44 protein-coding genes and 1 tRNA gene (1 of these 45 running past the window's edge) are annotated in these 41,670 nt (G+C 67.0%); 36 read left to right on the forward strand and 9 right to left on the reverse strand.

Annotation, left to right across the window (positions count from 1 at the left end; all coding sequences use genetic code 11):
- On the reverse strand, positions 1-160 hold the 5' portion of the coding sequence (locus IEZ08_RS25935) for a cold-shock protein (RefSeq protein ID WP_068920510.1). 44 nt of this gene lie to the left of the window's left edge; only the first 160 of its 204 coding nucleotides appear in the window; it begins with the start codon at positions 158-160; the stop codon falls past the left edge of the window.
- Between the two features lie 260 nt (positions 161-420).
- On the opposite strand from IEZ08_RS25935, the gene IEZ08_RS25940 reads away from it, so the two are divergent.
- The gene (locus IEZ08_RS25940; RefSeq protein ID WP_068920511.1) at positions 421-1,215 is read left to right on the forward strand and encodes an HAD family hydrolase; all 795 of its coding nucleotides are present in this window, start codon (positions 421-423) and stop codon (positions 1,213-1,215) included.
- Between the two features lie 201 nt (positions 1,216-1,416).
- Here IEZ08_RS25940 and IEZ08_RS25945 read toward each other — a convergent pair whose 3' ends face one another.
- Both IEZ08_RS25945 and IEZ08_RS25950 read right to left on the reverse strand, forming a co-directional pair.
- Entirely contained in the window at positions 1,417-1,929 is a 513-nt protein-coding gene (locus IEZ08_RS25945) for a bacterial proteasome activator family protein (protein ID WP_068920512.1), read from the reverse strand.
- A 200-nt stretch (positions 1,930-2,129) separates the two neighbouring features.
- Positions 2,130-3,089, reverse strand: a complete 960-nt coding sequence (locus IEZ08_RS25950) for an NAD(P)H-quinone oxidoreductase (RefSeq protein WP_189243153.1) — start codon at positions 3,087-3,089, stop codon at positions 2,130-2,132.
- Positions 3,090-3,203: 114 nt separating this feature from the next.
- Here IEZ08_RS25950 and IEZ08_RS39800 point away from each other — a divergent pair, with 114 nt between their 5' ends.
- Positions 3,204-5,459: a nucleotide-binding protein gene (locus IEZ08_RS39800; RefSeq protein ID WP_229803497.1), complete on the forward strand. Its 2,256-nt coding sequence runs from the start codon at positions 3,204-3,206 to the stop codon at positions 5,457-5,459.
- A 109-nt stretch (positions 5,460-5,568) separates the two neighbouring features.
- A tRNA-Ser gene (locus IEZ08_RS25960) sits at positions 5,569-5,657 on the forward strand.
- Between the two features lie 80 nt (positions 5,658-5,737).
- Here IEZ08_RS25960 and IEZ08_RS25965 read toward each other — a convergent pair.
- Positions 5,738-7,123, reverse strand: a complete 1,386-nt coding sequence (locus tag IEZ08_RS25965; protein ID WP_189243154.1) for a tyrosine-type recombinase/integrase — start codon at positions 7,121-7,123, stop codon at positions 5,738-5,740.
- 60 nt (positions 7,124-7,183) lie between these two features.
- The gene (locus IEZ08_RS25970; RefSeq protein WP_189243155.1) at positions 7,184-8,656 is read right to left on the reverse strand and encodes a helix-turn-helix domain-containing protein; all 1,473 of its coding nucleotides are present in this window, start codon (positions 8,654-8,656) and stop codon (positions 7,184-7,186) included.
- 405 nt (positions 8,657-9,061) lie between these two features.
- On the opposite strand from IEZ08_RS25970, the gene IEZ08_RS25975 reads away from it, so the two are divergent.
- The 7 genes from IEZ08_RS25975 to IEZ08_RS26005 all read left to right on the forward strand — a co-directional run bounded on the left by IEZ08_RS25975 (position 9,062) and on the right by IEZ08_RS26005 (position 14,323).
- On the forward strand, positions 9,062-9,265 hold the full coding sequence (locus IEZ08_RS25975) for a helix-turn-helix transcriptional regulator (protein ID WP_189243156.1): 204 nt from the start codon (positions 9,062-9,064) through the stop codon (positions 9,263-9,265).
- Positions 9,262-10,032: a phage antirepressor N-terminal domain-containing protein gene (locus IEZ08_RS25980; RefSeq protein ID WP_189243157.1), complete on the forward strand. Its 771-nt coding sequence runs from the start codon at positions 9,262-9,264 to the stop codon at positions 10,030-10,032. Before IEZ08_RS25975 ends, IEZ08_RS25980 begins: the two co-directional genes overlap by 4 nt.
- 254 nt (positions 10,033-10,286) lie before the next feature.
- Positions 10,287-11,147 carry a hypothetical protein gene (locus IEZ08_RS25985; protein WP_189243158.1) on the forward strand — a complete coding sequence of 287 codons (861 nt, stop codon included), beginning with the start codon at positions 10,287-10,289 and terminating at the stop codon, positions 11,145-11,147.
- Positions 11,144-12,448, forward strand: coding sequence for a YfjI family protein (locus tag IEZ08_RS25990; protein WP_189243159.1), 1,305 nt, complete (start codon positions 11,144-11,146; stop codon positions 12,446-12,448). Before IEZ08_RS25985 ends, IEZ08_RS25990 begins: the two co-directional genes overlap by 4 nt.
- Before the next feature lie 353 nt (positions 12,449-12,801).
- Positions 12,802-13,482 (forward strand): hypothetical protein, encoded by a 681-nt coding sequence (locus tag IEZ08_RS25995; RefSeq protein ID WP_189243160.1) that lies wholly within the window; start codon positions 12,802-12,804, stop codon positions 13,480-13,482.
- Positions 13,479-13,676 (forward strand): helix-turn-helix domain-containing protein, encoded by a 198-nt coding sequence (locus IEZ08_RS26000; protein ID WP_189243161.1) that lies wholly within the window; start codon positions 13,479-13,481, stop codon positions 13,674-13,676. The genes IEZ08_RS25995 and IEZ08_RS26000 overlap by 4 nt, the downstream gene beginning before the upstream one ends.
- Positions 13,677-14,104: 428 nt before the next feature.
- The gene (locus tag IEZ08_RS26005) at positions 14,105-14,323 is read left to right on the forward strand and encodes a hypothetical protein (RefSeq protein WP_203863491.1); all 219 of its coding nucleotides are present in this window, start codon (positions 14,105-14,107) and stop codon (positions 14,321-14,323) included.
- Positions 14,324-14,357: 34 nt separating this feature from the next.
- On the opposite strand, the gene IEZ08_RS26010 is transcribed toward IEZ08_RS26005, so the two are convergent.
- Positions 14,358-14,846: a hypothetical protein gene (locus tag IEZ08_RS26010; protein ID WP_189243163.1), complete on the reverse strand. Its 489-nt coding sequence runs from the start codon at positions 14,844-14,846 to the stop codon at positions 14,358-14,360.
- Positions 14,847-15,186: 340 nt separating this feature from the next.
- Between IEZ08_RS26010 and IEZ08_RS26015 the strand changes: the two genes are divergently transcribed.
- The 25 genes from IEZ08_RS26015 to IEZ08_RS26135 all read left to right on the forward strand — a co-directional run bounded on the left by IEZ08_RS26015 (position 15,187) and on the right by IEZ08_RS26135 (position 38,973).
- A complete protein-coding gene (locus IEZ08_RS26015; protein ID WP_189243164.1) occupies positions 15,187-15,423 on the forward strand; it encodes a hypothetical protein in 237 nt (78 codons plus the stop codon).
- Positions 15,371-16,867, forward strand: coding sequence for a terminase large subunit domain-containing protein (locus IEZ08_RS26020; protein ID WP_189243165.1), 1,497 nt, complete (start codon positions 15,371-15,373; stop codon positions 16,865-16,867). The genes IEZ08_RS26015 and IEZ08_RS26020 overlap by 53 nt, the downstream gene beginning before the upstream one ends.
- Before the next feature lie 13 nt (positions 16,868-16,880).
- The gene (locus IEZ08_RS26025) at positions 16,881-17,060 is read left to right on the forward strand and encodes a hypothetical protein (RefSeq protein WP_189243166.1); all 180 of its coding nucleotides are present in this window, start codon (positions 16,881-16,883) and stop codon (positions 17,058-17,060) included.
- A gap of 2 nt (positions 17,061-17,062) precedes the next feature.
- Positions 17,063-18,223, forward strand: coding sequence for a phage portal protein (locus tag IEZ08_RS26030; protein ID WP_189243167.1), 1,161 nt, complete (start codon positions 17,063-17,065; stop codon positions 18,221-18,223).
- A complete protein-coding gene (locus IEZ08_RS26035) occupies positions 18,223-18,981 on the forward strand; it encodes an HK97 family phage prohead protease (RefSeq protein WP_189243168.1) in 759 nt (252 codons plus the stop codon). The genes IEZ08_RS26030 and IEZ08_RS26035 overlap by 1 nt, the downstream gene beginning before the upstream one ends.
- Positions 18,978-20,390, forward strand: a complete 1,413-nt coding sequence (locus tag IEZ08_RS26040) for a phage major capsid protein (RefSeq protein WP_189243169.1) — start codon at positions 18,978-18,980, stop codon at positions 20,388-20,390. Before IEZ08_RS26035 ends, IEZ08_RS26040 begins: the two co-directional genes overlap by 4 nt.
- Before the next feature lie 13 nt (positions 20,391-20,403).
- Complete coding sequence (locus IEZ08_RS26045) at positions 20,404-20,649, forward strand: hypothetical protein (protein ID WP_189243170.1); 246 nt, start codon at positions 20,404-20,406, stop codon at positions 20,647-20,649.
- Positions 20,650-20,652: 3 nt separating this feature from the next.
- On the forward strand, positions 20,653-21,246 hold the full coding sequence (locus IEZ08_RS26050; protein WP_189243171.1) for a phage head-tail connector protein: 594 nt from the start codon (positions 20,653-20,655) through the stop codon (positions 21,244-21,246).
- Entirely contained in the window at positions 21,246-21,674 is a 429-nt protein-coding gene (locus IEZ08_RS26055; protein WP_189243172.1) for a hypothetical protein, read from the forward strand. The genes IEZ08_RS26050 and IEZ08_RS26055 overlap by 1 nt, the downstream gene beginning before the upstream one ends.
- 3 nt (positions 21,675-21,677) lie before the next feature.
- Positions 21,678-22,427 carry a hypothetical protein gene (locus IEZ08_RS26060; RefSeq protein WP_189243173.1) on the forward strand — a complete coding sequence of 250 codons (750 nt, stop codon included), beginning with the start codon at positions 21,678-21,680 and terminating at the stop codon, positions 22,425-22,427.
- 68 nt (positions 22,428-22,495) lie between these two features.
- Complete coding sequence (locus IEZ08_RS26065; RefSeq protein ID WP_229803500.1) at positions 22,496-22,903, forward strand: phage tail tube protein; 408 nt, start codon at positions 22,496-22,498, stop codon at positions 22,901-22,903.
- Positions 22,903-23,400, forward strand: coding sequence for a hypothetical protein (locus IEZ08_RS26070; RefSeq protein ID WP_189243175.1), 498 nt, complete (start codon positions 22,903-22,905; stop codon positions 23,398-23,400). Before IEZ08_RS26065 ends, IEZ08_RS26070 begins: the two co-directional genes overlap by 1 nt.
- 5 nt (positions 23,401-23,405) lie before the next feature.
- Positions 23,406-23,840: a hypothetical protein gene (locus IEZ08_RS26075; RefSeq protein ID WP_189243176.1), complete on the forward strand. Its 435-nt coding sequence runs from the start codon at positions 23,406-23,408 to the stop codon at positions 23,838-23,840.
- A 138-nt stretch (positions 23,841-23,978) separates the two neighbouring features.
- Positions 23,979-25,505 carry a phage tail protein gene (locus tag IEZ08_RS26080; RefSeq protein ID WP_189243177.1) on the forward strand — a complete coding sequence of 509 codons (1,527 nt, stop codon included), beginning with the start codon at positions 23,979-23,981 and terminating at the stop codon, positions 25,503-25,505.
- Entirely contained in the window at positions 25,505-27,379 is a 1,875-nt protein-coding gene (locus IEZ08_RS26085) for a LamG domain-containing protein (RefSeq protein WP_189243178.1), read from the forward strand. Before IEZ08_RS26080 ends, IEZ08_RS26085 begins: the two co-directional genes overlap by 1 nt.
- A 10-nt stretch (positions 27,380-27,389) precedes the next feature.
- Positions 27,390-27,863, forward strand: coding sequence for a hypothetical protein (locus IEZ08_RS26090; RefSeq protein WP_189243179.1), 474 nt, complete (start codon positions 27,390-27,392; stop codon positions 27,861-27,863).
- Between the two features lie 50 nt (positions 27,864-27,913).
- Complete coding sequence (locus tag IEZ08_RS26095) at positions 27,914-28,222, forward strand: hypothetical protein (RefSeq protein ID WP_189243180.1); 309 nt, start codon at positions 27,914-27,916, stop codon at positions 28,220-28,222.
- A gap of 7 nt (positions 28,223-28,229) precedes the next feature.
- A complete protein-coding gene (locus tag IEZ08_RS26100; RefSeq protein WP_189243181.1) occupies positions 28,230-29,030 on the forward strand; it encodes a peptidoglycan recognition protein family protein in 801 nt (266 codons plus the stop codon).
- Complete coding sequence (locus IEZ08_RS26105) at positions 29,027-29,359, forward strand: hypothetical protein (RefSeq protein ID WP_189243182.1); 333 nt, start codon at positions 29,027-29,029, stop codon at positions 29,357-29,359. Before IEZ08_RS26100 ends, IEZ08_RS26105 begins: the two co-directional genes overlap by 4 nt.
- A 16-nt stretch (positions 29,360-29,375) precedes the next feature.
- Positions 29,376-29,633 (forward strand): hypothetical protein, encoded by a 258-nt coding sequence (locus IEZ08_RS26110; protein ID WP_189243183.1) that lies wholly within the window; start codon positions 29,376-29,378, stop codon positions 29,631-29,633.
- 28 nt (positions 29,634-29,661) lie between these two features.
- Positions 29,662-29,892: a hypothetical protein gene (locus IEZ08_RS26115; protein ID WP_189243184.1), complete on the forward strand. Its 231-nt coding sequence runs from the start codon at positions 29,662-29,664 to the stop codon at positions 29,890-29,892.
- Positions 29,893-29,919: 27 nt separating this feature from the next.
- The gene (locus tag IEZ08_RS26120; protein WP_189243185.1) at positions 29,920-30,699 is read left to right on the forward strand and encodes a DNA adenine methylase; all 780 of its coding nucleotides are present in this window, start codon (positions 29,920-29,922) and stop codon (positions 30,697-30,699) included.
- Positions 30,700-30,954: 255 nt separating this feature from the next.
- On the forward strand, positions 30,955-34,056 hold the full coding sequence (locus IEZ08_RS26125) for a BPTD_3080 family restriction endonuclease (protein WP_189243186.1): 3,102 nt from the start codon (positions 30,955-30,957) through the stop codon (positions 34,054-34,056).
- 2 nt (positions 34,057-34,058) lie between these two features.
- A complete protein-coding gene (locus IEZ08_RS26130; protein WP_189243187.1) occupies positions 34,059-36,737 on the forward strand; it encodes a site-specific DNA-methyltransferase in 2,679 nt (892 codons plus the stop codon).
- A gap of 202 nt (positions 36,738-36,939) precedes the next feature.
- Positions 36,940-38,973, forward strand: a complete 2,034-nt coding sequence (locus IEZ08_RS26135; protein ID WP_189243188.1) for a hypothetical protein — start codon at positions 36,940-36,942, stop codon at positions 38,971-38,973.
- Here IEZ08_RS26135 and IEZ08_RS26140 read toward each other — a convergent pair.
- Entirely contained in the window at positions 38,960-39,412 is a 453-nt protein-coding gene (locus IEZ08_RS26140) for a hypothetical protein (RefSeq protein ID WP_189243189.1), read from the reverse strand. The genes IEZ08_RS26135 and IEZ08_RS26140 overlap by 14 nt on opposite strands.
- A gap of 173 nt (positions 39,413-39,585) precedes the next feature.
- On the opposite strand from IEZ08_RS26140, the gene IEZ08_RS26145 reads away from it, so the two are divergent.
- On the forward strand, positions 39,586-39,795 hold the full coding sequence (locus IEZ08_RS26145) for a hypothetical protein (RefSeq protein WP_189243190.1): 210 nt from the start codon (positions 39,586-39,588) through the stop codon (positions 39,793-39,795).
- 35 nt (positions 39,796-39,830) lie between these two features.
- Here IEZ08_RS26145 and IEZ08_RS26150 read toward each other — a convergent pair whose 3' ends face one another.
- Both IEZ08_RS26150 and IEZ08_RS26155 read right to left on the reverse strand, forming a co-directional pair.
- A complete protein-coding gene (locus tag IEZ08_RS26150; RefSeq protein WP_189243191.1) occupies positions 39,831-40,487 on the reverse strand; it encodes a hypothetical protein in 657 nt (218 codons plus the stop codon).
- 376 nt (positions 40,488-40,863) lie between these two features.
- The coding region (locus IEZ08_RS26155; protein WP_189243192.1) for an SAM-dependent methyltransferase at positions 40,864-41,670 on the reverse strand (807 nt) is incomplete at its 5' end.

Here is a 41,670-nt window from a genome sequence, read left to right on the forward strand (position 1 = left end):
GCGTGATCTCGAACTCGACCCGCTGGCCGTCTTCGAGGCTGCGGTAACCGCTGCCGACGATCTCGGAGAAGTGCACGAACACGTCCGGCGCACCGCCGTCCGGCGCGATGAAGCCGAAGCCCTTTTCAGCGTTGAACCACTTGACGGTTCCCTGAGCCATTAAAGCTCTCCCTCAGGATTTGAAGCTAGGGATTCACACCTCGTGAACCCCCGTGTGTCGTACAGCGGGGCCCCGGGTGGCTCAGATCTCATGCTCTTGGTCATGCTCTGCTCTGTTCATGCACTACGGGATCAGCTAATACAACGCCATCACATCTAACACTATCTGGCCCACACATGTTCCCTCGATCAGGAAGATTCCTCCCCTAGCTGATCCTGAGACTGGCGCGGCGGGGATCACAGTGCACACTGGAACCTGTTATGGGAAGTCCCCGGCTCGTCGCCACAGACCTCGACGGTACCGCCCTGCGCTCGGACGGAACCGTGTCACCCCGCACCGCGGCAGCGTTCGCCCGTGTGGAGAACGCGGGCGCCACGCTGGTCTTCGTCACCGGACGCCCGCCACGGTGGATGCACACCGTCGCGGGAGCCGTACACCATCGGGGGCTGGCCATATGTGCCAACGGCGCCCTCGTATACGACCTGCACAGTGAACAGATCGTGAAATCTGACCTCATCCAGCCCGACGTGCTGGAAGAGGTGGTGCGGCGACTGCGGGAGAAAGTCCCCGATCTCTCCTTCTCAGTGGAATATGAAGGAGGATTTGCCCACGAATCGGACTTTCGTCTTGGTGGTTGGGACCGGAAGGCGGTCGGCGGGCTCCGCGTCGGCACGTCCACCCTCATCTCGCGGCCGTGCGCCAAGCTCCTGGCCCTGCATCCCCGGATGGACCCCGACATCCTCCAGGCCACGGTGTGCGGTGTGGTGGGGGACCTGGTCGTGCCCACGCACTCCAGCGGGCGGGCGCTGATCGAGATGAGCGCGTACGGTGTCACGAAGGCGTCGGCTCTCGCCGAGCTCGCCGACACTTATGAGATCACCCCTGCCGAGGTGGTGGCCTTCGGCGACATGCCGAACGACCTGCCGATGCTGCGCTGGGCCGGGACCTCCTACGCGGTCGCCAACGCCCACCCCGAGGTGCTGGCGGCGGTCCACCGCGTGACCGCGGCCAACGACGACGATGGGGTCGCCCGGATCCTGGAAGAACTCTTCTGAGGGATCGGCTGAGACGTCGCTGGGGACCCGGCTGGGAGGTCGCTGGGATCCCGCTGGGAGGTCGCTGGAGACGCGCTCCGGGCTGCCTCTGAGTCCCGGACCGGACCCGGGACTCAGAGGGTTTTCCGGAGAACCTGGTGACGAAGGCTCCGCGAAGACCTCGCGAAGGCCCAGGGAGTCTCAGTGAGACTCAGTGAAGGTTCACAGGTAGGGCCCGGAGCTCGCCTGGTGGTGGCCTTCCTGCTGCAGGGAGACGCCACCGGGCAGTGCCCTGCGCATGTTCTCAAGTTGGGCGCGGGCGGCCATCTGCTGCGCGAACAACGTGGTCTGTATCCCGTGGAACAACCCCTCCAGCCAGCCCACCAGCTGCGCGTGGGCCACCCGGAGCTCCGCCTCGCTCGGCGGGGTGCCGTTGTCCTCCTCGGTGAAAGGCAACGACAGGCGCTCCAGCTCCTCCACCAGTTCGGGTGCCAAGCCGTCCTCCAGCTCCTTGATGGAGCTCTGGTGAATCTCCTTGAGCCGCTTGCGGCTGGCCTCGTCCAGGGGAGCCGCGCGGACCTCCTCGAGGAGCTGGCGGATCATGCTGCCGATCCGCATCACCTTGGCAGGCTGCTCGACCAGGTCGGTGATCGACCGCTCGTCGTTCTCCTGCTCGGGCTGGACGCCCGCGGGGCCCACGACCACGATGTGCGGGGTGTTCTCCTCAGCGTTCATGGCCTCAACCTACTAACTGTTCCCCCATGGCGGGGTAGTCCAGGGCCGGGCATGTCTTTCCAGTTTCCGGCCCGGCCGTCACGGAGCCCTTCCGAGGGTGCCCGCCGGGTACGCGTTACGCGCGTCAGATGGCCGTGTGCGCGTCAGATGGCCGTGCGCGCGTCAGATGGCCGTGTGCGCGTCACATGGCCGTGCGCACGTCAGGTGGTCGTCAGCAGGACCTTCCCGACGTGCTCTCCGGCCTCGACGATCCGGTGCGCCCGCGCCGCGTCGCTCATCGGCACCCGTGCGTGCACCACCGGGCGAATCACACCCGCGTCCACCAGGGGCCAGACGTCCTGCACCACACTGCGCACGATGGCGCCCTTCTCGTCGACCGGCCGCGCCCGCAGCGTGGTGCCGTGCACCGAGGCACGCTTGACGAGCAGCGCCCCCAGATCCAGCTCGCCCTTCGTGCCGCCCTGCATGCCGATCACCACGAGTCGCCCGCCGGTCTTGAGGGCTTTCACGTTCTGTGCGAGATATTTACCGCCGATGATGTCGAGGATCACATCGGCCTCGACCCGCTCGGAGAAGTCCTCCGTACGGTAGTCGATCCCCTCGTCCGCGCCGAGCTCCAGGCACCGGGCGATCTTCTCGGCCGATCCCGCGGTGACGACGACACGCGAGCCGAACGCCTTGGCGAGTTGGATGGCCAGCGTGCCGATGCCGCTGGCACCGCCGTGGACGAGCAACGTCTCACCCTTGCGCAGGCGCGCGGTCATGAACACGTTGGACCAGACCGTGCAGGCCACCTCGGGCAGCCCGGCCGCCTCCACCAGGTCCACCCGGTCGGGAACCCGCATGACCTGCTGCCAGGGCACGGCCACCCGCTCGGCGTACCCGCCGCCGGCCAGCAGCGCGCACACCCGGTCACCCGGGCTGAACCCCACGACGTCCGCACCGACCTCGCTGACGACCCCGGAGCACTCCAGGCCCGGGTACGGCGAGGCGCCGGGAGGCGGGTCGTAGAAGCCCTGCCGCTGGAGGAGGTCGGCCCGATTGACCGCCGAGGCGGTAACGTTGATGATGATTTCGCCCTGTTCGGGTCGAGGGTCCGGAACCTCCTGCCACGAGAGGACCTCGGGCCCGCCGGGCTTGTCGATCATGATGGCGTGCATACGGCTCACGCTATCGGGGAACCCAACTCGGTGGTTGCCTGCATTGAAGAGAACACGGGACGTTAATCTTCAATGTGTTTGCTGCCCCTTTAGCCCATCCCGAGGGGGAACACGGTGGCAAGACACGATCGTGAGGAATCTCTCGAGGAACAGCTCGCTTGGCTCGACGCCATCAAGGAGCAGGAGGAGGCACCCGCCGTCGCGGTGACCGTCGCCGCCACCACGGCGGACGACACCGTCGTTTCACCATATCCGCAGGATCCGTGGAGTCTGGTGCCCACGGAGGCCGACACGACCTCCTCGCCGCTGCTCCGCGCGGCCGCAGGCCCGGAGCATGACATCGCGGACTCGTCCGTCGCCGTCACCGACCCGGCGGAAAGCCGGGCGGAGGCCGCCGACGCCTCCGAGTGGGCGGAGGCCGCGGAGGCCGTGAGCTCCTTCACGCTGCCTCCCTCGCCCCCGCCCTCGCCCTCGCCCGAGGAGAACGACGGGTTCCTGGCCCCGCTCAAGCCCCTGCCCCGCGAGGAGCCCGGCTCTGCCTTCGGGCCCGACTCCGGTTTCGGGTCGGGTTTCGGGTCTGACTCCGCCTTCGGCTCCGGCCCCGGCTCCGCCTTCGGGTCTGACACCGGCTTCGGCTCCGGCGACACCGGAAACCACACGCCGGGCGACTCCACCGCCGCGGATCGCGAACAGTCCCGCGGCATGTTCGAGGAGCCGCAGCGCGCCGACGGGCCGTCCGGGTCCTACACGCTCCCCTCGGTCCAGCCGCTCGCCCCCGCCGCGGAGGGTTCCGGCACCACGAGCGTCGACCCGGGCGCCGGGCAGCCGGCCGCGGAGAGCGCCGCGCCGGAGGCCGACCGCTTCAGCCGGGGCGACACCGATCCCGGATACGGCTTCCGCCGCGGTGACACCGACCCGGGCCACTTCGCCCAGGCTCAGCGCCTCACCGAGCCTGCGCAGGACAGGGACCACTTCGCACCGAAGACCGCCGAGCCGGCCCGGTCCACGGAGTCCTCCTGGTCCGAGGCTCCCAGTTCCTTCCGGGCTCCCGAGTCCTTCGGGAGCGACCGGCCGGGTCCCGCCGGACCGTCCGCTGAGCGTCCCGTGCCGGGCGCGCCCGGCCCCGACCCGGCCGACACCGGTGAGACCAGGGTCTACGCCCGGGACCGGAACGCGGAACCCGCACACGACGGGCAGGGGGCCTTCGCCGTACAGGGGGAGACTGCCTCTTCCATGACCGGTTTCTCTGCGACCGGCTCCTCCGTAACAGGTTCCTCCGCGGCCGGTTCCTCCGGGACCGGTCCCTTCGCGACCGCCCGGGACACCGCCCGCCATGACACGTCCGACCTGGACATATCCGAGCCCGACCTGTACCGGCCGCGCCGTCGCCAGTCCCCCTTCGGTTCCTCGTCCCGGCAGGACACCGTCTCCCCCCGGCCGTCGGCTGACAGCCTGGACCCCGAATCGCTGCTCCGGGGTCGCCGGAGCGGCCCCTCCGGCGGCTGGCGAAAGCTGATCTACAGGGCATCGGCAGGGCTGATCAAGCCGGGGGAGTCCCCCGAGGTCCGCCGCCGCCAGGAGCTCCTGAGCAGGGCGCGCACCCCCGTCGCCAGCGGTCACCACCGCGTCGCCGTACTCAGCCTGAAGGGCGGCGTCGGCAAGACCACCACCACGGTGGGCCTGGGCGCCACCCTCGCCCAGATCCGCGGCGACCGGGTGATCGCCGTCGACGCGAACCCCGACCGCGGCACCCTGTCGGACAAGGTCGAGCTGGAGACCTCCGCCACCGTCCGCGACCTGCTGAACGAGCGCGGCCAGATCAAGCGCTACGTCGACATCCGGGCGTTCACCTCCCAGGCCCCCTCCCGCCTGGAGATCCTGGCCTCCGACCGGGACCCCTCGGTGTCCGAGGCCTTCAGCGCCGCCGACTACCAGACGGTCGCCCAGGTCCTGGAGAACTTCTACTCGATCTGCATCACCGACTGCGGCACCGGCCTGCTCCACTCGGCCATGTCCGGCGTCCTCGGCCTGGCCGACCAGCTCGTCCTGGTCAGCTCGCCGTCCGTGGACGGCGCCAGGGCCGCCTCGGCGACCCTGGACTGGCTGGAGGCCCACCACTACGAGGATCTCGTCCGATCCGCCACGGTGGTGCTGTGCAGTGTCCGCCCCCGGTCGAAGTCCACCATCGACCTCGACAAGCTGGAAGCCCACTTCGCCGCCCGCTGCCGCTCCGTCATCCGCGTCCCCTACGATCCCCACCTCGAAGAGGGCGCCGAGATCGACCTCGACCGCCTCCAGCCCGCCACCCGTGACTCCTACCTCCGCCTGGCCGCCTCGGTGGGCGACGGCTTCGCACCCTCGCACCCCTGAGCCGAGCCGGTACGGCGGGCGCCTCGCGGATGGTGAGACGAGGCTCCTGCCGTACCGGGGCATGAGAGACTAAGGTGCAATCTGACGCGTCTCACGGGACGCGTCACCAGGAGAGCTCGCCTAGTGGACGATGGCGGCGGTCTTGAAAACCGCTAGGGGCTTTGCGGCTCCTCGTGGGTTCGAATCCCACGCTCTCCGCTGACCAGGGAAAACACCGAAAGAAGGTCTCGGTGATGATCACCGAGACCTTCCGATGGGAACAAGATGGGAACATCCCGTCAGGGTCGTGCTTTCCGGGAGCCCTTCCGGTCCGGGATAAGGGCCACCACCTTCTCGGCCGCATCGTCCAGGACGGCACGGCGAACGTGCTGGTAGAGATCCCTGGTGATCGTCGTCGTGGAGTGCCCGAGCTGTACCGAGACGACCTTCACGTCCAGCCCTGCCTCCAGGCCGAGTGACGCCGCCGTGTGCCGCGCCTCGTGCAGCTTGATCACCGGGAGACCGGCGTCCTTCGCGATCTGCTTGAACCGCTCGGTCACCCGGTCCGGCGGCAGCGGGCGGCCGTCCGGCCGCGGGAAGACGAGGTCGTTGTCCTCGTAGCCCCCGCCGGCCGCGAACTTCTCCCGCCGCTGGGCCGTATGGTGCGCCTTCAGCAGTTTCACCGTGCCCGTGTCCAGGGAGACGACCCGATTGCCGGCCTTCGACTTCGGGGTGTCGATGACGATCCGCCCGCCGAGCTGCAACACGGTCTGCATAATCCGGGCGTGCCCGGTGTCCATGTCGACGTCGCTCCACCGCAGACCGCACGCCTCGCCGCGACGCAGGCCGCGGAGCAGGACGATGCGGTACAGCAGACCGAGTGGGTCGTGCTCGGCTGCCTCCATGAACATGCCGACCTGTTCGGGGGACCAGACCCGGGCCGGATCGCGCTCCTCCGCCGGAAGCTCCACGCCCAGGCACGGGTTGAACTCGACCATGCGCCGCTTGACCGCCCAGTTGAAGGCATTGCGCAGGGTCGCGAAGACCCGGTGCTGAGTCGCGATTCCGATCACCTTGTGCCGCTCGCGCACGTCCCCGGGCAGGTGCGGAGAACGCTTCTCCGCGGCGGCCGCGCGGATCTCGGCGTTCCACTCCTCGATCGTGTCGAACATCCCGTCGACGTGGGCCGCCCTGAGACGGTCGCGGGGGATCTCGCCGAGCTGGGGGACGAGGTAGTGGTCCAGATGCTGCCGCCAGCCGCGCCGGGTGGACTCCTTCGTCCCTCGCTTGGAGGCGTACCAGTCCTCCAGCAGCTCGCCAACGGTGCCAGCCGAGGCGGCCAGGTCCACGCCGAGCTTCAGCTTGCGCCGCACCTCCTCGACGTCGGGTAACTCCTGGCCGCGCTTGGTCGCGAAGATGAGGTCACCGATCTTCCGGCGCATCACGTCGTCGTCCCGTGCGAGCTTGACGAGGTCCTGCACATGGTCGAATGCCTTCTCCGCAGCGCCCTTCGTCGTGAAGCCGAACCGCTTGAGCTGCCGCGCTCGCCGGTCAGTGGTGTCGAGCCGGGTCGTGAAGCCGTGCGTGCCGTGTCGCTGTTTGGTGAGCTCCGGGCACCCGGAGTCAAGAGGCTTCTTTGTTTCAGGGTCCTTACAGCCGCAGCGTTTAGAGAAGGACGCCTTCACTTATTGCCTCCTTTGTGTATGGAGTGCTTATAAATCAGTGACCTGTGAATGAGGAACCTACTAAGCGTCCTCTCGTTCGGTGTCGGGTACATCGAATCCCATTAGCCGAAGGGCGTTATTTACTGCTCTCCTTCCTTTGCTTGTTGAGACCGATCCGCTCGTAGGCCAGATCTCGGTTATAAGACTCTTTGCGATTCCGATCGATACATCCATTCGCATGACGATATCGGCTGCTTCTCGGATGCTCACTCCTTCGGGAAGGCTGTCCGGCTTAACCGTAAGAATGATGTGGGCCATCCCTGGAATCTGGGGAGCTTCGATGACTGTGGTATCGACAATGTCTCCGCTCTTGATTAGCTCCTGAACATCCGGCTTTAGCCTTCTGAAGGCCATTGATGCTTCCGTGGGCTCAAGCAATACCTTCTTTAGAAGGTTGCGAAGCTCGGCCATCTCGAGCCTGACTACATCCGCTTCAGCCTTCGCGAGAGAAAGCTCTTTCTGCATGTCTAGTGCTCGTAGCTCTGCCTGGGAACGCATCGAGGTGGAGAGCTCAAGCTTGTTCCTTAGCCTATGAATCTCCCCCTGCAGTCTAGAGAGGATGGGAGACCTGTACTCCTCATGAATGCTGGGAAGGCGTTCGTATCTCTTTAATTCGGCTCTTTCTCGGAGCTCAAGTGATAGAGCTTCTGCGTGAGAGATAGGGTCAGCCGCATCTTCGGCTGTCTCGTTCGGGTTTACCTCTTCGGGATTAGGATTTAGAGGCGTGGCGATTGCATCGCTTGATGTGAAGGAGGGCGGAATGGTGGTGTAGGAGCGAGCGGCTTGGGGGTTAGTAAATTTGTCTCGAAGATCTACTATGTCGAGTTTTTCCTCGCTGTGGCCCCTAATGTCTGGATGTTGTTCGTCTATCTCCTCTTCGCGGAGTTCTAAGGGGTGATCGTCTTCTGTGCGAGAAGGAGTAGTGACGGCCTTACGTGCGCCTTCTTCGAGATCAAGGAAAATCTTGAGTATGACATCGTCGACGGGATGTCCGGGACGCAGTTTCGGAGATATAAACCTATTTAAGGCGGTCGCGAGCACTTCTTTCACAGGGCCTGGAACCCTGCGACCGTCGAAGGAGGCTACGAATCTCATATACAGATCAGCCACTTGACGGCCGAGATCACTGTCTTCCTGATGAATCTCGGCGATGATGTCGATCAAGCGTCCTGCGATGGCTACATCAACTAGCTCTCGAAGCCTGGGGGAATGATCGCCCCGTGTTGTGCTCGCCTTCAAGCCAAGAGCTGTAAGGACGGAGTAGAGGGTGCGTGACCCCGGCGTTCCGTTACCTCCCTCCAGGGAGACCAGGGTTCCCCGAGAGATGCCGGCCACGAGGGCGACGTTGCGCTGTGAACTACCCGCAGCCTCTCGGCGCCTTCGGATGCGCTCCCCCAGTGGCAACGACGCCCACTCTTCGTACTCGCGGGCGACCATGAGCAGTCCTTCCTTCGCTATGACGAGATTGAACCTTGGATGTTCAACAGTGTCCAACTCTAGTTCGGTGAAGTCAACGCCACGAAACTTTGTCCTATATCACACATCCATCATAATTGGAAGAAGTTCAGGCGCCACAGGCTCATCTGTTGTCTCTTCTGTGACTTAAGGCAGGGATGGGAGGGTTGGATGGGGTGTGTCGGAGCTGGGTGCGCCCGCCGTTCCCTGATCATTGGTGTATGGTCTGAACGTACCCTTGGTGAGCAAAATTAGGGGATGAACGAAAAACCCCGCTCGGCGTTGGCGCGTCGAGCGGGGCGTAGGACAACTCGAACCCTAGGTTCCGGCGAAGAAACTGCAGGTCAGGAGTGTGCCCAAGTGCATAAGCCTAGCAAGGCGAGGACGATCTCTCCCTCGGGGGGTGAGGTTGCTCTCTCCCCCCAGGCCAAGTCTCAGGTCGAGATGCTGATCCGTGAAGGGCGGCGTTACCTCGACGGGGAGGCTCTGGCCGCGTGGTACGGCGTCAGCCGCGCGACCGTCGCCTGGTGGCGCCACACCGGTTACGGCCCGCTCGGTGTCCGGTGCGGCCGCCATGTGCGCTACCCCATCGAGAACGTCATCGCGTTCGACGAGCAGCTCCGTGCGCAGGCGGAGGCCGAGCGATGACGGACATCATCCCCGTGAAGCTCTCCGTGGGAGAGCTGTACACCTGCATCGAGAGCGGCTCGATCGAGATCTTCTTCCGTCCGGCCGTCGAAGCGCTCGGCCTCGCCGTCGAGACCCAGGTCCGCAAGCTTAAGAGCAGGTCATGGGCCTGGACTACCCAGAGGGTAGCGCAGCTCCCCGGTGACACCCAGGCCCGGATCCACCGTGTCGTGGACCGCAAGACGCTCACCATGTGGCTGGCGACGATCAACGAGAACCTCGTCCCCGAGGGGAAGCGCGAGCAGCTCGTCACCTTCCAGAAGGAGGCGGCCGACGCTCTCGACCGCTACTGGCACCAGGGCGGCGCGATCAACCACCGCGCCACCGCCGAGCAGCTCGACGAGCTCGACCGGACGGTTCGCCGGGCCCTCGACCAGGCCGCGGTGCTGTCCGCCCTCCGCGGCATCGTAGACGAGGCGTGGCTGGACGCCCGGGGTCGTCACGTCGCCGCTGTCGCGCTCGGCATGGAGCCCGACATCAACCTCGGCAACCGGCCGCTGACCGTAGGCGAGTACCTGGAGTCCCGGGGCCTGACCGGTACCCAGCTCCGCTCCCTCTCGCCCAGCTTCGGCAAGCGGGTCAAGGCGCTCTACCGGCAGAAGTACGGCACCGAGCCGCCCAAGGTCGACCGGTTCGTCGACGGCGCCCTGCGTCCCGTCGCGGCCTACACCGAGGCCCACCGCGACCTGTTCGACCAGGCGTGGCTGGCTCTCCTGAACACCCGCTAATCCGCTCCTCACCTGCCCGGCGTCCTGAATGGACGCCGGGCAGTCGCCGTATCCGCAAACAGAGCTTCGAAAGAGCGGGGGGACCCCGTGAACTGCGGCAAGGACGCCGAGCACGACGACTGGCCGACTCCGGTCGGCTGGCATGTCCAGAACACCACGACCAAGAAACACGACCGCCCCCACTGCGAGTCCGCGACCGGGGCGGTCGTCTGTATCTGCACCATCACGGCGGCGGACCTCTGGAGGAGAGACCGATGAACACGGGCTTCGCGCTGGTGCTCCAGCGCCTCTACGAGGTCACCGGCTACTCTCCGCGTGGTTCGGCCGCGCAGAAGAACGCCCGGTGTCCCGCCCACGATGACCGCCAGCCCTCGCTGACGGTCGGGGTGAAGCAGGACGGCGTCGTCGTCATGAACTGTCACGGCGGGCCGAAGTGCCCCACCAAGGACATCATGGCCGCGCTCAACCTGCCCATGTCCGCCCTGTGGCCTACCGAGCTGCAGAAGCACAGCAGCAACGACGACCGGTGGATGCCCTGCGGCCACGACAAGGTCGCCGAGTACCTCTACCGCGACCAGGACGGCACGGTCCTGTACGGCGTCGCCCGCTGCGAGAAGAAGGGCCAGGGGTGCCAGGGCTTCCGGCAGTGGCGCCCCGACCCGTCCAAGCGGTCCGGGCGTCGGTGGAGCCTCCAGGGTGACGACGGAAATCTCGCCGTCAAGCTCGTCCCGTACCGGCTGCCGGAGGTCCTGGCGGCTGTGCGGGAGGAGCGGGTCGTGATGATCTGCGAGGGCGAGAAGGACGTCGAAGCCCTCCGCGCCCGCCCGCTCATCACCGCGACGTGCAACCCGATGGGCGCGGGGAAGTGGCGGCCCGAGTTCAGGCAGTACTTCCACGGCGCAGACGTCTCCATCGTCGCCGACCGGGACGAGCCCGGTCGCCGGCACGCGGAGACGGTTGTGGCCAGCCTCATGCCCGTAGCCCGCTCCATCTATGTCGTCCAGGCCGCCCACGGCAAAGACGCCTCCGACCACCTCTCCGCGGGCGGAACGACCGGCGACTTCATCGAGGTCTGGGTCCCCAAGCCCTATGAGTACGAGGAGCACAACGGGTGACGGTCTCCCTGAGTGAACCTGCTTGGGTCGCCGACGTCGAGAAGGACGATGCCAAGGGGCCCAGTTCGTCGCTCGCAGAACGTCCCTGGCCGACCTTGGGCGAAGCGGCGTTCCACGGCCTTCCCGGGAGGATTGTCAAGGAGATCGACCCCCACACGGAAGCCGACCCTGCGGCCATGCTCTTCACGCTGTACTCGGCGGCCGGGGCACTGATCGGTCGGAAGCCTCACATGTACGCAGGGGGCGAGGAACACGGTACTCGCATCTGGCCGATCATCATCGGAGCGACGGCGGGAGGGATGAAAGGCACCTCGTGGGCGGAGATCCGTCGGGTGATTCGCTTCGCCGACGAAGAGTTCTGCAAGACCAAGATCATGGGAGGTCTGTCCTCCGCCGAGGGCCTGATCGTTCAGATCCGTGACCCGTCCGGAGACCCACACGACGACGATTTCGATGAGGGCGTACAGGACAAGCGACTGCTGATCGTCGAGTCGGAATTCGCAACCGTCCTCGCCCAGGGCAAGCGGGAGGGCAATACCCTCCTGCCCCGGCTCAGGGAAGCCTGGGACGGCAGCACGCTGAGGACCATGACGATTCGTCCGCGGATCGCCACGGACCCGCACGTCGTGATCATCGGTCACATCACTCCTACCGAGCTCCGGAAGAAGCTGTCCGAGGCCGAGCGGGCGGGGGGAACCATGAACCGGTTCCTTCCTGTGATGTCTCGCCGGTCCAAGCGGCTCCCGGATGGCGGAGACCTCGCCGATGCCACACTCAAGGGACTGGGAGTCGAACTCCATCAGGTTGTCCAGCAGGCGTCCAAGGTCGGGAAGATGACCCGCACCCTGGAAGCCGCGAAGTACTGGCAGGAGCTCTACGTTCGACTGACTGCCGACCACGCCGGAGATGGCGCTGTCGCTCAGGTCGTCGCCCGTGCCGCCCCCCAGGTACTGCGGCTGTCGGCCACGGCTGCGCTTCTCGACGGATGCCGCCAGATCGATGTCGTTCACCTGAAGGTGGCGGAGGCCATGTGGTCCTACGTCGAGGACTCCGCCTGGTACGTCTTCGGCTCCGGGTCCGGCAACCAGGACCTCGACCGGCTCAGGACGTTCGTGGATGTCGCTGGCGAGAAGGGCGCGTCCCGCACGGATGTCAACACCGTGTGCTTCGGCGGGAACCGTAAGAAGGTCGAACTCGATGCTTTGTGGGCCGCGCTGCTGGAACTCGGTGACTACGAAGAGTTCATGATCCCGACTGCCGGACGGCCTTCCAAGGGGCTGCGACGAAAGAAGGGTAAGTAAACGGACTATGCCTGCGACCAGGCAGAACTTGCTACCCCTTCTTTCGTGTCCACGGAAGAAGGGCCGGTCGCGATCAGTGCTCTGCCCTGCTTCTTTCGTTACTTCGTCTTTCTTCGTAGGCGAGGCATGGCAAACAGAGCCGCCTTGTCGCCGCTTGCGGAGAGTGACAGAGCATGGCCGATATATCCAAGGGCTACGAAGAGGTGCCGTGTACGTCTGATTGCGGGACAGGCAGCATTCCGCGTCCGGATCGGCAAGCTCAGCCCGGGTTCCTGATTCCCAAGGTCGGTCCACTGCGGCCACGGCTACGACGGACCAACCCCATCCGGCAACACAATCTCAAGGGGAGATCGGTGACCATCACTGACCTGATCTACACGGCGCTCAACGAGCTCAGAGACGCGCTGCCCTACCTGCGTGAGGCCCTTGTCCCGGGTACCACGCGGCGGTGGGCCCAGCGCGATCTCACCCCCGAACAGCAAGCTCGTCAGGACGCGCTCGCGATCGTCGAACGCGAGGACAAGATCGTCAATCTCGCCCAGGGCGTTAGGGCCCTCGGGGACGGTAGAGCACCACTCCAGATTGACGTACTCGACACCGCGATGGACATCGGCACCGCCACGATGGAACTCGAAGCCGCGGTGTGCGACCGACTCGACCTCACCCCCCTGGCCGGAGCCACGACCGCCGGGAGGATCACCCGCCTGATCAGGCTGCTCGACCGCATCGCCCTACACGACACGCTGGCCGAGCATGTCCATGACGAGGCCGTGCGGCTGGCCCGGCGAGCGGCCCGAGCCATCGGCGACACCGAGGACGTCCGCCGACTGAACGCCAGATGTCTCGTCTGCGATGGCAAGAGCCTGCGCGCGTTCATGGATCGAGAGGTCGTCGTCTGCGTCAACGAGAGCTGCCGATGCACCGACGAGGAGTGCGGCTGCCATAGTGATCAACCTCGGCGTCACTGCTGGTCCTTCTCCCAGTGGCCCTGGCTTGCCTCGGCGCTGGCCGGAAAGACCGAGGTCGCGTCATGACCCAGGACCTCTGGACGGCCGAGGAGGCCGCTGCCGAAGTGGGCGTCGAAGTCGCCACCATCTACAACTGGGTGCGCCGTGGCTACCTCACGCACGCGGGCACACGCGGACGGCGCAAGCTGTTCCGCCTCGCCGATGTGTTCGCCTGCGAGAAGAACCGGAAGCGCAAGCATCGCAGGAGGTCGTTGGGCTGACCTCGATCCGGTAATCGCATGCGCGTGGACATCGGTGTGGCCCTGAAGGTCCCTACGGCGCTCCGGCTCCGGCGAAGTACAGCTCCGTCGGAGCCGGAGTTCGTTCGTTTGTTAGTTACAAGCACGGGCTATCAAACTCTGCCGACGAAACCCGCACTCATAACCGATCCAAGGTGCCCAGATGCTGCGAACCCGCCAAAATATCTGATATCTTTCGAACTGACAGACTAAATGCCTATGGCATACCTGTCGCTGTAGCCCGGCCGTCGCGCCGGGCTTTCGTATTTCCAGAGCAGGATCCTGCGAGTTCGCCGCCCGGATCCTTGTCTGTGCTCGGGTCTCCGGCTTCATGAGGGACGTCATCGGTGAGTCGCAACCGGCATCGGTCGGGTCGCCCATACCTCCGGGCCCGACGGCAGATGTTCGCCATGTTCGGAGATCTCTGCCACCTGTGCGGGCACTACGGAGCACGCGAGGCCGACCACCTGGTCCCCATCGCTGTCGACGTCGACCAGCCTGTCGACCCGTACGGTATGCGGCCGGCGCACGGCTCCAGCTCGCCCTGTCAGGTGTGCGGCCGCAAGTGCAACCAGGAACGCGGCACGGGCGCGATCACGGCACCATTACGTACCTCGCAGGACTGGTGAGGGAAGGAATGATTATCGGTGTGGATCTCTTCGGTCAAGGTGTCAGGAGTTCAACAGCGACGCTGATCGGGATGGACGTGAGCGCGCCGAGAGCGAAGAACAGCCACTGCTTCCGCGACTCGGCGCGGATCGTGGCTTTTGTCTCGCCAACGAGGATCTGCCGGATCTTCTCGGCCTGCTCCTGATTGACCTCCAGGAGCCGCTGCTGCTCCTCGGCTTGGGCGAGGAGCTCTTCCCGGGCGACCTGCTGAGCGTCGAGATCGCGACGCAGGTCGTCCATGAGCTTGGCTGCCTCAGCGAATGCAGTGTTGACCGCGTTGATGCGGCGACGGAGTGCTTCGCCAGGGTCTTCTTCCGCGCGGTTCATGCGTTCCCTCTCCCGGCGAGCTGCCATGAAGAACGCGCCTATGAGGGCGAACCACGCCGCAGCGGCGAGCGGGATGAGCCATATCCATAAGTTCGTAGGCACGAGCTCGGCAAGGAGATTGACGCCGATCCCAATGATCACAACGATGGTGAGCATGGCTGCCGTCACCACAACGGCAGGGAATCCGACCTGTGGCTCTCGCGGAGACATTCGTCCATTCCATCGCGGCGATAAGGGAGCCGGTAGGTCCGTGATCGGATTGCGATCCACTGCTACATCACCACGAGTTGCGCAGTGGAGCTGCATACAAGATCACCACTAGAGAAAATGATCTACGTTATGTGGCTGATCGACAGGCCATGAGCCCCCATGAGCTGACTGGTCACTTCGCGAGAGGGCCTACCTCTTTCTAGGTCAAGTGCCGGGTGACCCCGCGCTCCCCTTTCCGCGTCTCTCTCCGCGCCATACGAACGAAGATCATCGGGGGTGCGTCGTGGTGGATGGCCTGTTCAGCGCCGTGCAGAGCGGTGATCGGCGTGCAGCGCTGGAGGCGATCCGTGACCGCCTGGCCGCAGAGCTGGTCGAGGCCGACGGACGAGACGCAGCGAGCATCGCGAAGGAACTGCGGACGACGCTCTCGGAACTGGACGCCCTGCCGGGCGGTGAGGAGTCGAAGCTTGATGACCTCGCAGCACGGCGTGCGGCTCGGCGCGCAGACGCCGCGAGTGGGTAGGTGGCCCGACTACGTCTCATCGGCCGGCGCCGAAGTGATCGAGCTGGCAGAGTCCGCCGGGCTGATCCTGGACCCCTGGCAGCAGTTCGTCCTGACGCACGGCCTGGGCGAACAGCGCGACGGCCGGTGGTCGGCCTTCAAGGTCTCGTGCTGGGTGCCGCGCCAGAACGGCAAGGGCGGCATCATCGAGGCCCGCGAGCTGGGCGGGTTGTTCCTGCTCGGCGAGCAGCTGATCTTGCACTCGGCGCACGAGTACAAGACCGCGCAGGAAGGGTTCCTCCGGATCAAGGGCCTGATCGAGGGCACCCCGGACCTGGACCGGAGAGTGAACCGGTACTGGCAGGCCAACGGCGAGCAGGGGGTCGAGCTGACCCGTGCCGCGGGCGGCGGCCGGCTGCGGTTCATCGCCCGGTCCAAGGGCTCGGGCCGGGGATTCTCCGGGGACTGCAACATCCTGGACGAGGGCCAGGAGCTGACCGGCGCGCAGATGGCGGCGCTCCTGCCGACCATGTCCGCCCGGCCGAACCCGCAGTTGTGGTTCTTCGGCACGCCGCCGGACGACCCGGCCGCGTGGGCGTACGGCCTGCGCGAGGACGGCGAGGCCGGAACACCGCGCATGGCGCACTTCGACTGGGGCGCCGACCTGGACCTGACGAACCCGGAGGACCGCAGGCGCGCCCTGGTCGACCGGGACCTCTGGTACGCCTGCAACCCCGCTCTCGGGCGGCGCATCACCGAGGACTTCGTCACCGACGAGGCCAAGCCGTCCGGCCTGGGCGACCGGTTCGCCGTGGAACGGCTCGGCGTCTGGCCGCCGCGAGCCGCTGACGGCCCGTCCGTGCTGGACCTCGCGGCCTGGGAGGCGCTGGCCGATCCGGAGTCGCGCCGTACCGGCGCGGTCGCGTTCGCCATCGACATCACCCCCTCGCGGGACTGGGCATGCATCACGGTGTACGGCCTGCGTACTGACGGCCTAGGCCACGCCGAGGTCATCGACCGACGACCGGGAACCGACTGGCTGGTGGAGCGCCTGGTCCAGCTCACCGAGCGGTGGCGGCCGGTCGCGATCGGCCTAGACCTCAAGGGCCCGGCCGGGTCGCTCCTGGTGGACCTGGAGAAGGCCGGGATCGTCCGGCCTGACGACCCGGACCGTCCGGCGCGCGGCCAGCTCGCCATCCCCGGCGCCCAAGACGTCGCGGCCGCCTGCGGGCAGCTCGCCGACGCCGTCACCCAGGGCACACTCCGGCACATCGGCCAGGACGTACTCACCGAGGCGATCCGCGGCGCGAAAACGCGGCCGCTCGGGGACGCCTGGGGCTGGGGCCGGCGGATCTCATCCGTCGACATCTCGCCGCTGGTGGCGGTGACGCTCGCCCGATGGGCGTATGAGACCCGCGCGCATCTGGTCACCACCGACTATGACCCGCTCGCCAACATCTTCTGACCTGGGAGGACCCATGGAGCCGTGGCTGTTGCGCGCCGCCGACCTCGGGGGCACGGCGGCCCGCAACGCCCGCGCCATGCTGCCGGGCCTGGCCGGAGCCGCCTTGGTGTGCTGGGGCGTCGCCCTGATCTACGTCCCGGCGGCGCTCATCCTCGCCGGGATCTTCCTTCTCATGCTCGACGGGAGGGCCTGATCGTGGGCGTGTTCTGGCGTCGCCGGTCTTCGCCGGAGCGGCGGCAGGTCATGTTGCCGCCCGCGTTCGTCCGGTCGAGCTACGACCAGGTGGATCTGTCGCGGACGGAGACCAGCCTTCAGAAGGTCGCCGTCTGGTCGTCGGTGGACCTCATCGCCTCGCTGGCGTCCGAGCTGCCGATCGACGTCTACCGGGGCGAGGGCACCGATCGGACGCTCCTGAAGACCCCTACCTGGCTGCTCGACCACGGCGCCGATGAGCACGGCGTGGAGGACTGGCTGTTCCAGCTCCTGATGTCGCTGCTGCTGCGCGGCAACGTCTACGGCATCATCCGCGACCGCAACCGGCGGGGCGACTCCTTCCCCACGGCGGTGGAGCTGCTGCACCCGGATCACGTGACCGTGCGCCTGGTCGACGGGGAGGCGGTGTTCGCCTTCGACGGCCGGGACATCCCGAAGACGGACCTGTTCCACCGCCGTGCCTACCCGCTGCCCGGCGTGGTCCTGGGCCTGTCACCGATCGCGAACCACGCCACGACGATCGGCCTGGGCATCGCCGTGACCCGCTTCGGCGCGCAGTGGTTCAACGACGGCGCGCACCCCGGCGGGATGCTGACCAACACCGAGGTCGACATGACCCCGGACCTGGCGCGCACCGCCAAGGAGCGGTTCATGGCCGCGCTGCGGGGCACCCGCGAGCCGGTCGTCCTGGGCAAGGGCTGGAACTACCAGCAGATCCAGATCGCGCCCGAGGAGTCCCAGTTCCTGGAGACCCACCAGTTCACCGGGGCCGAATGCGCCCGTATCTTCGGGCCCGGCCTGGCCGAAGTACTCGGCTACGAGTCGGGCGGGTCGATGACCTACTCCAACGTGGAGTCCCGAAGCACCCACCTGCTCGTCTACGCGCTGAACCGGTGGCTCCGGCGAACCGAGCGGATCCTGACGGCGATGCTTCCACGCGGCCAGTACGCCCAGTTCAACCGGGACGCCCTGCTCCAGACCACGACCCTGACCCGGTTTCAGGCGCATGAGATCGCCCTGCGCAACGGCTGGGCGACGGTCAACGAGGTCCGCGCCATCGAGGACCGCCCCCCGGTGCCGTGGGGTGACCAGCCGAACCCAGCGACCCCGCCGGCGGGCGACGACAGCGAGAGCGAGAAGTGATGGAGACGGTGCGGGACCTGGACGTCGTGCGCGCGGCCGCGGGCACGGTGCGGCTGACCAGGGCGGAGGCGGACGGCGCGATGCCGGTCATGGTGGTGCGCTTCTCGCCGTTCAACGTCTGGTACGAGATCAACAGCTATTGGGAAGGCCGCTTCCTGGAATGCACCGAGCGCGGCGCGTTCGCGAAGACCATGCGCGAGCAGGCCGAACGGGTGAAGGTGCTGTTCAACCACGGCGGTGACCCACAGATCGGCGACAAGGTGCTCGGCCTCGCTGAGAACCTCCGGGAAGAGTCCGACGCGGCCGCCGGAGACGTGCCGCTGCTGGACACGAGCTACAACCGGGACCTGCTGCCCGGCATCGAGGCCGGCGCCTACGGCTCCTCGTTCATGTTCCGCGTCATCAAGGACGAGTGGAACGACGAGCCCGGCCCATCCGAGCACAACCCGGACGGCATCCCCGAGCGGACCATCAAGGAGGTCCGGCTGTTCGAGTTCGGGCCGGTGACCTGGCCCGCGAACCCGGAAGCGACCTCCGGCATCCGCTCCCTGACCGACGACTTCTACGCGCGGCTCCGCGACCGCGACCCCGTCCGGGTCGCCGACCTGGAGGCCCGCGTCCAACGACTTCGCACTCCCGAGCTGGGAGCCGCGCACCCCTCATCCGGCGAGCCGGCCACGGGCCACTCGGGCGGACTGACGCCACGCGAACGGCGCTGGCGTCGCTACCCGTACCTCAAGGAAGGGGCGTCACGATGACGCTGGAGGAAATCAGGGCCCGGTTGACCGCCATCGAAGACGAGCGCCGGAGCCTGGACGAGGCGGCCGGGGAGGCGGCGCTCGGTGAGCAGGCGCAGGCCCGATGGGATGAGCTGGACGCCGAGGAGACCGACCTGCGCGGCCAGCTCGACGAGGCCGAGCGGCGCGAGCGGGTCGCCGAGTCGCGGCAGCGGTGGCGGACGGTCCAGATCGGCCAGCCGGTCACGCCGTTCGACGGCGCGGACGTCACCCGCATGGGTGGCCGTGAGTTGGTCGACCGGGCCCGCGCGGTGCTCGGCGACGACAGCGCGAGCGGTCACCTGGGCGACGCGCAGCGGACCCGCCTGGAGCGGCTGCTGCAGACCCGCAACGACAACGTCGACGGCGCGCTGCTGGCCCGCCGCCTGCTCGTCACGGAGGACCCGGACTACCGGGCGGCATTCATGCGGCTGGTCAGCCGGGCCACGCCGGTCCTGACCCCCGAGCAGTCCCGCGCGGTCCAGCGGTTCGAGGAGTTCCGCGCCATGTCGATCGGCGTGGACGCGGGCGGCGGCTACGGCGTGCCGGTCCTCATCGACCCGACGATCATCCTGACCGCCCAGGGCAGCCCGAACGACTTCTTCAACCTGGCGCGTGTGGAGACCATCACCACCGACGCATGGAAGGGCGTCTCCTCCGCCGGGGTGACCTGGCAGTTCCGGGCGGAGGCTGCGGCCGCGACGGACAACTCCCCGACGCTGGCCCAGCCGGCCGTGCCGGTCTACCGGGCGGACGGCTACATCCCGTACTCCCTGGAGGTCGATCAGGACTATCCGGGGTTCGCCGCGGAGATGTCCCGTCTGCTCGGCGAGGGCTACAGCGAGCTGCTGGTCAGCAAGTTCACGACCGGCACGGGAGTCAACGAGCCGACCGGCATCGTCACCGCGCTGGACGCGACGCCCGCCTCGGAGGTCGCGACCGGCGTGGGCGGCACCCTGGCGGCCGGCGACATCAACAAGGTCTGGGCGGCGCTGCCGATCCGCTACCGCAACGCCCGGTGCGCGTGGATGACCTCCACGAACGTCAACAACCTCATCCAGCAGCTCGGCGCAGGCGGCAACGACAGCGCCTTCACCGTGTCGTTCACCGAGGAAGGCGTGGTGGTCCTCAAGGGCCGCCGGGCCTACCTCAACGACTACATGGCGGCCATGCCCGCCGGAACCGCCGCCGGGAACATCGCGGTCGTCGGCGACTGGTCCAACTACCTGATCGCGCAGCGCGCGGGCATGTCGGTGGAGTTGGTGCCGCACGTCTTCGACGCCACGACGAACACGCCGACCGGCCAGCGGGCCTGGTTCGCGTGGGCGCGCGTCGGCGCCGACTCCATCAACGACAGCGCCTTCCGGCTGCTTCAGAACAAGACCACCTGAGAAGGGGTGACCCATGGGAGTCGTCTACGCCACGACCGACTGCGTGGTGGCCTGGTCTCAGGGCCAGTCGCCGCTGTCGAAGGGCGACGTCTGGGACGAGCGGGCCCCGCTCGTGAAGGAGCGGCCGGACCTGTTCGCTACCGAGCCGACCCGCGTCCGCGGCCGCCAGGCCATCCTCGAGGATGAGCCGCCCGTGGAGACGGCGGCGGCCGCACCCGGTACGGCCCGCGCCACCAAGCGCCGGGCCGCCAAGGAGTAGGCGGTGGCCTACATCGAGCTGGCCACGCTGAAGACCGCGCTGGGCGTCACGGACACCGCCCGTGACGCCCTGCTCCAGCAGGCCATCGCCGCCGCGGCCTCGTCCATCAACGAGCGGTGCGGCCGGACCTTCGGCCGAACCGGCATGGCATCACTGAGGCTGTTCCGTCCCTACGGCCGGGCCACGCGCACCGCGTGCGGGGAATCGCTTGTGGTCGACGACATCGCCACCGATGCGGGCCTGGTTGTGGAGGTCGGTGACGGCACCGCCTGGACGGAGGTCCACGCGAGCAGGCTGGAGACCGAACCGGACAACGCGCTGGCCAAGGGCCGCCCGGTCACAGCGCTGACGCTGCGCTACTCCTGGTGGAGCCTGTACCGGCAGGTGCGAGTCACCGCCGAGTGGGGCTGGCCGGCCGTACCGGACGGCATCGCCCAGGCCACGCTGATCCAGGCATCCCGGTTGTACCGGCGCAAGGACTCCCCGGAGGGTGTCGCCGGGTCCTCCGAGTGGGGCCTGATCCGGCTGCCGCATCTGGACCCCGACGTGCGGGCGCTGGTCGACCCCTACCGGCTCGCGGGCTTCGGAGGCGTGTGATGGACATCGGCGCGATCCGTGACGCCATCGCCGACGCGGTCCGGGACGCGATCCCGCGTCTGAACTGCTTCGGCTACTGCCCGGACTCGATCCCGGAGCCGTGCTTCTACGTCGGCGAGGTCGACATCGAATTCGACCAGGCGTTCGGCCGGGGTCTGGACGAGCTCATGGTCACCTGCCGTCTCCTGGTCAGCCGCTCCGACGACCGCGCCGGGCAGGCGGCACTGGACCGGCATCTGGCCGGGTCCGGCCCGCACTCCATCAAGGCCGCCCTCGGGGCCGCCCGCGGAGCTCCAGGAGAGATGGCGCTCGGCGGCCTGGCCGACGACGTCCATCTCCAGCGGGTCCAGGGATACCGCATGTACCAGGTCGGTGACACCTACTACTACGGCGCTGAGCTGGTCGTCCGCGTCATCGGGGGAGGCTGAGCCATGGCCACGCTGGTGCTGCTCGACACCCGCATCTTCGCCGGGGCCGCGGACCTGACCGGCCACGGCAACCGGGTCGAGCTGACCGCCGACCTGGAGGAGAAGAAGACCACGCCGTTCGGCAACGGCGGCTGGCAGACCGTTCTGGGTGGCCTGTTTTCCACGAGCGTCGCGGCCGCCGGCCAATGGGAGGCGTCGGCGGATTCGGCCAGCGTGGACCCGTTCTCATGGGACGGTCTGATCGGGCGCTCTCCCGCACCGTGGACGTTCTGCCCCGAGGGAGCCACCGCCGGTGAGCTGGCGTGGTTCACCAGGGCGCTGCGCACCTCCTACAAGCTCGGCGATGTCGTGGGCGAGGTGGCTCCCTGGGACGCGGCGGCCGCCGGGTCGGCACCGCTGCTGCGTGGCCGGGTGGCTCATCCTCCGGGTACAGCGCGTACGGCGGCCGGGTCCGGTACGACGATCGAGTTGGGCGCGCTGACGGCTTCGCAGCGGCTGTACGCGGCGCTGCACCTCCTATCGGTCGCCGGAACCGGTTCCCCGTCCATCACCGTCCGGATGGAGTCCGACGACTCCGCGGCCTTCACCTCGCCGACGACCAGGGCGACGTTCTCGGCGGCCACCGCCGCGAGCGGCCGAGCTCAGTTTGTCTCGGCGGCCGGGCCGGTCACCGACACCTGGTGGCGCGTCGCCTGGTCGGTCACCGGGACCGCGCCCTCGTTCCTGTTCCTCGCCGCTCTCGGCATCGCCTGACGTCACGACGTCGTGACGCCCCACCTTCATGACGCCATGACTTCACAAGGGAGACCGCCGTGCCCAAGATGGTGCTGCTCGCCAGCCACCTGACGATCGCCGGAAACGACCTGTCCGACCGGTGCGCCAAGATCGAGCTGACCGCCGAGGTCGAAGAAAAAGACGTCACGACCTACGCTTCGGCGGGCTGGAAGGAAGTCCTGGGCGGGCTCGCCTCCGGCACACTCTCGGTCCGCTTCAAGCAGGACTACGCCGCCTCCGAGGTCGACGCGACCATGTGGGCGCTGTTCCTGACCCGCTCCCCGCAGACGTTCTCCGTCCGCGCCGACCAGGCAGCCGTGGGTGCCTCCAACCCCTCCTACAGCGGCCAAGCGCTCATCAAGCAGTGGAAGCCGCTCGCCGGGAGCGTCGGCGACGTCGCCGAGGTCGATGTGTCCTGGCCGACCTCCGGCGCGATCACCCGCGCCACCTCCTGATGGAGATCAGCGCCGACACCGAAGGGCTCAAGGCGCTGGGCCGCGCCCTGAAGACCGAGGCGGACGGCAAGGCAATGCGCCGGGATCTGATCCGGGAGCTGAAGAAGCCACTCGTTCCAGCGGTCGCCGAGATCAAATCCGGGCTCATGGCGATGAGCGCGGGCGGCCTACGGCCCGGCGGTGAGGCCCTACGTACGGCCGTGGCGCGGCGAATCCGCCCCGAGGTCAAACTGTCCGGGTTCCGTGCCGGGGTTCGGGTGAAGGCCCGTAAGACCCCGGCGGCGCGCGGGTTCGCCAATGCCCCCAAGCGGCTCAACTCGGCGAAGGGCTGGCGGCACCCGGTGTTCGGCCACCGCGACCGGTGGGTGGTCCAGTTCGGCCGGCCGGACTACTTCGACGACCCGCTCCGGAACCGCCGCGCCGACTTCCGTCAGGCCGTGGTCGAGGCGATGGAGAGCACGGCCCGGCGCATCACCGACACCACAGAAAGAGGCTGACCAGAGTGTTCGTCACCTACCGCCCCGAGGACGGCGCCGAGCAGAAGTGGATATTCGACCCTCGCCGGGTCCGGGCGTCACAGGCCGAAGCGATTGAGAAGCGCGCCGGGGAGCCCTGGGATGCCTGGCTCGTGGCGGTCCAGGCCGGGAACATGCGGGCCCGCCGGGTCCTGCTGTGGCATCTGCTCCGCCTCGACCATCCGGCCCTGAAGTTCGAGGACGTCCCGGATTTCTACGCGGGCGAGCTGGTCGTGGAGCACTCCGTCGCTGAGCTGACTGAGATCCGCGGCCGCGTCACCAAGGCACCCCTGCCCGCCGCCCAACGTGAACAGGTCCTGGCCGCGATCGACACGGCCCTGGGCGAGGCGCGCGAGCGCGAGCAGACCACCGAGCCCGAGGGAAAAGCCCTCTCGCCGAGCGGCGCGAACGCTACGCCCTAGCGATCTGCGAGGTCCTGGGCATCCGCCCGTGGGAGCAGCGGGACCTGCTGACCGCTGACGAGCTGGTCGCCGCGTGCGACTACATCGACGAACTGAACAGGCGAGCCGAAGAGGCGGCGCAGAGAGCGGGGTGACCTCGTGGCATCGGACACCTCGCTCCTGTTCAACATCCTCGCCACCTCCAACCTCAAGGAGACCCTGGACCAGGACGCCGAGGCCACCGACCGGCTCCGGACCCGGTTCGCCACCATGGCCGACGGCGGCACCGCGGCCCTGGGCGGCCTGTCGGCGGCGATGCTCGGGCTCGGCGTCGTCGGCGCCGGGGTGTTCGCCGGGCTCGGCGTCGGCGTCGCCGCGCTGAGCCTGGGCATCGCCGGGATCGGCATCGCGGCGGCCGCGCAGAGCGCCCAGGTCAAGGGCGCCTTCTCCACCCTGGCGACGGAGACGAAGACGGTCCTGCAACAGGTCTCCGCACCGCTGGTGCCGGTCATGGTGCAGCTCGCCGGACAGCTCCGGACCTTGCTCGGCCCCCTGGCCGCATCCCTCGGGCAGGCGTTCTCCGCGCTGGCACCCGCCCTGTCCAGCTTCTTCTCCTCGGCGATCGTCGCCCTGCAACCGGTGATCACGTCCTTTGGGCAGATCGGCCAGGCCGTCGCCCCACTGATCGTCTCCCTGGGGTCCGGGCTCCAGCCGGTCCTGGCCGCCGTGTCCGGGGTGCTGGTCCTGGTCGCGCAGACCGCCGCCCAGTTCGCACCTCAGCTCGAACAACTGTTCGTCGGGGTCGGGCAGCTCGTGACCGCCCTCGGCCCTCTGCTGGTCGGGTTGATCCAGCTCGGGGCTCCCGTGATCGGCCCCCTGCTCGGTCTGGTCGCCCAACTCGCCGGACAGATCGGGTCCGCGCTCCAGCCGGTCCTGGCGCAGCTCGGGCCCATCCTTGCGGAGATCCTTCTCGGGCTGTCACCGCTGATCCCGGCCGCCGGGCAACTTCTGGCCGCCCTGCTTCCGATCCTGCCGCCGGTCGCTGAGCTGATCTCGTCCCTGGTCTCCGGGCTGGTCCCGATTCTGGTCCCGCTGATCGAGCTGGTCGCCCGGCTCGCCGGGCACCTGGTCAGCTTCCTGGTCCCCGCCCTCCAGGCGGTGACAGGCGGCTGGCAGTCTGTCGCCTCTGGAGCCGAAGCGCTGTGGCGCACCGTAACGGGCTGGTGGGACTCCCTGGTCGGGTTCGTCTCCGAACTGCCAGGGCGGATCGCGGCGGCCGCCTCCGGCATGTGGGACGGCATCGTCAACGGCTTCAAGGCGGCGATCAACTGGATCATCGCCGGGTGGAACCGCCTGAGCTTCACCATCCCGCGCGTGGACATCCCCTACGTCGGCACCTTCGGCGGGTGGACGATCGGCGTCCCGCAGATCCCTTACCTCGCCAAGGGCGGCCACATCGTCGGCGAGGGCCTGGCCATCGTCGGCGAGCGCGGCCCCGAGCTGGTCAGCCTGCCGCGCGGCGCGCAGGTCACCCCGCTCCAGCCCGCCACCGGCCGGGGCGGCGGGATGACCGTCCTCAACGTCACCGTCAACGGAGCCCTGGACCCGATCGGCGTCGCCCGTGAGATCGAGAAGGTGCTCCACAAGTACCGCCGGGAGACCGGCCGCGTCGCCCTGGGGTTCTGATGGCCGAAAACTTCACCCCGCTCGTGGAGGTCGACTTCGAGCTCAACGGCACCTGGACCGACATCACCGCCTACGTCCGGGTCGCCGACCGCATCACCATCACGCGCGGCCGCGGGGACGAGCAGACCGAGGTCCGGCCCGGCACCCTGGCCCTGGTCCTCAACAACGACGGCCGGTTCACACCGGGCAACCCAGCCCCGCCGTACTGGCCGAACGTGAAGAAGGGCCGCCCGATCCGGGTCCGTGTCCTCCACGCCGGCGGCGAGTCGACGCGGTTTCACGGCTACGTCAACGAGTGGCCCGTGACGTGGGACGGCGGCGGCGCGATCACGCTGTCCCGCGTCACCGCGACCGACATCTTCAAACGGCTCGGCACCCTCGCCCCGATGCGGTCGCTGCTGGAGCAGGAGACGCTCGCGCACGGCCCGGACGCCTACTACACGCTGGCCGAGCAGGCCGGGGCGGAGTCGGCCGGTGACACCTCCGGCCACGGCCACCCGCCCATGGGTGTCTACACGTACAGCGGCGGCGGGACGGGAGAGGTCGACTTCGGCGACGGCGCCGGACCCGGCACCGACGGCCTGGCCGCCGTGGTGTTCAAACCGCAGTCGGCGCACATCGGCCGGTTCCTTGCAACCCCCAGGAACACCGCCGCCTCCGGCGCGGTCGTCCTGGCGTGCTGGATCAACACGACCGTCAAGGGCCGGGTCTTCCTGGCGCTGTGGGGCGGCGACAGCATCGCCTTCGTCGTGAAGAGCAATGAGAGCGACGGCAAGCTCAACGTCGCGGCCAGCAACGGCAGCACCGCCACTATCTCCGCGGGGCTCACCAGCTCACCGAACCTGGCCGATGGGAGCACGCACCTCGTGGCGGTGCTCCTCCAGCCCGGCGGGTCCGTCTATGCCAGCGTGGACGGCGGCCCGAGCACGCTGGTCGCCACATTCTCCCCGCACGCGGACTTCGGCCCCTGGGTCAACCTGCCCGCCTACCGGTGGATCTTCGCGGGCGGCGGCCCGAGCTTCCTCGGGCCGACCACGCCAGGATCGCTGTTCGACGGCACCATGTCCCACCTCTGGTACGGCCAGCGCAACACGATGCCGGACTGGACACAGGTCTGGGAGGCCGGCAACCCGGAGACCACCCCCGAGCGGTTCGCCCGGCTGTGCCGAGTCATCGGAACCACAGGCACCGTCTCCGGGGCCAGCGGCACCGTCATCAACGCCCAGGCGGCCGGGGGCCGGGCACCGATCCAGGCGCTGCGCGACGTCGCCGGGGTCGAGGCCGGTCTCGTCTACGCCTCCCGCTCCGGCGACTCGATCGTGTTCGAGTGCCGCACCCACCGCTACAACCGGCCATCGTCGCTGACGCTCACCGCCGACCAGCTCGCCGAGGGCGGCCTGGCCTGGTCCGATGATGACCAGCACCTCGTCAACGACGTTACCCACCGCCGGGAAGGCGGCGCCGACCAGCGGTGGACGGACACCGGCAGCATCACCGCCTACGGCACCTACGCCGATGAGGTGACCCTGCCGTGGTCGAGCGACACCGACGCGCTGCTGTCCGCCCAGTGGAAGGTGGCCAACGGCGCGGACCCGCCCCCGCGGATCACCAGCGTCTCCGTGGTCGCCAACACCCTGACCTCCTACGGCGACGTGCTCGCCCTGGACCTGTCCGACGTCGTCACCCTGGCCGGCCTGCCCGCCGGGTCACCGCAGAACGAGGTCGACGTCCATGTGGAAGGCGTCGTGGAAGTCATCGACTACCGCCATCACACCCTCACCTTCCACACCTCCCCGGCGGCCGTCTCGCGGGTCTGGCGGCTCGGCGTTCCGGGCGAGAGCGAGCTGGGCGTGAACACGAAACTCTCCCTGTAGGAGGCACCCCGTGGCCGATCCCGTCAGCCCGGCCGCCGGGCAGTTCATCGACAAGCCGTTCTGGGACGCCGAGGTCCACGACCGGTGGGTCCACCTGTACGCCCCGTGGGAGCTCTACACGCCCGAGTGGACCTCGACCGGCGCGGCCCCGACGCTCGGCAACGGGTCGCTGACCGGCCGATACAAGAAGATCGGCAAGACGGTGTTCTTCCACATCCGTCTGGTCTACGGCTCCACCACCACCTCCCCGGCCGGAGTGGTCTGGTACCTGAGCCTGCCGTTCCCGCCCGCCGTCGACAGCGTCGCCTCCGCGCGCGGCAACCCCGGCGGCGGCAACCACATCCCGCTGACCGCTTCGCTGCTGACCAACGGCAAGGCGTGGTTCACCAAGTGGGACGGCGGCGCTACCGGCCCGACCAGCCCCGGCACCTGGGCCAACGGCAACAACCTCACCGTGTCCGGCGTGTACGAGACCGCCGCGTAACCCCACCCGGTCGCCGCACCATGCGGCCGCACTTCATGAAGGACGTCGACATGACCGGCATTCTCGCCTTCGACATCTGCGTGGCCCTGGCCATCCTCGCCGGAGGAGCGGCCGCACTCTGGAAACTCGCCCGCTTCCTCAAGCGCCTGGGCGACATCTTCGACGACTGGAACGGCGAGCCCTCCCGCGACGGCGTCCCCGGCCGGCCCGGCGTGATGGCCCGGCTCGCGCAGATCGAAGAGCAGCTCCACCCCAACCACGGCACATCGTTCCGCGACGCCGTCGACCGGCTGGCGGCCAGCGTGGCGCGGCTGGAGGACCACTTCCACGAGCACCTGCGAGAGCACCCGAAGGGATAGATAGTCCATGCCGTACCTGACGCAGCTCGCCACGGTGGCCCGCCGGACCGGCTATCCGGTCACCGAAGTTTCCGGATGGCGGACCCGCGGCCACGGCCCGCAACCGGCGGTCGAGGGAATCGTCTGCCACCACACCGCCGGGTGGGACGACCTGCACGTCGTCTGCGACGGGCGGCCCGGCCTGGACGGGCCGCTCTCCCAGTTCTGGCTCCGGCACGACGGCCGGATCTTCGTCGTCGCGGCCGGACGGTGCTGGCACAACGCGCCGTCGATCAGCTCGCACCACGACAACTCCAGCAGCATCGGCATCGAGGCGGAGAACGACGGCCGCACGCCGTGGCCGACCGTCCAGCTCGACGCCTTCCATCGGCTGTGCGCCGAGCTGTGCCGGGAGTTCGGCCTCCCCGCCTCCCGAGTGAAGGGCCACAAGGAGGTCCAGCGCGGCAAACCCGACCCGCACGGCATCAGCATGGACGCCTTCCGCGCCCAGGTCGCCCGGCGCATCGCGGGCGGCACCGCCAAGCCCACGACGCACACACCGCGGATCGTGGACGGAGCCGTGCCGGAGTTCCGGCGCACGCTCCGGCTCGCTACCCCCCTCGTGCAGGGCGATGACGTCGCGACCTGGCAGGCCGGCGCCCGGCGGTTCGTACCCGGCCTGGTCGTGGACGGACTGTACGGCCCCGCGTCCAAGCAGGCCTGTCAGCAGGTGCAGCGCGCTGTCGCCATCCCCGCCAACGGCGTGGTCAACGCCGAGACCTGGCTCCTGACCTGGATCTGGGAGCCCGCAACGAAGGAGAAGACGTGAGGAAGCCCTTCCTGATCGCGGCCGTGGCCGTCCTGGTCGCCGGTACGGCGGCCACCGGAGCCGCTGCCACCACCCCGGCCCCGCCCAAGGCCGTGGGCATGTGCGCCAACGTCAAGAACGGCGGCTACCTGCGGATGCTGGAGCCGAAGAACCCCGCCAAGTCCCAGTGGGGCAAGTGCCGTACCACCGAGGTCAAGGTCACGCTGCCCACCACCATGGGCATGCCGCGCGGCCTGGACGGCGGCGCGTTCAAACTCACCACCCCGGCGGGGGCCTGGACGTGCTCCTGGAAGGCAGACACCGCCACCCTGGCCTGCGTCACTCCCTGAGCCGAAGGGATGGCCCATGCCCACCATCGGCCAGTTCGTCCACGCGCGGGGCCGTCTCGGTGTTCGCAACGGCGCCGACGTCGTCCCCGCGGTCATCACCCGCGTCTGGGGTCGGGCGACCATCGGCAGTCACGACGTGTGGCTGGTCAACCTCCATGTCTTCCACGACGGCCCGGAGACCGCGTGGCGGCCCAACGTCTACCTGTTCGCCACCGAGACCGAGGCTCGGTCTTTTCCCGGCTGGAACGCCTGGCGAGTGCCGGTTCTCCCCTGATCCGCTCGAACGACCCTGAGGAGGGGCCATGTCCAACGACACCAAGCGCAGCCTGCGTACCATCCTTCAGACCCTCGTGGCCATCGCGATCGTCCTGCCCGCGATAGTCGACGCGGCCGGAATCCCGCGCACCCTGCCGTGGGCCGCCGGGGCCCTGGCCGTGGCCGGCGGCCTCGCGCGGGTAATGGCGCTGCCGGGCGTGCAGGCGATCCTTCCGGGATGGCTGCGCACCGACAGCGGCGACCAGCCGCGCTCCTGACGCACGGACCACATGAAGACGGGGGCAATGCATCAGGCGCCGTTCCCTTACTACGGGGCCAAGGGACGGCTCGCGCCGTGGATTCTGTCGCACATGCCGGAGCACGCCATCTACGTGGAGCCGTTCATCGGCTCGGGCGCGGTCCTGCTCGCGAAGGCCCCGGCGCGGACGGAGGTCATCAACGACCTGAACGGCGACGTCGTGAACTTCTGGCGGGTGCTGCGGGACCGGTATGACGAGCTGGTGGGGGCCCTCCAGTTCACGCCGTACGCCCGAGACGAGTATCTGTTCTGCCGCGACGGCCGGGCCGGGCCGACGGACGACGTGGAACGGGCACGGCAGTTCTTCGCCCGCTGCTGCATGGCGTTCAACGCCTCCACAGGTCGGGTGGGCTTCTCCCCTTCGGGGCTCGGGAAGCTCGGCAAGGCGTCCACGTTCCGCAGGCGGATCGACGGACGGCTGGAGCAGGTTGCGGAGCGCATCCGCGAAGTCGAGATCGAGAACATGAACGCGCTGGAGCTGATCCGGCGGTGGCGCGATCCGCAGGCCGTGCTGTATCTGGACCCGCCATATGTGAACGGGACGAGGTCCAGCACGAGCGACTACGCCACCGACAACGGCAGCGAGGAGTTCCACCAGGCGCTCATGGATACCATCGCGGATCATCGGGGCACGGTCATGCTGTCGGGCTACATCGGCTCACCGTACGACTGTCTCGGATGGCGTCGGGAGGAGATCCAGGTTCCTGCCCACGTGTCGAACCGGATCGGCACGAAGCGAACCGAGTGTCTGTGGATCAACCGCTGATCTTTACCTGTAGCAAGAGCGACTGAACCGTCCTCGGCCGGTCGGCCAGGCCCTTACCAAGGGCCTGGCCGACCGGCCGGTTTCGGTCATGTTCGACACTTGATAACGCACCGCAGCAAATAGCCGTGAACCATCACGTCGGTATCGAGAGCGGGATTACGATACCGACAACATGATCGTCATTTCATGACGCTTTGTTGCTCTCGGCCGATACCCTTTACTCCGCCAAAAGGGGTGGACCAGTGGAGGCGGCGAGTGGCGGACCGTGTCATCGACAACCCGATCATCAACTCGCCTTACCGTGCTCCGACCAAGCACTTCAGGTTCGACAACAATGGGATCACGAGCGAGATCGCCGAAGGACGGCGCCTGAGTTCCCACTTCATCCCGGTGCCGAGGGCGCGTAAGAGTGCAGTCCAGACCGAGCTCGACCTGCCCGAGCTAGGCCTGACCGCCGACCAGATCCAGCTCAACCACTTCGTCAACTCGATCCGCGCCCGAGTGGAGCGCTGGCGGACGATGCGCTACCCGCACGTCACCCCGACCACGCGCCGCCTGCTGGAGTTCTGGAGCGATCCCGAGCGGGACAACCCCATCCTGTTCTGCCAGCGCGAAGCGGTCGAGACCGCCATTTACCTGGCGGAGGCCGTGAACAAGGACGGCGACTCCTCGATCCCGAACAGGCTCACCGAGATCAACAAGGAGTACAACGACGGCCTCAACCGGGTGGCGCTCAAGATGGCGACCGGCTCGGGCAAGACCGTCGTGATGGCGATGCTCATCGCCTGGCAGACCTTGAACAAGGTCGATTACCCCAACGACAGGCGGTTCGCCAAACGCTTCCTGGTCGTCGCCCCCGGCCTCACCATTCGCGATCGGCTGCGAGTTCTGCTCCCAGAGGACGACGGCAACTACTACCGGATCCGGGACCTCGTCCCGGCTGAGCTGTACGGCGCACTCCGGCAGGCCAGGATCGTCATCACCAACTTCCACGCCTTCCAGCGCAGGGAGACCAAGCTCGGCCGGGGAATCGCCAAAACCACCAAGGAGCTGCTGGCAGGGAAGGCTGGCGCGGCGAGTCCGTTCCAGGAGACCATCGGCCAGATGGTCAACCGGATCGTCGGAGACCTGGGCGGTACCTCCGAGATCGTCGTGCTCAACGACGAGGCCCACCACTGCTACCGCGACCGGATCGCCAACCCTGAAGAGGGCGCAGACGAGGCCCTGAAGGGCGAGGATAGGAAGGAGGCCGAAGGCCGTAACGAGGAGGCGCGTGTCTGGTTCCGCGGACTCCAAGCCGTCAAGGCCAAGCTCGGTGTCAAGACCGTCTACGACCTGTCTGCCACCCCGTTCTTCCTGGCCGGCTCCGGCTACAAGGAGGCGACGCTCTTCCCGTGGGTGGTCAGCGACTTCGCTCTGATCGACGCCATCGAGTCGGGCATCGTCAAGATCCCTCGCGTGCCGGTGGATGACAATGCCACGACGAGCAACGTCACCTACCTGAACCTCTGGCAGAACATCCGCGAGGCGCTGCCCAAGAAGGGACGCTCCAAGGATACCGGCGTCTCTGCCGACCAGTTGCCCTCTGAACTGGAGGGTGCATTGCACAGCCTCTACGACTCCTACAAGAAGTCGTACGCGGCGTGGAAGGGCTCTGAAGCGGCCGTGCACGGCGACCCGCCGCCGGTCTTCATCGTGGTCTGCAACAACACCACCGTCTCCAAGATGGTCTTCGACTGGATCGGCGGCTGGGACCGGCAGCTCGACGAGGAGACCACGATCGCGGTCCCGGGCAAACTGGAGCTGTTCTCCAACGTCGACGAGTACGGTCGCTGGCTGCACCGGCCGCCGACCATCCTGGTCGACTCCGAGCAGTTCGAGTCCGGCGAGTTGACCCCCGAATTCCGCAGGGCGCTCGGCCACGAGATCGAGCAGTTCAAGCAGGAATACGCCCGTCGCTTCCCCGGCCGCAGCGCCGACAAGGTGGACGACACGATGATCCTGCGCGAGGTGATGAACACCGTAGGCAAGAAGGACACCCTCGGCGAGCACGTGCGCTGCGTGGTCAGCGTCTCCATGCTGACCGAAGGCTGGGACGCCAACACCGTCACGCACATCCTGGGCGTCCGCGCGTTCGGCACCCAACTCCTCTGCGAACAGGTGGTCGGGCGGGGACTGCGTCGGCGCTCCTACGCCGTGGACGAGAACGGGTTCTTCACCCCCGAGTACGCCGACGTATACGGCGTGCCGTTCCAGTTCATCCCCACGGTCGGCAAGACCAGGGATCTAAAGATCAAGCCGACCCGCAGAGTGCATGCGGTCAGCGATCGGGCCCACGCCGAGATCACCTTTCCCCGGCTGGTCGGCTACCGGATCGAGCTGCCCGACGAGGAACTGTTCGCCACCTTCGGGCAAGAGAGCCAGATGACGCTCAGCACCGACGTCATCCCCACCCTCACCAAGGTCTCCGGCATTGTTGGCGCAGAGCAGACCGACCCGCTGGCGGGGCTGCAGAACAAGCGGGATCAGGAGATCGCCTTCCACCTCGCAAAGAGGGTCACCGAGCTGTACCTCGCCGACCCGGGGGACCACAAGCCTTGGCTCTTCCCGCAGGCTCTCCGCATCACCAAGCAGTGGCTCGCCGAATGCGTGGACGTCTCCGGCGACGCCTTCAAGGGAATGCTTCTTCTCTCGGAGCTGACCGATCAGGCAGCCCGCAAGATCAAGGACTCGATCCTCACCCTGCAAGGCAACCGGCAGCCGAAGTCACTTCCGATCTTCCGCGTGTCAGAGCACATCGGCTCCACCGCGAAGGTGGACTTCTTCACGACCAAAGCGGTCTACCCAGCTGCGGAGGAGAAGAGCCACGTCAATTTCGTCGTGCTCGACGGACCGCAGGGCAACACCTGGGAGGAGAAGGTGGCCCGCACCCTGGAGGCGATTCCGGAGGTCGCCGCCTACGTCAAGAACGATCACCTCGATTTCATCATCCCGTACACGATCGGCGGTCAGGTCCGGCGCTACCTCCCGGACTTCCTGGTACGGCTCGCGCCTCCGGAACCAGGTGACGAACTCGCCTACACACTGATCGTGGAGGTCTCCGGAAGCCACAAACCGGCTGGCCCGACGGAGGAGAAGGCCCGCACCGCGAAGCACCAGTGGGTGCCGGCCGTCAACAACCATGGTGGCTTCGGCCGGTGGAGCTACTGCGAGCTGAAGGATCCCGCCACCTTCCGCACCGAGTTGGAGGCCGCGATCCGAGCTCTGTACGGCGGGACGGGAACCAGCGCCCAAGTTGGGCCGCCGTGGAGTAACGATGGACAGTCTGTGCCGGTCAGCGATGGAGAGGGAGCGTAAGGATGCCACCGAAGAAGTCCGGGTCCACCCCAGTCGAGTCGCTCAAGCACGAGGATAAGCGGGTCAACATCCCCACCGCCGACTCCCACGACCTTCTCGATGAGGAGGCCGCTCAGCCCGCACGGCTGCTCTACCCGCGTAATCCCGATCTCGACCCCCAGCTCGTCTGGAAGGGCAAGGACGAGCAGGACTCCCAGGACCTGGCCGTCGACGCACCGCCGATCTACATCCAGGAGAAGATCGACCCGCGGGTGCTCATCGAGAACCTGCGCCGCACGGCCGAGCGCCCGGATGATGAGCCGGAGCTCACGCTCTTCGACACCTTCGACGGGCTCGACGGCATGGACCTGATCGAGTTCTACAGGCACGAGGCAAACTGGTCCAACCGGATGATCCTCGGTGACTCGCTGCAGGTCATGGGCTCGCTCGCGGAGAAGGAGGATATGCGCGGCAAGGTCCAGATGGTCTACCTCGACCCGCCGTACGGCATCAAATTCGGCTCGAACTTCCAGACCTCCACCGGTAAGCGGGACGTCAAGGACGGGAAGGTCGAGGACGTCACGCGTGAGGTCGAGCAGATCAAGGCGTTCCGCGACACCTGGGAGCACGGGATCAGCTCGTACCTCGCGTACCTGCGGGATCGCCTGATCGTCGCCCGAGATCTGCTGACCGAATCTGGGAGCATTTTTGTTCAGATTGGTGACGCAAATCTCCATCTTGTCCGTGTGCTGCTCGATGAAGTCTTCGGTTCGGAAAATTTCTGCGCTCAAATATCTTTCCGTACAACCACTGGAGCTACGGGAAATCTCCTCCCCGGCACAGTGGACTATATCCTCTGGTATGCCAAGAGTATTGATCTGGTGAAATATCGCCAGCTATTCCGTCTTAAAGAGGCTGGGGGGCAGGGCGCTGGTGCATATTCAATGGTCGAGTTGAGTGACGGTTCGCGTCGTCGAATGACTAAGGATGAACGGGAAAAGCCTTCGGGTATTCCGGAAGGTTCTCGTATATTCCGGTTGGATAACTTGACTAGTCAAAGCGCTGGCAGGGAGAAGGGGGAAGGGGCTGCGTCTTGGTTCCCCGTCGAGTTTGAAGGCCGAAAGTTCCTTCCAACGATGCAGTCGCGCTGGAAGACGAATGAAATCGGAATGATGCGCCTGGCGGCAGCGTGCCGCCTTGGAGTTGCAGGAAACACTCTTTCCTATGTTCGGTATATCGATGACTTCCCTGCGTACCCAATAAATAATTTTTGGGACGATACGAGCGTTGCTGGATTTGGCGATCCGAAGCTCTATGTCGTCCAGACGAACACGAAAGTCATCGAGCGTTGCATACTTATGACTACGGATCCGGGAGATCTTATCCTTGATCCCACTTGTGGTTCCGGAACAACGGCTTATGTCGCTGAGGAGTGGGGGCGTCGCTGGATTACGATTGACACCTCGCGAGTGTCTCTGGCTCTGGCTCGTCAGCGGATCATGGGTGCGAAGTACCCCTTTTACCTTCTCGCTGATTCCAGGGAGGGGCAGCTTCAGGAGGCGAAGCTCACGGGTCAGCCTCCAATCGCCGGATCATACAAAGGTGATGTCCGTAAGGGGTTCGTCTATCAGCGAGTTCCTCATATCATGCTGAGCTCGATCGCCCGCAACCCTGACATCAAAGAAGGGATGACGCGCAAGCAGATCGATGAGGTTATCGCCAGGAATTCGGAACAGGAACTGCTCTATGACAGGCCGTACACGGACAACGATCGGGTTCGTGTAGCCGGGCCGTTCACGGTGGAGAGCCTGGCGCCGCACAAGACGATTGCGGTCGCCACCCAGACTGGCACGGAGAAGGCTGCCTCGGAGGAGGACACGTCGAGTTTTGAGCGGTCGATTCTCGGAAACCTGAGCAAGGCTGGCGTTCAAAATGGCCGGAAGAACGAGCGTCTGGAATTTGGGAGACTTGATCCGTATGCCGGGGAATTGATCCACGCTGAAGGCGAACGGAAGAACGGCGAAGAGGGGACACCGCAGCGGATCGCGGTGAGCATCGGCCCGCAGTATGGCACGGTAGACCCGAACTGGATTCGTAAGGCCGCGCGCGAGGCGATCAAGGGCGTAGGCTTCGATCTGCTGATCATCTGTGCGTTTGCGTTCGACCCGCAGGCGATGAAGACGACCGAGGAGTTCAAGCCAAACGCGGAGGACTTTGCCTCCGTTCAGGAGGAACGCAAGCTCGGTCGGCTTCCGATTCTCTTGGTCCGGATGAACTCCGACCTGGTGATGGCGGATGTACTGAAGAAGACCGGAGCCGGCAACCTCTTCATGGTCTTTGGCGAGCCGGACGTCGACATCCAGCACACCGACGAGGGCGTCGTAGTAGAGATCAAGGGAATCGACGTCTACGACCCGACCCAGGGCACGATCCGCTCGAGAGACACGGACAGGATTGCCCTGTGGATGATCGATACCGACTATGACGGTGAGTCGTTCTTCGTCCGGCACTGCTACTTCACCGGTGGCAATGACCCGTATAAGCGGCTCAGGCAGGCACTGAAAGCGGACATCGACGAAGCCGCCTGGGCAACGCTCTACACCACCCGCTCGCAGCCGTTCCGCTCGCCGAGTACCGGCAAGATCGCGGTAAAGGTGATCAACGACTACGGCGACGAGGTGCTCCAGGTCTACGACGTGTAGCAGGCCAGGGTCTTTGATCTGCAGGGCGGCGGGCAGGTGCGGGAGCTCACGTGCGTGCCGCTCCTGCACCCGTGCATGGGCCCTCGGCGCACGACCTATCGGGGCGATGCCGCACGGCCACGAGCCACGAGGCTTTCAAGTCGGCCGTTGATCTGCTCTTGAACCCTCGCACCCCGATTTCCCATCGCGGATGATGGACGGCATGACAGAGACACCCTCTGTGCCACCGGGAACCGGTCCGCTCTCGCCGGAGTTCTCCGCGATCGACCCGGCGCTGATGAACGGCTTCATCACCGAGTTGGAGAGGGCCGGGAAGGTGATCGCCGAGCAGGCCGAGAACATCCGCCGGGAACTGGCCGCTGTTGACCTGCCCGCCGCTGGGCTCGCCCCCATCCGGGAGATCGGCGGCTGGGCCGAACAACAACTGCCGATGCTCCGCCAGCGGGTGGCGACCATCACCGCCCCCGGGCCCGGGATCCCCGGGATGACCGGAACGGGACTTCGACCGTATCAGGAGGCGTCGCTACTCGCCCCCGCGGAAGCGCAGCGTCAGGGCGCCGACCTGGGTAAGCGGTTCGCCGCCATCGACCCGGACGAGTTCCGCCTCTCCGGGCCGTACGCCTCCGACAAGATCGCTACGGTGCTCGGAGAGCTGAAGACGCATCGGCACGATGCCGTCTTCACTGCGGCGTTCTTCGCAGCCCTCGGCCCAGCCGGGGTCCGTCAGGTGGCTGCCGCTCTGCGCCGGCTGCCCAACGAGAAGCGGCCGGATGCGCTCCGTACGGCCGGTACGGCCTTCGCCACCGCGACCAGCGGCGGGGCGAAGGTTCCCGGGTTCGCTTCAGTGCTGAAGGCCGTAGAGAAGACGAAGACTGCGGACGCCGAGGACATGGAGGCGGTCGCGGCCCTGCTGAGCCATGGAGATTATCCGGACGTGTGGCTGGCTGACCTCGTCGCGCCCGCGCTGAGGCCCGACAGCCGGATCAGCAGCTCGGCGCTGGCGGGGCTGCTCAACGCGCTGGGAAACAACCCCGCCGCGGCCCGCCTGGCGATCGGCTCGGCGGCCCGGTTCGGTCCCAACCCGGCCTCACCGACTTTCTCCTTGCCCTTCGGGCAGCTCCCACGATCTCCTGAGAAGTGGGACAACCGGCCCGAACTGGCCGCGTTCCTGAAGGAACTCAACGAGCGGACGAGGATGTCGCAGGAGGTGGCGGACGCCTTCGGACGGCTCCTGGCCGCAGCCTCCGGCGCCTACGACGAGCAGGACGGCAAGCACAGTCAGGAATCGGCGTTCTTCGCCTACACCGTGATGACCGCGGCGGATGAGTGGCCGTTGAGTGACGCGACCCGGCTGCACCTGGCGGAGATCGCGGGCTCGTACGCCACAGAGATCACTCTGGGTGCCAACCTCAACGATGCCGACCTGGCCAAGGACAGCGCCGTCCAGACCACTCCCGGCCTATTCGAATGGACTCCACCCCCGGGATTGCGGGGCGCCTTCCGGCTGAGCCCCGAGGACACCTTCCGCTTCATTACCACCTTCGCCGGTGACACCGATGCGCGACTCCGCTTCGACCAGGGCATGGAAGAGTTCCTCCACCGGGTTCTTCCGTATGCGTCGAACGCTGTGAAGAACAGTGGGGATGCCACTGCGCTGGACAATTTGTTTACCGCTCTGGGCAACGTCCGGGGCACCGAACTGGCGGCCGCCGTGCGGGTGCTCAAGCCCGGAGACGATGGTGCTGAGGACGCGGAGGACGCGGAGAGTTTTCTGGCGGGTGGTGCCCTGGGAGCGCTCGGGTTGCTTCACCCTTTCTCCGCCATCCCCAGGGCCTGGACCGCCCTGTCCACCGGAGTCTCCGGCTATTACACCTACGGCCGGGAACCGGCGGAGGAGGTGAAGAAGCTCTTGGCATCGGACGAGGCAAAGACGTTGGGGCAACGTCACGAGACGGCGCAGCTCCTCATGGAGCAGGGATTCACCCCACAAGTGCCTCCGTCCAGCGCCATCGCCGACTTGGACGGTGACCTTCGCCCGTTCGAAGACATCCTCAAGCAGGGGGCCGCAGGGGTGAAGGCTCTCGACCAGTGGTTGGTCGACAACGGCATGGGAAAAGGTAATGATATTTCCCTGGGGGAGCTGGCCGCAAAACAGGCCGATGTCTTCAATGGCGCTAAGGGGAATGCATACAATCGGAAAGATTTTTACGATAGTGAGCAGCTCACGACCGATTGAGGCACTGGGTCTCGCCTCGCACGGAGTATCTACCATTCGCCGTTGACTCCAGCAAGATAATCGTCTTTGCCGGATTGTTTGTCATGCGTACTGATGTGCCTGAGCCATCGGTGATTTTGTATTCAGCGACTCGATCCAAAGCGCTTATCATGATGTTGTTAAGAACGTTGGGTGCTCGTTCCGGAGAGGAGTCTGGTGCCGTTGCGGCGAAGGTGCGCCTGGCCTTGCCGTCCCCGCAGGGGATGTCCTTGCCGCCGGGATCGGTGACCTGGGCGTTCTGGGCGCTCACCTCGTCGAGAAGCTTCAGGATGTGTGTCTTGAGAGTTTCGCCCGCCTCGACCGCCGTCGGTTCGCCCTCGCTGCATCCGGCCATGGCCAGAGCGGCCACCAGGAGCGTCGCGCCGAGCCGTACCGCAAGGCTTCGGATGGAACCGGGCATTGGATACCCTCCAAAGAGCTGGCCGTCTGAGCGCACGATCTCATATCGTCCGGGAGAGCGCGCAAGCCGTTCCAAGGAGAAAGGGGAAGCGGTTGGCCCCCGAACCACTGGATATGGCCCCTAATCCCCGCAGAGAGGAATTACTGCGGGCGCTGGCGAAGGTACGTATGCACGTGGCGAGGTTGGAAGCGGCCTTGGATCCGGCGCATGCGACGTTCACCGGCGGTGCGGTGTGGACAGGCCCGGCTGCGCGGAACTTCGCTGAGGAGCTGACCGGACGCAGGGCACGGCTGCGGGTGCTCACTCAGCGGATTGTCGAGGAACTGGAGGACGAGCTGCTGGCTACGCCCGAGCAGGCGACCCGATCCTCGGCCGCGGGGTGAGGTCCACTGAACATGGCCGTGCCGCCACACCGGCCTCATGAGGCGGCCACCAAGGCTGTGGACGAACCTGCGACGTGCTCGGCCGGCGTCATGTCGAGCAGGCGTACCACCATCTGGGTGGCCAGCGCGTACGGTAGGACGGCGAACTCGTCCCAGCCGACGAACACGTTGTGTTCGCCGGTGAAGACCGGCATCCGATCAGGGCCGGGCTCATACAGGTCCGCCAGCACACCGACGGACTCGATGCCGCCCACGGTGTAGACAGCGGCCGACTTACGGAGCTGTGGACACCACTGAAGTGACTCGGGGATGCATGTCAGACAGGTCGGGGGCGCGTTGGTGAGGCCGCCGGATGCGCTGGAGGCACGGAACCCCGTCTCGGTGATCACCCACCAGATCCGGCCGGTGTCCGGGTCGGCTGCCGGCTCCGCGCATACCTGACAGCGACGCTTGGTCATGCACTCCTGCTGGCGGCGCCGGTTCAGCATCCGCCACATCACCTGGCCGCGGCGGTGGGTGCGGACCCGGGCGAGCAGGATGTCGCGGTGCCAGTCCGAGCGAGGGCGGGGATCTCGGTGCGACAGCCGAAGCCCGCCGGAGGCCGAGTCCTCGGCGAAGATTAGGTGTGGGGTGACGGCCTCACCGGAGTAGGCCAGCACGTACGGCACGGGGATCTCGGTGGCCGCGGTCATGGTGCATCACCGGCCCGACACACTTCTTCGTGCGGGACCGGGGGCGCGGGAACGGCGTTGAGCTTCTGGCGCTCGACCTCGGCGAGCTGCTCGCACAGCGCCCCCGCGTCCGGGGCGTGCAGCGTCCGAACAGGAGCGTCCGCGCGGGGCCGACCGGTGGCGTACCAGGTGCGGTGGGCCTGCCATATCCTCCAGCTCGGGTAGGACCGGCCGATGCAGGCAGCCAGCGTCTTCCGCTGGGACTCGTTGAGATCGATGGATACAGGCCGGCCTGGGTCGCTACTCCTCACGATGGGCCCACGTCCGGCCGCGTGCCCCCGTACGCCATCGAGAGCACGCTGGCTTGGTGACACGACAGCCGAGCTGTCGCGCCCGCTCACAGCCGACCTCGCCAAGTGCCGACGCCGCCGATGATCTGCGGGCTCTCGTAGTGGAGATCGTGGTCGGGCCGCCACTGTGCCACCGGGACCACACCCGGCGCAGCGACGTCGAGCCCATCGAACAACGTGCGGATCTCCTCGGCGGTGCGTAGAGCGATCGGGGTGTCGGTGTCGGCGAACACCTCCACGACCTCTTGCTCGACCTCGTCGGGGAGGGCATTCCGGCAGGCGTGAGAGATGACGACCGCACTGCCTGGAGCAAGCAGCCTGCACAACTCCGCGATGATCCCGGCCGGGGCGTCGGCGAAGTGCAGGACGGCCGTCAGCAGTACGGCGGCCGGTCGGTTGAAGTCGAGCAGGGCTCGCACTCCAAGGTCACCCGTGATGGCGCGCGGGTCACGAAGGTCTCCGGGCACCACCGCGGCGACGCCGTCTGCGGTCAGCAGTGCTCGCCCGTGAGTGACCACGAGCTCGTCGCGGTCCACATAGACGGTCCGGGCATTCGGGGTGACCGCGCCGGCGATCTCGTGGACGTTACGGAGGCGGGGCAGGCCGCAACCCAGGTCGAGGAACTGGATGATGCCCTCTTGGGCGAGGTGCCGTACGGCGCGCTCAACGAAGGCATCGTGCTCACGAAGCTGCGCGGCGACCGTGGGGATGGCTCCGCCGAGGCGCTGAGCTGCGGTCCGATCCAGCGGAAAGTGGGTCTTTCCGCCAAGCAGGCAGTCATGGATTGAGCTTGTTCCGCTTTGGCGGACACCTTCGGTGTGGTGGTCAGGCCGCGACAGCGGCCTCATAGGCGG

The organism is Planobispora rosea, assembly GCF_014648175.1.
Lineage (GTDB): Bacteria > Actinomycetota > Actinomycetes > Streptosporangiales > Streptosporangiaceae > Planobispora > Planobispora rosea.

What these genes read in the sequence shown, in the direction of transcription:
- IEZ08_RS26025 (WP_189243166.1), top strand. Translation starts at nt 16,881, where the DNA reads ATGGAGCCGTGGCTGTTGCGCGCCGCCGACCTCGGGGGCACGGCGGCC.
- IEZ08_RS26045 (WP_189243170.1), top strand. Translation starts at nt 20,404, where the DNA reads ATGGGAGTCGTCTACGCCACGACCGACTGCGTGGTGGCCTGGTCTCAG.
- IEZ08_RS25940 (WP_068920511.1), top strand. Translation starts at nt 421, where the DNA reads ATGGGAAGTCCCCGGCTCGTCGCCACAGACCTCGACGGTACCGCCCTG.
- IEZ08_RS26115 (WP_189243184.1), top strand. Translation starts at nt 29,662, where the DNA reads ATGTCCAACGACACCAAGCGCAGCCTGCGTACCATCCTTCAGACCCTC.
- IEZ08_RS26000 (WP_189243161.1), top strand. Translation starts at nt 13,479, where the DNA reads ATGACCCAGGACCTCTGGACGGCCGAGGAGGCCGCTGCCGAAGTGGGC.
- IEZ08_RS26060 (WP_189243173.1), top strand. Translation starts at nt 21,678, where the DNA reads ATGGCCACGCTGGTGCTGCTCGACACCCGCATCTTCGCCGGGGCCGCG.
- IEZ08_RS26120 (WP_189243185.1), top strand. Translation starts at nt 29,920, where the DNA reads ATGCATCAGGCGCCGTTCCCTTACTACGGGGCCAAGGGACGGCTCGCG.
- IEZ08_RS25980 (WP_189243157.1), top strand. Translation starts at nt 9,262, where the DNA reads ATGACGGACATCATCCCCGTGAAGCTCTCCGTGGGAGAGCTGTACACC.
- IEZ08_RS25950 (WP_189243153.1), bottom strand. Translation starts at nt 3,089, where the DNA reads ATGCACGCCATCATGATCGACAAGCCCGGCGGGCCCGAGGTCCTCTCG.
- IEZ08_RS25945 (WP_068920512.1), bottom strand. Translation starts at nt 1,929, where the DNA reads ATGAACGCTGAGGAGAACACCCCGCACATCGTGGTCGTGGGCCCCGCG.
- IEZ08_RS26085 (WP_189243178.1), top strand. Translation starts at nt 25,505, where the DNA reads ATGGCCGAAAACTTCACCCCGCTCGTGGAGGTCGACTTCGAGCTCAAC.
- IEZ08_RS26150 (WP_189243191.1), bottom strand. Translation starts at nt 40,487, where the DNA reads ATGACCGCGGCCACCGAGATCCCCGTGCCGTACGTGCTGGCCTACTCC.
- IEZ08_RS26135 (WP_189243188.1), top strand. Translation starts at nt 36,940, where the DNA reads ATGACAGAGACACCCTCTGTGCCACCGGGAACCGGTCCGCTCTCGCCG.
- IEZ08_RS26100 (WP_189243181.1), top strand. Translation starts at nt 28,230, where the DNA reads ATGCCGTACCTGACGCAGCTCGCCACGGTGGCCCGCCGGACCGGCTAT.
- IEZ08_RS26130 (WP_189243187.1), top strand. Translation starts at nt 34,059, where the DNA reads ATGCCACCGAAGAAGTCCGGGTCCACCCCAGTCGAGTCGCTCAAGCAC.
- IEZ08_RS26110 (WP_189243183.1), top strand. Translation starts at nt 29,376, where the DNA reads ATGCCCACCATCGGCCAGTTCGTCCACGCGCGGGGCCGTCTCGGTGTT.
- IEZ08_RS26065 (WP_229803500.1), top strand. Translation starts at nt 22,496, where the DNA reads ATGGTGCTGCTCGCCAGCCACCTGACGATCGCCGGAAACGACCTGTCC.
- IEZ08_RS26140 (WP_189243189.1), bottom strand. Translation starts at nt 39,412, where the DNA reads ATGCCCGGTTCCATCCGAAGCCTTGCGGTACGGCTCGGCGCGACGCTC.
- IEZ08_RS26035 (WP_189243168.1), top strand. Translation starts at nt 18,223, where the DNA reads ATGGAGACGGTGCGGGACCTGGACGTCGTGCGCGCGGCCGCGGGCACG.
- IEZ08_RS26005 (WP_203863491.1), top strand. Translation starts at nt 14,105, where the DNA reads ATGTTCGGAGATCTCTGCCACCTGTGCGGGCACTACGGAGCACGCGAG.
- IEZ08_RS26040 (WP_189243169.1), top strand. Translation starts at nt 18,978, where the DNA reads ATGACGCTGGAGGAAATCAGGGCCCGGTTGACCGCCATCGAAGACGAG.
- IEZ08_RS25985 (WP_189243158.1), top strand. Translation starts at nt 10,287, where the DNA reads ATGAACACGGGCTTCGCGCTGGTGCTCCAGCGCCTCTACGAGGTCACC.
- IEZ08_RS26070 (WP_189243175.1), top strand. Translation starts at nt 22,903, where the DNA reads ATGGAGATCAGCGCCGACACCGAAGGGCTCAAGGCGCTGGGCCGCGCC.
- IEZ08_RS26010 (WP_189243163.1), bottom strand. Translation starts at nt 14,846, where the DNA reads ATGCTCACCATCGTTGTGATCATTGGGATCGGCGTCAATCTCCTTGCC.
- IEZ08_RS25975 (WP_189243156.1), top strand. Translation starts at nt 9,062, where the DNA reads ATGCTGATCCGTGAAGGGCGGCGTTACCTCGACGGGGAGGCTCTGGCC.
- IEZ08_RS26020 (WP_189243165.1), top strand. Translation starts at nt 15,371, where the DNA reads ATGACCTCGCAGCACGGCGTGCGGCTCGGCGCGCAGACGCCGCGAGTG.
- IEZ08_RS26095 (WP_189243180.1), top strand. Translation starts at nt 27,914, where the DNA reads ATGACCGGCATTCTCGCCTTCGACATCTGCGTGGCCCTGGCCATCCTC.
- IEZ08_RS26055 (WP_189243172.1), top strand. Translation starts at nt 21,246, where the DNA reads ATGGACATCGGCGCGATCCGTGACGCCATCGCCGACGCGGTCCGGGAC.